The organism is Micromonospora sp. NPDC007208 (assembly GCF_042869175.1).
Taxonomy (GTDB): domain Bacteria; phylum Actinomycetota; class Actinomycetes; order Mycobacteriales; family Micromonosporaceae; genus Micromonospora; species Micromonospora foliorum.
This window is the reverse complement of record NZ_JBIAFG010000027.1, coordinates 1-54,726: the sequence shown is the minus strand read 5'-3', so window position 1 is coordinate 54,726 and position 54,726 is coordinate 1. Positions and strand designations below refer to the sequence as shown.

Here is a 54,726-nt window from a genome sequence, read left to right as displayed (position 1 = left end):
GGGGGGTTTTGGCCCCCCCCCCACCCACCCACCACGAAGCCGCGCGGCTTACCCCCAGGTCGTGGGTGCCTAAATGGCGCCGCCCCCCCCCCCGCGGCGGCCCCCGGCGGCCGCACCCGACGATCAGTGGTTGTGCTCCGCCTCGTTGGCGGCGCGCAGGGCGTCGAGGGTGATCCCGTTGCCGGCCGAGTCCTTGATCGTGATCTTCTCCATGACGGCCGCGAGCGCCTTGCCCCGCCGCACGTCGCCGAAGACGGCGGCGGCCGCGCCGGAGCGCACCAGCTGGTCGTAGTACTGCTGCGGGGCCATCCCGGCACGCTGCGCCCGGTGCACGATCTCGTGCCCGAACTCGTCGTCGGAGACCTGGACGTCCTCGGCGTCGGCGAGCGTGTCCAGCAGGAGCTGGACCTTGACGCCCTCCATCGCCGCCTCGGTCAGCTCGGCGTCGATCTGCTCCTCGGTCTTGTCCTCGGCAGCGAGGTACTCCTCCATCGAGGCGCCGATCCGCTCCAGCTGGTCGACCATCGCCTGCTTGCGGCTCTCGACCTCCTCGCGGACGACACCCTCCGGGGCCGGGATCTCGGCGGCCTCGACGAGCTGGGCCAGGGCCTTGTCCCGAGCGGCGTAGATCTGCTCGACCTGCTTGCCCTGGGTGACCCGCGCCCGCAGGTCACCGCGCAGCTCGTCGATCGTGTCGAACTCGCTCGCCATCTGGGCGAACTCGTCGTTCAGCTCCGGCAGCTCCTTCTCCTTGACCGTGCGCACGGTCACCGCCACCTCGGCGTCCCGACCGGCGAAGTCGCCGCCGACCAGCTGGGTGGTGAAGGTGGTGTCGTCGCCGGCGGCGAGGCCGACCACGGCCTCGTCCAGGCCCGGCAGGAGCTGCTTGCTGCCCACCTCGTGGGAGATGTTGCTCGCCTGGCCGCCCGGCACGTCCTCGCCGTCGACGGTGGCGTTGAGGTCGATCTGGACGTAGTCACCCTCGGCGGCGGCCCGCTCGACGGTCTTGAGGGTCGCGAAACGCTCCCGCAGGTTCTTCACCTGCTCGTCGATCTCGCTCTCGTCGATCTGCAGCTCGTCGACGGTCACCTCGATGGTGCTCGCGTCCGGGATGGTGATCTCCGGGCGGACGTCGACCTCGGCCGTGAAGTTCAGCGAGTCACCGTCGTTGAACTCGGTGATCTCGACCTCCGGGCGCCCCAGCGTCTTGAGGTCGTGCTCACGCACCGCGGCGAGGATGTTCTCCGGGATGGCCTCCTGGACCGCCTCGTTGAGGACGGTGCCCCGGCCCACCCGCTGGTCGATCACCGCGGTCGGGACCTTGCCCCGGCGGAAGCCCGGAACCTGGACCTGCGAACCGATCTCCCGGTACGCCTTCTTGAGGCTCGGCTCGAGCTCGACGAACGGCACCTCGATGGCGAGCCGCACGCGCGTCGGGCTCAGAGTCTCGACGGTGCTCTTCACAGGCGTACTCCTTGACGGATCTCAGTTGAGTCTGGGCGTGATTCAGCCCATCGAGTGTAGGCGAGCCGGCCTGACGCTCCGGCATCGCCCGGGAGCCGCACTGGGCGGCACCCGGGGCGGCCCGGCCGCGGACGACAGTCGGGGTGGCGGGATTTGAACCCACGGCCCCTCGCTCCCAAAGCGAGTGCGCTACCAAGCTGCGCCACACCCCGTGGCGACGTGCAGTCTATGCCGTCGCCACGCCTCAGTCGGTGCCGGGGCACCAGGCACCCGGACAGAACCCCCGAAAATTACCATTCCACCCCGGACGTGCCGCGCCAAGATCCGCACAACGGTCCCCATGATCCGCACAACTTCACGGATGTGGTGGCCTCGACGAGCCGCGAGGCCACCACATCACGGATGTTGTGCGGATCATGGCGGCGCCGTGCCGCGGCACCGGAGACGACACGGCACCGCGGGGGGCGGTGGCGCGGTTACGCGTCGGGCACCGGCATTGGGTACGCTAGGGGCGCGTCCTGTTTCGGCGGGATGCACGCGGGCGTAGCTCAATGGTAGAGCTTCAGTCTTCCAAACTGACTACGCGAGTTCGATTCTCGTCGCCCGCTCCAACGCCCTCCGGCCCAGGTCGGAGGGCACTTTTGTGCGCGGCGGGGTGCGCGGAGCACGTCCTGTACAACCCCCCGCCGCCCACCGGCCGGGGCACCGGAGGTGCGGCGTGGGGCTCCTGGTCGCCTCGGTCTTCTCGGGATTCTTCTGGTGGTGGGCTGTCGGCGCCACCACCCTCGGGGTTGCCGTCCTCGTCCTCGTGCCCCTCACGGCGCGCCGCTGAGAAGGCCCCCGCACCTCGTGCGCGCTACGAGGCGAGGGCTGACACAGCAAGGCCCAGGTGGACCGCACGGTGGCGGCACCTGGACCCACTCGGCGAGGCCGAGGTGCGGTGTCACTTCAGGTGGAACCGTTCGTCGACCGCGAGAGCCGCCAACTGCGGCACCGAGAACGGCAGCTTCGTCAACGCCGGCCGGCTCTCGTCCAGCCGCACGCCCTGGGCCACGAAGACCACCACGCCGTCCGGGTGCCGGTACGCCGACCACTGGTCGAGCCGATCGTCACTGCCCGGTCGAACCACCACGCCGACCTGCACGGCTCCAACGGTCTCGACCCGGCACTCGCCGCGCATGCCCCAGAATTTCTGGGCCAGGTCGCACGGCTCGGTCGGCATCGGGTTGCCGGCTTCGTGCACCTCGACGATCACGCGCCCGGTGCCCTTGCCCTGGGCCACGGCCACCGAGGACGAGTAGCTCCACACGTCGATGCCGTTCACCTTCTCCTCGAACTGCGCCTGGTGGGTCCGCAGCGTCCGCTCCTCGGCGGGCAGGCTCGACGGGTCCTCAGGCGCGCTGTAGCCCGAAGGTATGACCGAGACCGCCTCGCTGAGCAGGTGAACTCCCTGGTCGTGCTTGGACCCGGCCCGCGCGGTCCGGTCCTCCTGTGGTTGACCGTCCGGCCCGGTCGGCCACGGCTCCTTGGTGTCCCCCGACGCGTTTGGAGCCAGTGGCCCCTGACCCGCCGGTTCGTAGACGAGGCCGTCCGGAGTGGTGACGGCCGCGAAGCCGGTGACCGCCAGCACGACAGCCGCCGATCCGAGGGACGCCCACACCGCGCGCCGGCGGAACTGCGTCCGCCGAGCCGCGCCGAGCGCGGCTGTCGTACTCAATGGTGGTGGCGGGGTTCTGCCCGCCATCTCGCTGCGCAGCCCCTCGCGCAACTCTTCCTCGTTCATCGCTTCCCCATCTCGATTCCGCTGTAGGTGGGTGACAGGAGGCCGCGCAGCGTGTCGAGCCCGCGTGCCGCCTGGCTCTTCACCGTCCCTGGAGAGCACTCCAGCAGCGCCGCGACGTCCTCGATCGACAGGTCCTCCCAGTACCGCAGAACCAGCACGGCCCGTTGGCGCGGTGCGACCCGCGCCAGCGCCTGGAGCAGCACCAGTCGGCTCTCCGGCGAGTCGGGCGGGGCCACCTGCTCGGCATCCTCGCCACCCACCCGTTCACGCCGCCACCAGCCGCGGCGGCGCTCGTCGAGGAAGGTCCGGATCAGGATCTGGCGCAGGTAGCTGTCGAGCACCTCGTGCCGCGAGATCCGGTTCCAGACCCGGTAGAGCTTGACGAACGCGGTCTGGACCAGGTCTTCGGCACGGTGCCAGTCGCCGCACAGCAGGTACGCGGTGCCGCGCATGGCACTCGACCGTGCCGCGAAGTACTCGGCGAACGCCTCGTCGCGATCGCTCATTCAGGCCTCCGATCCCCGTTTCGAGTTAGTCACGCGGGGTCTGGCCCAGGGGGTTGCTCCGGAACTCCCGAACGTGTCACCGGATCAACGAACCTCCACCTTGACAGGTGTCGATCTATGCACTGGTGTAAGGACCAAGCACATCGACGTCCGTCACAGGAGGGCACATGATCGTCCGACGACGGTGGACAGCTGCCGCCACCACAGTGATCCTGTTCAGCGCAGTGTTGTCCCATCCCGGTTCCGGAGCGGCGGCCCCCGCCGCCCCGGCCGCCCCGATCACTCTGAGCGCCACCGAAACCGCAGTGGTCCGAGTTCAGCTCCGCGATCAGGCCCAGTTGGACCGGCTCGTCGCCACCGGCGCGGACCTGGCCAACCGGCCCCGGGCACGGGACGGCCGGATCCTCGCCGACCTGGTGCTCAGCGGGGCGCAGCTCGCCGAACTGACCGCGCAGGGCGCGACGGCCGTGCAGATCGTGCAGCGCGCCGGGGACGGCAGCCGGCACTACGCCGACAGCGTTCGCGCGGCTCAGGCCCGTACCGCCGCCGGACTGCGTACGCCGGCCGCTGGCCAGCGGTCCACCGCCGCCGCTGCCGTGGACACCCTCCAGGTGCAGCAGGCGTACTGGTGGACCACCACCGGGCAGACCTTCCTTCAGGCCCAGGTGGCCACCACCGCCACCGACGACCCGGACGTGGAGATCACCGTCAGTTGGCGGACGGCGGACGGCGCCACCGGCTCGTTCCCGCTGTACCGGTTCGAGGACTCCGGCGAGTACCAGTACCACTACGCACTCCCTCAGCCGGTGCCGAGCCGACCGGTTCAGCTGAGCGCCACCTCCAGCCTCGGCGGGGTCAGCCGGGCGGTCACGCCGACGCTCTGGCCGAACGCCTCACCGCCGCCGCTGCCCGCCGGCTACCAGAAGGACTTCATCGACGCGTACCTCACGCCGGTGGACATCCAGGCGCGGATCAAGCGGCTGGCCCGCCAGTACCGGGACCTGGTGGACGTGATCGACCTGCCGAACAAGACCCAGGGCTACCGGCGCAACGCCACCGGCTACCTCGGTGACCCGGCGGTGGCCGCCCTGGTGGTCGAGTCGGTCCGCTTCGGCGACCAGAACATGAACGGCGTACAGGTACGGACGGTCGACCCGGGCCGGGCGAACCGGCCACTGACCGTCGGCTACCGCGACCGCGTCCTCACCGTGTCACTGGCCACCGACACCGCGGGAAAGACGGTGAGCACCACCGACGAGGTCGCGGCGGCGATCAACGCCCGTCAACCGGACCGGTTCCGGGCCACCGTCGAGGACGGCTCGGCCGGGCTGCCCATGCCCGTCGCCGGCCCCACCCGACTCGACGACGGCCTCCAGGGGACCGAGGTGCCGGCGCGGCCGTGGACGGTGCAGGCGCTGCGCCTCGGCGTACACCGGGACGGCTCCCGGGTGGGGGTGCTCGCGTACTCCCAGGAACACGCCCGGGAGTGGGCCACCCCACTGGTGACGCTGGAGTTCGCCGAGCGGATGCTGGCCAACGCCCGGACCGACCCGGCCACCCGTGAGCTGCTGGAGCAGGTCGACATCTTCGTCATCCCGATGGTCAACCCGGACGGTGCGAACTACTCGTTCAACGACTTCAACATGCAGCGCAAGAACCTCGTCAACCACTGCACCGGGGCGGCCCGCGACCCGAAGAACCGCACCTCGTGGGGCGTCGACATCAACCGTAACTACACCGTCGGGTCGTTCTTCGACGGGTACGTGGGCGCCAGCGCCAACTGCCTGTCCGGTACCTACGCGGGCACCGCCGAACTGTCCGAGGCGGAGAGCCGCAACGTGATCGCGCTCGCCGAAAACCACCCGAACATCAAGTTCGCGATGAACGTGCACTCCTACGGCGGGTACTTCATGTGGCCGCCGGGGGCGTACCGGGCCGACGGCAGGGTCACCCTGCCGCGACCGTCGATCGACGAGTCGACGCTGTTCCTCAACAGCGCCCGGCGGATCGTCGGCGCCATCGCCCAGGAGCGCGGCACCGTCACCTGGCCGTCGCAGACCGGTCCGGTCGCCGATGTGCTCTACTCCGCCGCCGGCAACTCGGCCGACCAGCTCTACTACGAGCTGGGCATCTTCGCCTGGGACTTCGAGGTCGGCAACGACCGGTGGAACCCGGCGACCAACCAGTGGGAGGGCGTCGGCTTCCAGCCGCCGTTCGACGAGGCGCACGGCGAGTCCCAGGAGTACGCCGGCGGGCTGGTGGAGATGGTCCGGGTCGCCCGCGACTACGCCGCCGCCGAGGCGGCCGCCGGCTGACCCGCGGGTCCCGTACCGCCGCCGGCTGCGGCCGGCGGCGGTACGGCCCATGACGCGCGACCCCCGGTGACGGACGGTAAGCCGATGGTGATCACAGACGTTGACGTGTTTTCATGTCAGCACGCCTGCGCCAACCCGGGACATCGATGACTGAGCAACCCGCACCTGATCACCTCGTTGTGGTCGACGTGTTGACGCAGGGTCTGAGCCACCTGCTACGCGACGAGGATCCGGAACTGGCCCGATGGATCGAGGAACTGGTCGCGACCCTGAAGAGTCCCCGGCAGACGACGCTGGCCGGCTGGAACAGCTTCCTCGACCCCGGCGCCGACTCCACCTGACCCGGTCGGAGTTCGCCCGCCTGGCCGACGGGCGGGCGGGCCCGGCTTCCATCCGCGGTCTGCGACGGGCCCAACGCAACCGCACGATGCTCGTCCTCAAGAGCCTCGCCGACACCGACGACGCGTTGGCGGCGCCGGCGCACCTGCTCGGCCACGCCCACCGCCTCGACCCCGCCGCCGCGGACCTGCTGCTCGATCATCCGTGGCTGGCCGTCTGGGCCATCGATCGGGTCCGGCACGGCAGCACCGGCCGACCGGACTACCTCCCGTTCGCGGCGCTCGCGGCGGCCACCCTGAGCGGATGGTCGGACGCGGCGGTGCCGGTCACGCCATGTGCCGGGCTGGTGCCCGTGCCGGGCCTCGGGGTGCTGCGCCGACGCGGCGGCAGCACGACGTTGACGCCGGCCGACCTGAGCGGGCGACAGTGGAGGCCCACCCGCTGGTGGCGCTTCACCGACCAGTCGGTCACCCTCGACCTCCGCGTCGACGACCTGGACCCCTACCGTGACTGCTTCGGGCTACCGGTCGCCGCCCGGCTCTCCCCACCACGCGCCGCCGAGCTGGAACGGTCCGTCGGGCACGCCTGGCACCTGCTCGTCGCGTACGCCCCGACGCACGCCGCCGAGGTGGCCGCCGGGATCAGCACGTTCGTGCCGCTGGCCGGCGGCACCGAGCGCGGGCACAGCGTCACGCACGCCGACGCCTTCGGGGCGTTCGCCGCCGACGCCGACCTCGACCCGGTGGACCTGGCCGTGACGATGGTGCACGAGCTGCAACACAGCAAACTCAACGCCGTCCTCGGCCTGGTCCAGCTCCACGAACCGGCCGACCCGGTGCGATACTTCGCGCCCTGGCGTCCCGACCCGCGCCCGATCGGCGGGCTGCTGCACGGCACGTACGCGTTCACGGCCGTCGCCGAGGTGTGGGCCGCGCTGCGCGACCACCCGGAACTGGCGGCGCAGGCCACCGCGCGGTTCGCTGTGGTGCGGGCGCAACTGGAGCGGGCCCTGGTCGAACTCGCCCACGCCGGAAGTCTCACCTCGGCCGGGCGGCTCTGGACAGATCGCCTGGCCGACCGGATCGGTCAACTGGCCGCCGTGCCGGTCCCGGCGTCCGCCGACGCCGCCGGGCGGCGGGAGGTGGCGGAGGCCGAGCGGACACGTCGGCCGACGATCACCACCGGCTGAACCCACGGCTCGCGCAGCGCCTTCGCCTCCGGCGGCCAGGCGTCAGGTCAACCCGACGGTCTCGATGTCGCACTCGATGCGCCGCTGACCCCGGGCGGCGTCCACCTCCGGGTGGTCCGGCCCGAACATCGCCTCCAGCGCCGCGGCGGCCTCGTCGAGCAGCGCGCGGCCACGAGCCTCCTCGCCCACCTCGATCAGGTCGACCGACGCGTTGACCGCACAGTAAAGCGTGTACGGGTGCCCCGGCCCCCGGAGACGACGCGAGTCCTCGAGGATCGCCTCGGAGAGGACCTGCGCCTGCTCCAGCCGGTGCGACCGGACCAGGTTGATCGCCTGCGCGGAACGCGCGCTCAGCAGGTAGGGGTGGGTGGGCGGCAGCGCCTCGCCCATCGCCTGCAGGGTGGCCGCACCCAACTCCCGGGCCTCACGGTCGAAGTTGCGAGCCCGCAGGATCACCCCGAGGTTGACCGCGGCGCAGAGCGTGACCGGATGCCGCTCCCCGAAGACGGCGCGGAAGGTGGCGTGCCCCTGGGCGGCCAGGGCGTACGCCTGGGTGGCGTCGCCCGCCGCGCGCATGGCGTTGGCGCAGGTCATGCCCGCCTCCGCGGCCAGCACATGGTCGGTCCCGAAACGGCGCGTCACCAGCCGGTAGTTGGCCGCGCCCTCGCTCACGGCGGCGTCGAGCCGCCCGGTCTTGCGCAGGCAGGCGATGTGGATGCAGGTGGCACGCAGCACGGTGAGGTGCTCGGCGCCCAGCAACGAACGCTGCACCGGCAGGGAGCTGTCCAGCAGTTCCAGCGCGTCGGCGTACCGGCCCAGGAGGTAGAGGTCGCGTGCCTGGGCCTCCTGGGCCAGCACCAACGCGTAGGTGCCGTCCTCGGCTGCCGCACCGGCGTGCCGTGCCACTTCGAGGTTGAGCTCGTACGCCCCCTCGAAGTCGCCGATCAGGCGAAGGTTGATCGCCATCGAGTTCATCACCCGCAGCGTGCTCGGATGTCCGTCGCCGAGCACCCGGCGGTGCACGTCGAGGTTGCGCCGGTCCAGGTCGGCAGCGGCCGCGAAGTCGCCGATCCGCCGCAGGTCCGCGCCGACGCTGTTCGCCGCGCCCAGGGTGTACTCGTGCTCCTCACCGAGGCTCGTCCGCATCCGCTCCAGCGCCTCAAGGCCGAACTCGGCCGCCCGCGGGTCGGCGAGCAGCCGCAGGGCGTCCGCGTACCGTCGCATGGCCAGCAGGGTCAGCGGATCGCCGCTGCGCTCGCCGTCGGGGCCGGGCTGGTCCCAGGCCGCCAGGATCTCCTCCGCGAAGTCCCGACAGCCTTCGAAGTCGCCCAGGTTGTAGATGTAGCGCAGCTGGTCCATCGCCGTCCGGCGGGCCTCCAGGTCACCCTGGATCAGGCCTGCGACGCGGACGTGCGGCGCGATGTCGGCATGGCGTGGCCAGGTGCTCCGGTCGTCGGGGAAGCCGGGGTTGGCGGCGGCCAGCAGCCGGCGGGCGTTCGTCAGCGCGCTGTCGTCGCCCTGCTCGGCGAGCCCCTCCCGGAGGACCGCCTGCACCAACCGGTGCACCTGTACGTGTCGGCCCGCGTTGTCCGCCTTCGCGAGCCCGAGGGACGCCAGTTGCCGGATGGCCCGGGCTATGTCGTTGCGCTCCTGCAGGCTGGTGCGGAGCGGTTCGTCCAACTCGGCGCGCCGGCCCTCCCAGAGCAGGCGCATCGGGATCGGGTCGGGGCTGAGGAAGGCGAGCAGCTGGATCAGCTGCGCGGCGGCGAGATTCTGCTCGCGCACCGCTGCGAGCGCCATCGACACCACAGTCAACACGGTGCCCCGGTACTGCCGGGGCTGCCCCTCACCCAGCAGCTCCCGGGCGTGTTCCTTGAGGTCGACGAGGTACTCGTCGACCGACGACAGCATGGTGAGCAGCCAACTGGCGGCCTGTTCCAGGGCGAGTGGCAGGTCGCCAAGCTCGGCGGCGAGCCGGCGGGCGTCGTCAGGGGTGGTCGCGGGACGCCGTTTGAGCAGCAGTTCCACGCTCTCGGCCCGGGTGAACACGTCGACGTCCAGGGTCAGGGCGCTCGCCGACCAGGCCATGTTCCGCGACGTGACGAGGACGTGGCCGCGTTCGCCGACGAGGTTCGAGGAGGGCATGAGCGGAGCCAGCTCGTGCGGGTCGTCGGCGTTGTCGTAGACCAGCAGCCAGCTGAGCGAACTCGTCGACAGGGAGTCGAGCACCGTCCGTACGGTCTGCTCCAGGCTGGCGCTCGCCGCCAGGCCGAGCCGCTCACCGAGGGCCGCGATCGAGGTACGCAGCGCGCTGAGATCCTCGGCGGCCATCCACCAGATCAGCTGGTAGCGGTCCGCGTACCGGTAGGCGAACTCGACCGCGAGCTGGGTCTTACCGACCCCACCGACACCGCGCAACGCCGCTTCCGGCAGCACCGAAGCCCGGTGCTGCGACGAGAGCAGCTCGTCGAGCTCGACGAGCTGCTTCTCCCGGCCGGTGAAGTACAGGTTGCGCGGTGGGACGCCGCCCCGGATGAGAGTTCGGGATCGTTGGGGCGTCGTCTCCTCGATGATGATCGTCCTGCGCATGTCGGATTCAGGTTCCTCTCCACCGGCCTCGGCCGGTGCCGCCTGGTGCGGGGATCGTAGCGACGTCCAGTGCGCCTTCGCAGCCACGCGCAGATCGTCGAGGTCGGTGGTGGTGAGCCGCAGGGCCGCCGCCGCGTCCCGCAACCACTGCTCCAACGGCTTCGCGTCCGACTCGAGACCGGCGAGGACCAGGCCCGCCAGCGCCACGGCGGCCGGAACCCGCCAGTCGCCCACCGGTTGCCAGCCGACGGCGCTCACCAGGCCGGGCAGATCCTCTGGTGACAACGGACGGTCCGCGACGGCCGTGACGGCCGCGGTCAACACCTCGGTCGGGACGTCCGTGAGCAACTGCGCGAGGAGCCAGGAGAGGTAGATCTGCTGGGCGGAGGCGACCGCGGCGGCACCCGGGTGGAAGTTGGCGATGACCTGCAACAGCGTGGACAGGCCCCGCGGCTCCTGCGCGCAGGCGCGCACGATGAGGTAGACGTCGTAGCGAACCTCTGGGTGCCGGGGCACCGACAGTGGCTTACGCAGCTCCCCCTCGACCTCGTCGAGGTAGAGCGCACGGGTTTTTCCGTCGTTGATCGAACTCATCGACAGCAGTGCGTCGCAGATGGCTTGCACCTGGGCGTTCGGCATCCGGGGCGTCGTCACCGATTGTCCTCCGTACCCGTCAGCAGACCGAGGCTCTCGGCAAGGTCACGAAAGGCCCGCAGTGGTTTGCTCGCCGACCCTTCCGTCAACAGCAGGACGCGATAGAGAGCCGCGATCCCATCCTCGTATTCTAAGCTCGTCCGAATCAGGCCGAACATGTCGAGACCCAATGGTCCGAATGGGTTCACCATGCGACTGATGTGCGATGGCAACGACTGAATGACCAATTGACGGCTGTCGGGGTGCCGGAGTACGGGGATTTCCTCCAGCAGACGGGCCAGCGCCGTCTTTTGCGCGAATGTGGGCGGTGCGGGTGCCGGCCGGGGCGTCGCCCGGGCAACGGCTGGCCGCAGGCCGGGCGGCAGCAGGGCAGACCACTGCCCGACCGGCAGCATCCAGCCGACCACCTGCTGGCCGACGCTGATGCGGGCCAGCACCATGCCCACCACGGCACCAGCCGAGTCGTACACCCCGGACCCACTGAACCCCCGGTCGATCGCCGGCGTGGCGGAGGAGATGCGGTCGAGCTGGCGCCACCCGGTGCTCGCATCGACCGGACCGACGGCCCGCGCCATCACCGTGACGGACGCCGGGGTGATGGCGGAGAAACCCACGATCCGCACGTCGAACTCGTCGTCGCCGCGATCGGCCAGGGTCGCGGGTGCCGACGGTAGCGGTGTGGCGCAGCGCAGGACCGCCAGGTCGCCGTCGCCCGTCGGGCCGACACCCTTGGACCAGGTCACCTCGGCGGCGACCCGGGTGTCGGGGTGGCTCGGCGTGTCGACGAGCAACCCGGGCTGGTCCGCCCCGGAGCCGTCGTCGACGACGTGCCAGCAGGTCAGCACCAGGTCGGTGGTCAGTTGGATGCCCGCGCCGACGACCAACGAGGAGCGGCCGTCGAGGATCCGTACCCGGCCGGCGAGCGACCGGATGCCGGTCATGCGTGCTCCGCCGACCACTCGACCCGGATGGTCGGCTGCCGGCGGCCGGCACCGCGGTCAGTCATTGCGCGACGTTCTCCTGCGCGCCGGTCCCGTCCTCAGCCTGCGCCGGTAGGACGGGAACGGGCGAGGTCCAGATCAACTTGACCTTGAGGTGGCCCTGCGCGCTGGTGCGGGCGACCACGGCGCCGGCCTCCGCGGTGAGGGTGACACCGATCTCGACCTCGACCTGGTCGGGGCGCACCGCCACCCCCCGGACCAAGCCCAGCGCCGCGTCGAGCGCGGGCTTGATGTGGGCCAGTGCCGTTTCCAACGTCTGCCGGGCGGGGCGGATCCGGTCGAGCAGACCGACACGTTCCAGATCGGTGCCGGTGTGTTCCTCGACGAGGAGAACACCATGATCCGTCTCGAAACGAAGGAGATCCGCCACGTGACGAATTCTCGCCGAAAGATCGTTCGGAATCGGTGTCAGATCACTGACAGGAGTCATTGCATGCACCCTGCGCCGACACGGAACACTTCTGCTTGCCATCACCACCGGGGCCTGTCAGCCTGGCGGAATGCAGGACACGGCAACCTTCGAGGATCTACTCCGCGAAGGCGTTGACGCATCCGTGGACGGTTGGGACTTTTCCTGGTTCCACGGCCGCGCGACAGAACAGCGGCCGTCCTGGGGATATCTGAAACTCATGGCAGCCCAGATGAGGGTGGCCCGCGCCGCACTGGACATCCAGACCGGCGGCGGCGAGGTGCTCTCCGAGGTGCCCGCGTTTCCACCGGTGACGGTGGCCACCGAACACTGGCCGCCCAACCTCCAACTGGCCCGGCGCGCGCTCGAACCGCGCGGCGTGTGGGTGGTCGACGTCGCCGAGGACGCTCCGTTCCCGTTTCCCGACGAGACGTTCGATCTGGTGGTGAGCCGACATCCCAACGTCGTGCTCTGGGACGAGATCGCGCGGGTGCTCACCCCCGGCGGGCGGTACCTGGCCCAGCAGATCGGCCCCGGCTCGAACCGGGAGTTGGCCCAGTTCCTCACCGGCCCCCGCGAGATCGGCGACGAACGCAGCCCGGCCCGCGCCGCCGCCGACGCGCGGGCCGCCGGCCTGATCATCGACGAGCTGCGGCACGAAGCGCTGCCGACCACCTTCAACGACGTCGCAGCGGTGGTGCACTTCCTCCGCAAGGTCATCTGGACGGTGCCGGACTTCACCGTGGACCGCTACCGGGCCCGCCTCGCCGACCTGCACGACCACATCCGTCGCCACGGTCCGTTCGTGGCCCACGCCCAGCGCATCCTGGTCCGGGCGCACAAACCCGCGCACTGACGCGGCCCGCTGACGCCGCTGGGCGGAGCAGACCCCCCGAACGGGTACCAGCCGGACCGGCCGGCAACGGATGAACCGCGGCCGGCCGGGTAAGCGGCAACCTTGCCTGGTGGGGAGACGACCGGTGTCGCGGTGCGCCGCGACCGGGCGCCCGGGCGGGCGGCGAAGGCCGGCCCGCCCGGCGTTCCCGGGATCAGTTCGAGGAGATCCAGTTCCAGGCCGAGACGACCCACTCGGTCTGCTGGAGCCACGCCACCCCGAGGCCGGCGAGGAACACCGCCGTCGCCAGGTGGGCACCTCGGGCGGTGCGCCGGACCCGACCCAGTTGCCGCTCCAGCACCACCCGGCCAACCAGCCGGAACAGGGCGAACAGGCCGACCGCCACCAGCAGGCTGAGCACCAGCACCAGCAGCGGCCCGCTCAGGTCACCCTGGCCGGACAGCGCCCAGATCCCCCAGCACACGAACGCGAAGAGGCCGGCCGCCGCACTCCACTCACCGCCGCGACGCAGTTGCGCCATCCGCGAGCTCAGCGAGCGGCGGGGCACCGGTTCACCGGGCCAACCGGTGCCGGTCGGCTCCTGCTCGACCACCGGGAACGGCTCCGTCCGCGGGGTGCGCGGCTCTCCCACCGGAGCGACGCCCCGGCGGAACCCGTCACGCTGCGGCGGCACCCCGACGCCGGCCTGCGGTGGCACCTCCACGGTCCGCTCCGCCCACGGCTGCGTCTGGTCTGCCATCTCGTCCTCCCCCTGACCGACGGCACAGCACCGCCTGGATTCGAGGGTAGCCAGCCGGCAAATCGGTCGCCGACCCCGGCCGGGACGCGAGGCCCCGCGACCGTGCCGGATCAAACCCCCGCAGGGTACGGTCGGCTGATGGGTGACCCCGACCGACGACGGCGACGGCTACGCCACCAGGGCGACACCGAGACGGCCAGACCGGGTGCCGACGCTCCGACGGTCAGCACCCCGGGCGTGCATGACGGCGGCGACCCGCCGCCGCGACGCAGGAGCACGGGCGGCGACGAGCGCGACGGCGAGCGAGGGCTGCGCGGGTTGGTCGGTTCCGGCTCGTCCCAGGTGGGGCTGAGCGCCGCGCTACGGGCCCGGGACGCCGCCCGCCCCACCGACGACGACCTGGCCGAGGCGGAGGCCCGGGTGGTGGTCGTCCGGCGGAACTGGGTGCCCCGCGAGGAGTTGCCCCGCTCGCCGCGCTAGGCGCCGCACGGTCAGGGCAGGTCGGGCAGCTTCCGGGTCCGCTCGTACTCGGCAACCTGGGCGATCCGCCGGGCGTGCCGCTCGTTGCCGGAGAACGGCGTGTTCAGGAACGCCTCGACGATGCCGGTCGCCTCGTCCAACGTGTGTTGGCGGGCACCGATGGCAACCACGTTCGCGTCGTTGTGCTGACGGGCCAACTGAGCGGTCTCGACGCTCCAGGCCAGCGCGGCGCGGACGCCAGCGACCTTGTTCGCGGCGATCTGCTCACCGTTGCCGGAGCCACCGATGACCACGCCCAGACCCGTCTCGTCGGCCACCACCTGATCGCCGGTGTGCAGGCAGAACGTGGGGTAGTCGTCGTCCGGGTCGTAGCCGTGCGGGCCCACGTCGACCACCTCGTACCCCTGCATGGCCAGATGGTTGGCCAGGTGCACCTTCAACTCGAAACCGGCGTGATCGGATCCCAGATAGACGCGCATACCGGGCAGTCTGTCAGGCCGCGCTCGGGGACGTCACAGGGGCGGCGTCCCCGAGCCGGGTTCGTCACACGGTCGTGGGGGTGGCGCTCAGCGGGGCAGCTCGGCGACGACCAGACCGCCGCGCGCCTTCGGGGTGAACCAGGTGCTCTTGCGGGGCATCTTCTCCCTGGCCAGGTTGACCGCGACGAAATCCGCCACGGTCACCGGCGCGATCAGGATGGCCAGCTCGGCCCGCCCGGCGTCGACCTCACCGGTGAGCCAGCTCGCCGGGTAGTCACCGCCGACGTAGGTGATCCGCTTGTCGCCCGGGTCCAGACCGAGAGCGTCGCGCAGCACCAGCCGCTCGACCAGGGCGTGGTCCAGGTTTTCCAGGCGGGCGGAGGCGGTGGCGGGCAGGCGCACCGCGTACCCCTGGCCGTCGAGGCGGAGGTGCACGGTGCCGCCGGCCCCCGGGACCTCGACCGGGCCGTCGATCGGCGCGACCTCGGCGCCCGCGGCCCGCAGCCGGTCGAGCAGCTCGGTCGGTGTGGTGGTCAGCTCGCTGACCAGCCTGTTGTACGGCTGGATGGCCACCGACGCGGGGGTGGTGACCACGGCCAGGAAGCGCGACAGCCCCCCGGTCTGGGCGGCCAGGCTGCGGTGGTTGCCGTCCGCGACGACCAGGTCCCCGCCACCGGCGAGCGCGGTCAGCGTGGCCTGCTCCGGGCCGGGGCCGAGCAGCCAGATGGCGTGCGTGCGCCCCGCCTGGTCGGTGTCCGTCGCGGCGGGCGCGCCGGCCGTGTCGGTCGCCGCCGCGAGCGCGGCGTGCAGCTCGTCGCCACGCCCGGTCTGGAGCAGAAGTACGGGTGAGAGCAGGTGGCCCAGCGCGTCGGCCAGCGCCACCCGCTCGCGCACCTTGGCGATGAAGACGTCCTCGTTGCGGATGACCAGGCCCGGCTCGTCCGCCCGGGTGGAGATCTGGTCGGTGTCCACCATCGCGAACAGCCCGTACGCCGGCTCCTCGCCGGGCGCGCTGATCCGGTAGAGCACCACCACCTGCTCGGCGGGGGTGTAACTGCCGTCGGCCTTGGCCTCGGCGAGGCGGGCCACCGCGTCCGGCAGCGCGTCGAGGAAGGACTTGCCCAGGCTCTGCGGGGCGCGGTGCGGCATCTCGATGCCGAGAGCACTGTGCGGGTTCGACTCGATGATCGCGGTGATCTCCGCGTCGTCGGCGAACTCGTCGTAGTTTTGCGCACCGGTGCCGCCAGTGGTGACCCAGGCCCGGGTGATCGGATGCACGACCGTCATGCCCACTGACGCTACCGGCGACGGTGTCGCCGCCGGCGGGGACCCGCGGGGCGTCCACCAGATGAAAGCGCCGGGTCGGGCCCGGCTGGTCAGCCGGCGCGGTCGGAGGTGCCCCGGCGGTGCCGACCCGCGCTCGCCGGCCCACCGTTGCCGCGTCGACCGCTCCCGATCGGCCCGGTGTTCACGGCACGGCGGGGCGACGCGGGTGGCCCCGGCACGGGACGGTCCGGGGGCGGCGTCGGCACGGGCCGCGGGCTCAGCGGCGGCGTCGGTACCGGGCGCGGAGGAGCCGGCGCCGGCGGCGGGGGTGCCGGTTCGGCCGGTGCCGCCCCCGCCGGCACCAGGGCCGGCGCTTCGGTCGGCACGGCGTCGACGGGCGACGGCAGCGGGTCGACCGACGCGGGCGGGGTGAGCCGGGAGGTCACCGGGACCCGCGCCACGCCCACCACGATGGGCGGCGCGAGCAGATCCACCAGGTGGGCGGGTAGGTCCGGGCGGACCGTCGGCCAGCGGGAGTCGTCGACGGACCAGTAGTCCGCACCGGGAGTCTCGATCACCCCCTGCCGGGTCAACTGATCGTCACCGGACGCACGGTGCTTGGCCATCGGGATTTGCCTCCACGAACTGCGGCGTGCGGCCCTGCGGGTCGCTGCGGCGGACACCGAGGGAAACGACGCCCCCCGCCTCCCGGTGACGCCACACCCGTGCGCCGACCTCGACACCCGACCCGAAACGCCCCCGTCCGCGCAGCTGACGACGCACGGACGGGGGCGTGGTGGTCGTCGCTCAGTCGAAGATCGGGCCCTGCTCGCGGGTGCGCTTGAGCTCGTAGAACCCCGGGGTGCCGGCGACCAGCAGCACGCCGTCCCAGAGTCGACCGGCGGCCTCCCCCTTCGGAGCCGGAGTGATCACCGGGCCGAAGAACGCGACCGGGGCGCCGTCCGGGCCGGGCGCGTGCACGACCGGAGTGCCCACGTCCTGCCCGACCGGGCGCATGCCCGCCTCGTGGCTGGCCCGCAGCGCCTCGTCGTAGTCGGTGCTGTCGGCGGCCGCGGCGAGCGCCGGGTCGAGGCCGGCCTCGGTGAGCGCGGCGACGTACAGCTCCGGACCCCGCTCCTGCTTCTGCAGGTGGATCCGGGTGCCGAGCGCGGTGTAGAGCGGGCGCAGCACGTCGTTGCCGTGCAGTTGCTCGGCGGCGATGCAGACCCGCACCGGGCCCCAGGCGGTCTTCAGGAACTCCTTGTACTCCTCGGGCAGCTCGTCCCGGCCGTCGTTGAGCACGGCCAGGCTCATCACGTGGAAGCGGATGTCGACGTCCCGGACCTGCTCGACCTCGAGCAGCCAGCGGGAGGTGATCCAGGCCCACGGGCAGGCCGGGTCGAACCACATGTCGGCGGTGACACGGTCGGTCACGGTGAGATCCCTTCGCGACGGGTGGCGCCGACGGTCGGCGTCTCAGGAGAATCCTCACCCCGCAGCACATCGACCGGCACCCGAATGAGAGCGTGACCTCGGCCACCGCGGGCTGCCCGTACATGGAAGACTCGAATCGGGCCGGCCGTCACGAGCGGTAGGCGAACGGGCGCCGCCGGGCGTACGGCGACATGTGGGATGGAGACGAACAGTGCCGGGAGTGCGCAACCTGACGCAGGTCGAGGCGACCGAGCGGGCACGCCTGCTCGACGTGACGGGGTATGACATCAGTCTGGACCTGTCCACCGCCGTGCTGGCGGCCGACGGCCGCACGTTCAGGTCGACGACCGAGGTCCGGTTCCGCTGCTCCGAACCGGGCGCGAGCACGTTCATCGAGTTGGCCGCCGAGTCGGTGCGGTCCGTGACGCTGAACGGCACGCCCGTCGACCTCTCCGACTGGTCCGCCGAGAAGGGCCTGACCCTGTCCGGGTTGGACAGCGACAACGTCCTGGTGGTCGACGCCGACTTCGGTTACTCCAACAGCGGTCAGGGTCTGCACCGGACGGTCGACCCGGTGGACGGCGAGACGTACCTCTACAGCCAGTTCGAGACGGCCGACGCGCAGCGGGTGTTCGCCTGCTTCGACCAGCCCGACCTGAAGAGCGTCTACACCTGGCACGTCACCGTGCCGGCGCACTGGCGGGCGGTGTCCAACATGCCGGTGCAGCGCGAGGAGCCGGCGGGTGAGGCGCTCAAGACGCTGCACTTCACCGAGTCGCCCCGGATGAGCACCTACATCACGGCGATGTGCGCCGGGCCGTACCACGAGGTGCGCGACGCTCACGACGGCATCGACCTGGGGGTGTTCTGCCGGGCGTCGATGGCACAGTACCTGGACTCCGACGACCTGTTCCTGATCACCAAGCAGGGCTTCGACTTCTTCCACGAGAAGTTCGGCGTGCGCTACCCGCTGCCCAAGTACGACCAGCTCTGGGTGCCCGACTTCAACGCCGGCGCGATGGAGAACTTCGGCTGCGTGACGCACGCCGAGTCGCACTACCTGTTCCGCTCGCAGGTCACCGACTTCGAGTACGAGCAGCGGGCCAACACGATCCTGCACGAGCTGGCCCACATGTGGTTCGGTGACCTGGTCACCATGCGCTGGTGGAACGACCTCTGGCTGAACGAGTCGTTCGCCGAGTGGGCCAGCCACTGGTGCAACACCAACGCGACCCGGTTCACCGAGGCGTGGACGACCTTCCTGTCCATCCGGAAGAACTGGGGCTACCGGCAGGACCAGCTCTCCTCCACCCACCCGGTCTACACCGAGATGCCGGACATGGAGGCCGTGGAGGTCAACTTCGACGGCATCACCTACGCCAAGGGCGCGAGCGTGCTCAAGCAGCTCGTCGCGTACGTGGGTGAGGAGCCGTTCGTGGCCGGGCTGCGGGCCTACTTCGGCAAGCACGCCTGGGGCAACGCCACCTTCGACGACCTGCTCACCGAGCTGGAGGCCGCATCCGGGCGGGAGCTGCGCAAGTTCGCCGCGCAGTGGTTGGAGACCGCACAGGTCAACACGCTGCGGCCGGAGGTGACCATCGGCGCGGACGGCACGTACGAGCAGGTGCTGGTGCGGCAGGAGGCGCCGGCGGCGTACCCGACGCTGCGGACGCACCGGATCGGCGTGGGCCTGTACGACCTGACCGATGGGCGGCTGGTCCGTCGGGAGCGGTACGAGGTCGACGTGACCGGCGAGCACACGGATCTCGCCCCGCTGCGTGGCGTCCGGGCGGCCGACGTGTTGCTGCTCAACGACGACGACCTCAGCTACACCAAGCTGCGCCTCGACGAGCGTTCGATGGCGACCGTGGTGCAGCACATCGGTGGCTTCGACTCGTCGCTGGCCCGCGCACTGTGCTGGACCGCCGCGTGGGACATGATCCGCGACGCCGAGTTGTCCGCCCGCGACTACGTGGCGCTGACGCTGAGCGGGCTGCCCGCGGAGACCGACATCAACCTGGTCACCGCCACCCTGCGGCAGGCGACCACCGCGCTAACCCTGTACGCCGACCCGGCCTGGGCGCCGACCGGCTGGGCCGACCTGGCCCGTACCGCCCGTGACGCACTCGCCGCCGCCGAGCCCGGCAGCGGCTTCCAGCTGGCCTGGGCCCGTGCGTTCACCTCGGCGGTCCGCTCCGAGGAAGACCTGGCGACGCTGCGCGGTTGGCTGGACGGCGCCGGCGTGCCGGCCGGGCTGACCGTCGACACCGAGCTGCGCTGGTCGGTCCTCGAAGCGCTGGTGGCCAACGGTGCCGCCGGCGCCGCCGAGATCGAGGCGGAGCTGAGCGGTGACCGCACGGCCAGCGGCGAGCGGGAGGCCGCGTACGCGCACGCGTTGATTCCGACGGCCGACAACAAGGCCGCCGTGTGGGACCTGCTCACCGGCCCGGACGCGCTGCCCAACTGGCGGCACCGGGCGCTGTTGCAGGGCTTCGCCCACCCGACGCAGGTGGAGCTGGTCGCCCCGTACCGGGAGCGCTACTTCGCGGCGGTCGGCCAGGTGTGGGCCACCCGGGACAGCGAGCCGGCACAGGAGTTCGCCCAGCTGGCGTACCCGACCTACCTGGTGGAGGACGACACGGTGGCGGCCACCGACGCGTGGCTGGCCGGTGACGGGCACCCCGCCCCGCTGCGTCGGCTGGTGGCCGAGGGCCGCGACGGCGTGGTGCGGGCGCTGAAGGCCCGCGCGAAGGACGCCGCGCAGAGCTGACCAGCGAGTACGCGGCCCGGGCCGGCGTGGGTGCGAACCCTCGCCGGCCCGGGCCATTATGGTTGCGGAAGGAGGTGGACGTGATGGCACAGCCAACCGACGAGTGGCGGCCCCCCGCGCGCGCGTGGCGCGAGCAGGATCTGTTCGCCCTGCCTGAGGATGGGAACCGCTACGAAATCATCGACGGGAGCCTGCACGTGACCCCACCACCGGGTTTCGGTCACCAGGAATTGGCGGATGAACTGCGGGCAGCCCTGCGAGCGGCGGCACCGACCGGATGGCGGGTTATCCGGGAGGCGGGGCTTCGCGCGATCGAGAGCAACCTCATCCCTGATGTCACGGTGCTGAAGCCGACGGCCCCTGCGGACGGCGCCTGGGTCGAAGCAGCGGATGTGGCACTCGTCGTCGAGGTGGAGTCACCGAGCAGCCGTCGGCATGACCGGTTCACCAAGCCTGCGCTCTACGCCGAGGCCGGCATTCCTGCGTACTGGCGGGTCGAGCGCGGTGACTTCGGCCCCGTGATCTATCGCTACGAGCTGGTGAAGGGCGTTCACTACAACCTGCTCGGCACGGTCGGCCCTGACGACCCGGTGCGGATCGACGAGCCCTGGCCGATGCGCCTTGATCCCTCCGCCTGGCCCCGCTGAAACACCATTCCGGAACACCGAAGCCCGGCCCGCCGAAAAGCGGGCCGGGCTTCGTCGTATCTGGAAGGGGTCAGCCCTTGCCGGCGTGGCTGGCGAGCTGGTCGAGGCCGTTGATGATGCCGCCGGCCAGGTCACCGCCGCTGAACGCGCCGACCATGGAGAGCGCGGCCAGCTTGGCGTACGTGTCGGGGATGCGCTTGCGGGCGTACCGCCCGGTGATGATCTCCAGCTGACGCTGGTTGGGCGACACGGCGATCAGCACCGACTTGTCGGGCTCGGCGAGCTGACGGTGCAGCCGCTGGGCGTGCTCGCGGATCGGCTCGTCGAGACCGCCGACGAAGACCGAGAAGACCAGGCCGGTGCCCTTGTCGGCCAGGCGCAACGCCTCGTCGATGCGCAGCAGCTGGCGGGTCGAGAACGGCCCGTCGAGCACCTCGGGCGGATTTTCCGACCCGGCCTGCTTCTCACCAACGGTCACTTGCGCCTCCGGTTCCACCGGCCGGCGCCTCGACGCTGGCCTTCTCAAGCTTGTGGCTGGTCAGCGCGGGCGCCTGCGCCCCCGCCGTCAGCGCGGTGCCGGCCGAGTCGGCCAGCTGCTCCGGGCGGCCCAGGAACCAGACCGGAGTGAAGTCGAAGGGCCGGCCCGGCCGGTAGCGCTTGGCGCCACCGCCACCGCCGGTGGCACCCCCGCGGCTACCGGCGTACGACAGGCCGGCGATGACCAGCACCGCGGCCAACGGGATGCCGACGAAGACCAGCAACGTCTCGGTAACAGACAATCCCAACGCCCCCAGGCGGAAGAAGGACGACCTCGAACAACCGGGTCGGATGGACGCTCACGCTGCCGACCGCCCGACTCCGTCGCCATTCACGTTAGCGGAGTCGACGGCCCGCCAGATTGCGGGGTGCCGATCCCATCCGTCACTGGAGTTCTCCAGTTGCGCAGCGGTAGCGATAAGCCGCGCGTCGTCGCCGTACCGGCCGGTGAGCAGCACCCCGACGGGCAGGCCGTCGGTCGTGCTGCCCAGCGGCAGCGAGACGGAGGGATCACCTGTGACGTTGAAGATGGCGCAGTAGGGCGAGAACCGGCGTTGCCGGTCGAAGTCGGCGGCCGGGTCCGCGTCGGCGGTGAACCAGCCGACCGGTGCCTGCGGGGCGGCCAGGGTGGGACAGAGGAGCAGGTCGCAGCCGGCGGTGCGACGGGCACCGAGGCGCACCTGCGCCTGCAACTCACCGAGGGTGGCGGCCAGGGTGCCAGCGGAGAGCTCGGCGCCCCGGGCCCGCAGCAGCCGGGTCAACGGCAGCAGCTCCACCTCCCGCTGCGGCGGCACCGGGGCGAGCGCCAACACGTACCAGATGATCTCGAACAGCGGCCATGCCGCCGGCCCGAGCGGCGGCGGCACCTCGACCACCTCGTGGCCCGCCGCCGTGAGGAGCGCGGCGGCCCGGTCCACGGCGGCCACGCAGTCGGGGTGCACCGGTTCGTCGGCGAGCATCGGCGTGGTGAATCGGCCGATCCGCAGCGGGCCGGGCTCGGCCCGACGCGCGACGGCCAGGTAGCCGCCGGGCGGCGCGGGCGGCGGCAGGTAGGGCTCGCCGGGCACCGGGACGGCCATGACGTCTAGTAGCGCGGCGACGTCGGTGACCGTCCGCCCGAGCGGGCCGCTGGTGGGCAGGCCGAACGCGCCGGAGCCGATCGGCCCGCCGGAGACGAGGCCCCGGCTGGGCTTGTAGCCGACCAGGCCGCAGAGCGACGCCGGGATGCGCAGCGAACCACCGCCGTCGGACCCCTGGGCGACCGGGACCAGCCCGGCCGCGACCGCCGCCGCCGCGCCGCCGCTGGACCCGCCGGCGGTGTACGCCAGCTGCCACGGGTTGCGGGCCGGCGGCGCGACCCGGCCCTCCGAGTAGAGCGAGCAGCCCAGCTCGGAGGTGGTCGTCTTGCCCAGGCTGACCAGACCGGCGGCCTTGATGAACCGGACCACGTCGGCGTCGACCGGCGGGACGAAGTCGAGGAAGGCGGCCGAACCGAAGGTGGTGCGTACCCCGGCGGTGAGCGTCAGGTCCTTGATCGCGGTCGGCACGCCGTGCAGCGGGCCGCGCTCCTCGACCGGCACCGCGTCGGCGGCACGTGCGGCCTGCCGGGCCAGGTCCGGTGTGACGGTGACGAACGCGCCCACGGTGTCGCCGAGCGCCGCCACCCGGCGCAGGGAATGCTCGACCAGGTCGACGCTGGACAGCTCGCCGCGGGTCATCGCGGCGGCCTGCTCCAACGCGGTCAGGTCGTGCGGCTCGGCCATGCCCTCATCCTGCCCGCCGGGAGCGGCTGCCGGCGGGCCGACACGGCGTCCGACCGTCAGTCCAGCGTGCCCGCAGGCGCCACCCATTCACTGCGAGGTCCACCGATATCGCTGATCAGATCGAAATCCCGGTCGTAGTGCAGAACGGTCGCGGAGTATTCGGCAGCGGCCGCCGCGACCAGGATGTCGACTGGGCTGGCCGCCCGATGGTGACCACGGGCCGTCAGCGCCAGTTGCAGGTCGCGCGCCCTAGTCGCCAAGGCCGGAGTGATCGGAAGGTCGATCATCAGCTCTGCACGGCGTGCCCGCACCGTCATGGCGTCACGGAAGTCGCGGGCGCTTCGCCCGTTCTCGAGGTCAAGCGGAACGCAGGTCGCCGCGAGCCGTTCCTCGAGAATGGTCGTGATCCGCTTAGCCACCGCCGGCTGGCGGAGGCGACTCCAGGCCGACGTGTCGATGAGGTAGAGCCCGGCCGGTGGGATCACGCGGCGTCCTGCTCGCCGCGCGGCGTCTTGTCGTCCTCGACCAGGCCGGTCCAGTCCTGCTCGATAGAGATCGAAATCAGCTCCCGGATGGCCTCCATCCGTTCGCTGCGCTCCGCGACGAGCCGGAGCGCCGCGTGGATCGTGTCCTTCTTGCTCTTGGTGCCCAGCTCGAGGCGGGCACGTTCGAGCAGCTCATCATCAAGGTCGATAACCGTCTTCATGGGCCGAGTATATATTCGGATACCAGCCTTATATACGCGACAGGCCGAGGAAGCGCAGGGCGTTGGCCGACAGGAGCTTGTCGCGTTGGTCGGCGCTGAGGAAGTCGGCCGCGTGGACCACCGCGCCGGCCGGCCGTTCGCCCAGCGGGTACGGGTAGTCGCTGCCGACCAGCACCCGGTCCTCCCCCAACGTGTCGACGAGCAGCCGCAGCGCGGGCGGCGCGAAGACCACCGAGTCGACGCTGAACCGGTCGAGGTAGCTGCTGGGCGGGCCGGCGGACGCGCCCCGGACCAGGTCGCCACGGCGCTGCCAGGCGTTGTCGGCGCGGCCGAGCCAGAACGGGAAGCTGCCGCCGCCGTGCGCGAAGCAGATCCGCAGCGTCTCGGGCACCCGGTCGAAGACGCCGCCGAGGATCATCGCCAGCACCGACAGGTGCGTCTCGGCGGGCATCCCGGTGAGCCAACGGGCCATCCAGCGGTCCAGTCGCGGCCCACCGGGCATGTCCCACGGGTGGACGAAGACGGGTGCGCCCACCTCGGCGCAGTGCTGGAGGAAGGTGACCACGCCGGCGTCGTCCAAGTCCCGGTCGCCGACGTGGTTGCCGATCTCCACGCCCACGTGCCCGGCGGCGAGGCTGCGGTCCAACTCGGCGCAGGCGGCGTCCGGGTCCTGGAGCGGCACCTGGCAGAACGGCACCAGTCGGTCACCTCCGGCCGCGGTGACCTCCAGGGTCAGGTCGTTGAAGATCCGGGCGACCTTCACCGCCTGGTTGGCCGGGCGGTCGTAGCTGAAGAAGACCGGGGTCGGCGAGACCACCTGCACGGCCACGCCATCGGCGTCCATGTCGGCCAGTCGGCGCGACGCGTCCCAGCACTCGGCGCCGACCGGGCGGAACTCCGTCTCCCCCACCATGATCATGGCGGCCCGCTCGGAGTCGACCCGCAACCACGGCCAGCCGGACCCGCCGCAGGCCGCGCCGAGGTCCGGCCAACCCTTCGGTACGACGTGCGTGTGCACGTCCACCATGCCTGCGGGCATCAGCCCTTGCCCGGGTGCAGGGTGCCGCAGTTGGCGCAGGTGCGCGCCTGCTCGTCGGCGTAGAACGCCTGGAACACCGGGGGCAGATCGGCGGCGATGTCGCGGACCTGCAACTCCACCTCGTGCACCTTGCTGCCGCACTCCGGGCAGTACCACTGGAACGTCTCCAGCGTGCCCTCCTCGCGGACCCGCTCGACGACCACGCCGATCGAGCCGGCCTCCGGCCGCTGCGGCGAGTGCGGGGTGTTACGCGGCAACATCCACATCTGACCCTCGCGTACGTGCACCGTACGCGGCCCCTCCGGGGTGACCAAGTTGATGTGCATGTTGCCCTTGACCTGGTAGAAGAACTCCTCGTACGGGTCCACGTGGAAGTCGGTGCGCTGGTTGGGCCCACCCACCACCATCACGATGAAGTCGTCCCCGCCGGGGAACATCTCCTTGTTGCCCACCGGGGGCTTGAGCAGGTGCTGGTTGTCCGCGATCCAGCCCGGAAAGCTGAACGGCTCGGCGATCTCACTCACGACTGACCTCCCGAGGGAAGAAGGGCCACGGCCTGGATTTCGATCAGCAGGTGCGGGTGCGGCAGCTGGTGCACCGCCACCGTCGTACGGGTCGGTCCGGAGGCGTCGAAGAACTCGGCCCACACCTCGTTGTAACCACCGAAGTCGTTCATGTTGACCAGGTACGCCGTCACCTGGACGAGGTCGGTGAGGTCCGCGCCGACCGAACGCAGCAGGTCCCGTACGTTCTCGATGACCGCCCGCGTCTGCACCCGGATGTCGAGGTTTGTGGTGCCGAACCCGTCCACCTCGACACCGGCGAAGGTGTTGTCCGCTCGCCGCGACGACGTACCCGAGACGAAGACGAACCCACCGGCGACCTTGACGTGCGGAAATGCCCCCCGCGGGACGGCCTTCCCGGCCACCACCCGGGCGGTCACGACGACGCCCGGAGCGAGGCCGTGCCGAGCTTCTCGACGACGGCACGGACGTGGGCGCCGGGGCGCAGCGGCACAGCGGCGGTGGCGGCACCGGCCAGGAAGACCCAGCCGGGCTCCAGTCGCACCCCGTGCCGGCCCGCCAGGCGGATGCCCTCGTCGAGCGCCCGGCGTGGATCACCAAGGATCGCCGCCGTCGAGCCGACCTGCGCCACCCGCCCGTCGACCTCCAGCAGCACGCCCAGGTTGTCCAGGCCGGCGGGCACCGGCGACCACGGCCCGATCACGAAGGCGGCGGCCGAGGTGTTGTCCGCGATCACGTCCGGCAGCGAGAAGCGGAAGTCCGCGTACCGGGAGTCGATCAACTCGATGGCCGGGGCGACCGCGCGGACCGCCGTGGCGAAGTCGCCGACCGGCTCGCCCGGCTCGGGCAGCCGGTCCAGCAGGAACGCCACCTCCGGCTCGACCCGGGGATGGATGTACGCGGCCGGGTCCACGGCACCGCCGTCGGGCACCCGCATCGCGTTGGTGAGCCGCCCCCAGATCACCTCGTCCACGCCGACCTGGGCCATCTTCGCCCTGCTGGTCAGCCCCATCTTCAACCCGACCAACCGCTCACCGGCGTTCAGCCGGCGTTGCAGCAGCGCGGCCTGCACGGCGTACGCGGTGTCCACGTCGAGGCCGGTCTCGGCGGCGAGCTGCGGGATCGCGGTGGCCGTCTCGGCCGCCGCGCCCAGCTTGTCGGCGATCCCGACAATGTCCACGCCGATCATGAGTGCTCCTCCTTGCCGACCAGGTCGAGTGCCACGTCCACGATCATGTCCTCCTGGCCGCCCACCATCCGGCGGCGGCCCAGCTCGACCAGGATCGACCGGACGTCCACTCCGTACTTCGTGGAGGCCCGCTCGGCGTGCCGCAGGAAGCTGGAGTAGACCCCGGCGTACCCCAGGGAGAGCGTTTCCCGGTCCACCTGGACCGGCCGGTCCTGGAGCGGGCGGACGATGTCGTCGGCGGCGTCCATCAGCGCGAACACGTCGCAGCCGTGCTTCCAGCCGTGCAGCTCGGCGACCGCCACGAAGACCTCCAGCGGGGCGTTTCCGGCGCCCGCGCCCATGCCGGCGAGGGAGGCGTCGACGCGGACGGTCCGGCCATGCGGCGCGTCCGGGCCGGCCGGCGCCGACCCGGTGACCCGGCCGTGCTCGACGGCCAGCACGCTGTTGGCCACCCCCAGCGACAGGTTGTGGTGGGCGTGGATGCCGATCTGCGTCTCCGGGGCGAGGACCTGCCGGTACGCGTCGACCCGCTGCGCCACGTCGGACATCAGCAGCCGTCCGCCGGAGTCGGTGACGTAGACGCAGTGCGCCCCGTACGACTCCATGAGCTTGGCCTGCCCCGCGAGCCCGGCCGCGTCGTTCATGTGCGACATCATCAGGAACCCGGCCACGTCCATGCCGTTCTCCCGGGCCCAGGAGATGTGCTGGGCGGAGATGTCCGCCTCCGTGCAGTGGGTGGCGATCCGGACGCTTGTCACCCCGAGCGCCTTCGCGGCCTTCAGGTCGGCGATCGTGCCGATGCCCGGCAGCAGCAGGGTGGTCAGTTTCGCAGAGGTCAGCACCTCGGCAGCCGCGGAGATCCACTCGGCGTCGCTGGCGGCCCCGTGGCCGTAGTTGACGCTGGACCCGGCGAGGCCGTCACCGTGCGCCACCTCGATGGCGGCCACCCCGGCGGCGTCCAGCGCGGCGGCGATGGTGCGTACGTGGTCGACGGTGTACTGGTGGGCGATGGCGTGCATGCCGTCGCGCAGCGTCACGTCCTGGATGTACAGCTCGGTCACGGCGCGGCCACCTCCGAAGAACGCCTGGCGACCAGCCGCTCCGCGGTACGCAGCGCGGCCGAGGTCATGATGTCCAGGTTCCCGGCGTACGCGGGCAGGTAGTGCCCGGCACCGGAGACCTCCAGGAAGACCGACACCTGCAGGGCGGTGAGCCGCCGCCCGAACGTCGGCAGGTACGCCTCGACCCGGTCGAACTGCACGTCCTGCTTGAGCCGGTAACCGGGGACGTACTCCTGCACGGTCGCCACCATCTCCGCGACCGAGGCGGCGATGGCGTCGGTGTCGGCGTCGGCGTCCGGGCAGAGGCAGTAGACGGTGTCCCGCATCAGCAGCGGCGGGTCCGCCGGGTTCAGCACGATGATCGCCTTGCCCCGCTCGGCACCCCCCACCACCTCGATGGCCCGGGCCGTGGTCTCGGTGAACTCGTCGATGTTGGCCCGGGTGCCCGGCCCGGCGGACTTCGACGCGATCGACGCGACGATCTCCCCGTACGCCACCGGGGTCACCCGGCGCACCGCGGCGACGATCGGCACGGTCGCCTGCCCGCCGCAGGTCACCATGTTGACGTTCGACTCGTGCAGGTGCTCGTCGAGGTTCACCGGCGGCACCACGTACGGGCCGAGCGCGGCCGGGGTCAGGTCGACCACCGTGCGGCCGTGCGCGCGCAGCACCTCGTCGTGGCGTCGGTGCGCGCCGGCCGAGGTGGCGTCGAACACCAGCTCGACGTCGGCGAACTCGGGCATCGCGACGAGACCGTCCACGCCCTCGGCGGTGGTGGCGACGCCGAGCCGGCGAGCGCGCGCCAGGCCGTCGGAGGTCGGGTCGATGCCGGCCATCGCCACCATGCGCAGGCTGTCACTGAGCCGCAACACCTTGATCATCAGGTCGGTGCCGATGTTGCCCGATCCCAGCACCGCCACGTTGGTGGTCACTGGTTGCCTCCCTTGCTGAAACAGGTCCGCACCGAGCCGAGCCCGGAGATGCGGGCCTCGTACGCGGCCCCCGGGGTGACCGGGACCATCGGACCGAGCGCCCCGGAGAGCACCACGTCCCCGGCGCGCAGCGGGTCGCCGGCTCGGGCGAGGGTGCCGGCCAGCCACTGCAGGGCGTGCAGCGGGTTGCCCAGGCAGGCGGCGCCCGCGCCCACCGAGACCGGCTCGCCGGCGTGCTCCAACACCATCCCGCACAGTCGCAGGTCCACGTCGGCGAGCCGGCGCGGCGTGGTGCCGAGCACGAAGAGCCCGCTGGAGGCGTTGTCGGCGACGGTGTCCACGATGGAGATGTCCCAGGCGGCGATCCGGGAGTCGACGATCTCGATCGCCGGCAGCACGTGGTCGACCGCGCGGATCAGGTCGACGGTGGTAAGCTGCGGGTTCGGCAGGTCCTTGTCGAGCACGAAGGCGATCTCCGCCTCGACGCGGGGCTGGAGCAGCCGGTCGATGGGCACCTCGACCCCGTCGCCGACAGCCATGGCGTCGGTCAGCATGCCGAAGTCCGGCTGGAACACCCCGAAGGTCTCCTGCACGGCCCGCGAGGTCAACCCGATCTTCGCGCCGACCCGGCGTTCGCCGCGGCCCTGCCAGGCCCGCGCCTGGAGCTGCTGCACCCGGTACGCGGACTCGACGTCGCCCTCCGGCAGCAGCCGCCCCCGAAGGGGAGCGCACGGCTTGCCGGTGCTGCGGGCGTCGGCCAACTCCCGGTTGGCGGCCTCGATGTCAGCTTCCATGCCCGCTCCCTCGCTACGGCTCACGACAGGTCCACGCAGACGTTCGTGAGTTCGGAGTAGAAGTTCAGCGAGTGCACGCCGCCCTCACGACCGATCCCGGACGCCTTCACCCCGCCGAACGGGGTACGCAGGTCACGCAGGAACCACGTGTTGACCCAGACGATGCCGGCGTCGAGCCGGGCGCCGGCCCGGTGCGCGACGCCCACGTCCCGGGTCCACACGGTCGCCGCCAGGCCGTACTCGGTGCCGTTGGCGAGGGCGTACGCCTCGTCCTCGGTGTCGAACGGGGCGACGTGCACCACCGGGCCGAAGATCTCCTCCCGGTTGGTGCGGGCGTCCGGGCCGAGCCCGGTGAGCACCGTCGGCTGCACGTACGACCCGCCGTCGCGGGTGTCGCCGAAGGTGGGCGTGCCGCCACCGGTGAGCACCTCGGCGCCCTCGGACCGGGCCAGCTCGTACGCGCCGAGCACCTTCTTCCGGTGCTGGTGGGAGATCAGCGGCATGGTGGCGGTGGCCTCGTCGGTCGGCCACCCGTACGCCAGCTCGCCGGCCCGCTTCGCCAGCCGGGCGGTGAACTCCTCGAACACCGGGCGCTGCACGTAGATGCGCTCGGTGCAGAGGCACACCTGCCCGCCGTTGGTGAAGCTGGACCGCACCGAACCGGCCACCGCGGCGTCCAGGTCGGCGTCGGCGAAGACCAGGCCGGCGTTCTTGCCGCCGAGTTCGAAGCTCACCGCCTTCACCCCGTCGGCGGCGGCCCGCATGATCGCGCCGCCGGTGGCCGACTCGCCGGTGAAGGTGATCGCGTCGACGCCCGGGTGGCGGGTGAGGAACTCGCCCGCCGAGTCCGGTCCGAAGCCGTGCACCAGGTTGAACACCCCAGCCGGTACGCCGGCGGCGGCCATCACCTCGGCGAGCACCGTCGCCGAGGCGGGAGTCTCCTCGCTGGGCTTGACCACGACGGCGTTGCCGCAGGCCAGCGCCGGAGCCACCTTCCAGGTGAGCAGCAGCAGCGGCAGGTTCCACGGCACGATGACCGCGACCACGCCGACCGGCTTGCGCAGCGCGTAGTTGAGCGCCCGGCCGCCGGTCGGGGTGACAGTGGTGAACGACTCGGTGGGGGCGGTCGCCACGATCTCCGCGAACGCCCGGAAGTTCGCCGCGCCACGCGGGATGTCCAGGGTGCGGGCCTGGGCCATGGACTTGCCGGTGTCGGCTACCTCGGCGGTGACCAGGTCGTCGAAGCGGCGCTCCAACTCGTCGGCGACGCGGCGCAGCACCTCGGCGCGCTCGCGCTCCCCCATTCGACCCCACGGCCCCCGCAGCGCCGCCCGGGCGGCGGCCACCGCGTCGTCCACCGTGGACCGCGATGCCTCGTCCACCTCGAAGACCTGCTCCCCGGTGACCGGGCTGGCCTTGGTGAACGTCGTCCCACCGTCGACGAACTCGCCGGCGACGAAGTTGCGCAACCGCTGCGGGCCACTCGGCGCGTGGCCGGCCATCAGTCGTGGATCCCAGTTGCCGGTCATCCGCGCCTCCCTCGGCTCAGTGCCGCGCCGATCGCGCCGACCAGCAGCAGCGCGGCCCCGCCGACGACCGCCCCGAGCACCCGGTGCTGTCGGCGCACCCGGCGGCGAACCTCGGCGTACGGGGTGGTGGAGAACGACACCAGCTCGTACTGGGAAACGTACCGGCCGGGCAGGGCCCGTTCCAGTGCGTGCTCCACCCGCCGCCGGGTCTGGAAGACCGGGGAGGCGACCTTGTCCCGCATCTCCACGAAGTTGGTCAGCGCCATCGTCGCGATGGCCTCGGCGTTCTCCTGTCGGCGTCGCTGGAACAGCGGCAGCGCCGCCAACCAGTCGTCGGCGCACTCGTCCAGGCAGCGGTCCAGCTCCACCACGTCCTCGAACGCGCAGTTGGCGCCCTGGCCGTAGAACGGCACGATGGCGTGCGCCGCGTCGCCGAGCAGGCCGACAGTGCCGTTGACCTGCCAGGGGGTGCAGCGCACCGTGCCGAGCACGCCCACCGGGTTGTGCTGGTAGTCGTCGACCAGGTTCGGGGCCAGCGGCACCACGTCCGGGTAGTACTCGGTGAAGTGCCGTTCGATCTCCGCCGGGCTGGTCAGCGAGGCGAAGCTGCCGGCGCCGTCGTTGGGCCAGAACAGCGTGCAGGTGAAGGAGCGGTCCGGGTTCGGCAACGCGATCATCATCGAGGTGCCGCGCGGCCAGATGTGCAGCGCGTCCGGGTCCAGGGCGAAGTCCCCGCCCAGCGGCGGAATCGTCAACTCCTTGTAGCCGTAGTCGAGGAAGTCCACGCTCTCGTCCAGCAGCCCGTACGCCAGCAGTTGCCCGCGCACCGCGGAGCCGGCGCCGTCGGCACCCAGCACGACCGACGCCCTCGCCGCGACCGGGCCCTGCGGGGTCTCGAAGCTCAGGGCGCCGTCGGTCGGGTCGAGCCCGACCAGCCGGTGGTCGAAGACGACCCGCACCCCGGGCAGTGCGGCGGCCTCGTCCAGCAGGGCGTTGTTCAGCGCACCCCGGCTGATCGAGTTGATCGCCCGGTCGCCGGCCGCGCTGTACGACTGGAACTGCTGCTCACCCTCGACCGGGTGGATCATCCGGCCGCGCATCGGCAGCGCGTCGGTCATCACCTGCTCGGCCAGCCCGATCCGGCGCAGCGCGTCCAGGCCGCGCTCGGAGAGCGCCAGGTTGATCGAACGACCACGCTCGGCGGTGCCGGCGCGCGGGTCGGAGCGGCGCTCGTAGAGGGCCACCGGGTAGCCACGCCGGGCCAGGAAGCAGGCCGCCAGACAGCCGGCCAGCCCGGCACCGATGATCGCGATCTCGTCGCGGCGCGCGGTCATGAGGTCACCTGCCCGACGGTGGACGCCAGCGCGGCCGCCGCCCGCCAGCAGTCGAGGTACGTGGAGTACAGCGGCACCGGGGCGAACCGCACGACGTCCGGTTCGCGGGCGTCGGCGATGACCCCGTGTTCGTACCGTAGGCGTTTGGTCAGCTCGGCGGCGCTGCCGGACCCGATGCGCACGGAGAGCTGGCAGCCCCGGCGGGCCGGGTCGCGCGGGGTGACCACCCGCAGCGGCCGGCCGACGGTCACCTCGTCGAGCAGCGACTCCAGCCAGCCGGTGAGGCGTTGGCTGCGGGCGCGCAGCGCGGTCATGCCCACCGCGTCGAACAGCTCCAGCGACGTGCGCACCGGGCCCATCGCGAAGATCGGCGGGTTGGAGATCTGCCAGGCCTCCACAGTGGCCGGTGGCCGGGACACCGGCGTCATCTCGAACCGGGTGGCCGCCGCGGTGCTCCACCACCCCTCGAACCGGGGCAGGTTCCCGTCGCCGAGGTGCCGCTCGTGCACGAAGACGCCCGCCAGGGCACCCGGGCCGGAGTTCAGGTACTTGTAGGAGCACCACGCGGCGAAGTCGACGTCCCAGTCGTGCAGGGCCAACGGCACGTTGCCGACCGCGTGGGCCAGGTCCCAGCCGACCACCGCGCCGGCGGCCCGGCCGGCAGCCGTGATCGCCGGGATGTCCAGCAGCTCACCGGTGAGGTAGTTGACCCCGCCGAGCAGTAGCAGAGCCACCCGATCACCCTCGGCGGCCAGGTAGTCGGTCACGTCCTCGGTGCGCAGGGCGTCCTCACCGTCGCGCGGACGCAACCGGACCACTGTGTCGTCCGGGTCCAGGCCGTGGAACCGGGCCTGGCTGCGCACGGCGTAGCTGTCCGAGGGGAACGCGGCGTCCTCGATGACGATGCGGGTGCGCGCGCCGGCCGGTCGGTAGAAACTCACCATCAGCAGGTGCAGGTTGACCGTGAGCGAGTTCATCACCCCGGCCTCCGCGGGCCGGGCGCCGACCAGTCGCGCGGCCGGCCCGGTCAACAACTCGTGGTACGGCAGCCAGGGGCGCTCCGCCTCCAGGTGCCCCTCCACGCCGAGCCGCCCCCACGCGTCCAGGTCGGCCAGGAGTTCGTCGCGGGTGGCCCGGGGTTGCAGACCGAGCGAGTTGCCGGCCAGGTACGCCGACTCGGGGTGGTCGCCGCCGTCGGCCGGCGGCACGTGGAACAGGTGCCGGTGGCCGGGGTCGGCCTCGTCGCGGCGGTGCGCTTCGGCCTCGCCTCCGGCGAGGCGGTGCGCCTCGGCCTCGCCTCCGGCGAGGCGGTGCGCCTCGTGTTCTGGGGTGTGCATGTCTCGCTCTCCGGTCACATCGCGGTGCGGGCCGACCACAGCTCCGGGAAGACCACCCGGGCCATGCTGCGCTGCAACCAGGCCAGGCCGGCGGAGCCTCCGCTGCCGACCTTGGCGCCCATCGTCCGCTGCACCGCCTTGACGTGGTTCCAGCGCCAGTCGCCGAACTCCTCGGCGACCGCGCTCAGCGCCTCGCCGAGCAGCCGCAGGTGGTTGTCCGGGCTGGCGTCGTCGTAGATCCGGACCCAGGCCGCCTCGACCAACGGGTGCGGGTCGTGTTCGACGGCCACGTCCCGGTCGAGCAGGTCGGCGGGGAGGTCGAAGCCACGCCGGGCGAGCAGCGCGAGCACGTCGTCCCAGAGACTCGGGGTGGCCAGTGCGGCGCTCAGCTCGGCGTGCACCTCGGCCTGCCTGCGGAACGGGCGGATCAGCGTCGGGTCGCGCAGCCCGAGCAGGAACTCCAACTGCCGGTACATCGCGGACTGGAAACCGGAGGCCTCGCCGAGCAGATTGCGGAACCGGTTGAAGTCGGCCGGACTCATCCAGCGCAGGCCCTGCCAGGCGGCGTTGAGCCCCTCCAGGTGCAGCTTGGCTCGGCCCAGCGGCGCCAGCGCCTCCCAGATCTGGTCGGCGCGGATCAGCCGCTGGGTCTCCCGCAGCTCGTGGCAGGTCAGCCCGAAGTACAGCTCCATGATCTGGCTGACCATCAGGAAGGACATCTCACCCGGGTCGCTGCTGAGCGGGTGCTGCATCTTGTGCAGGGCGCTGGCCTGCACGTACGCGTCGTACGGCACCATGTCGGCGAACTCCAGGGTCGGCTCGCCACCGGTGCGCGCCGCCTGGGCCGCACGCTGCCCGGGGGTCACCGGTTGCACCGTGGCACGGCGGTTCGGCGCCCGCCGCTCCGTCTGATCCACCATCTCGTCTCCCTCCCCCGGACTAGCCGACGCCATGATCTCGCGGTCGGATCGGCCTGCGGAATGCCGAATCAACGGCTGTCGCCGCCTTCTCCTGGCAAACCAAAGGCAACTAGGCGAAGTCGGTTCACGAAAGTAAGGTCTGAGCGTGGACGACATGGACTGGGCGCTGCTGCGCGAGTTGCAGGCCGACGCGCGGCTCTCCTTCAGCGAGCTGTCCCGGCGGGTGCACCTGTCGCCGCCGTCCGTCGCCGAGCGGGTCCGCCGGCTGGAGGAGGCCGGGATCATCACCGGCTACCACGCCCATGTCGACCTCAGCCGCGCCGGCCGCACCGTCGTCGCGCTGATCCGGATGTCCTGCTACGGCGCGCGATGCATCCTGCACGACCCGGCGGTGGCCGACTGGCCGGAGATCCTGGAGATCCACCGGATCACCGGGGACGCGTGCAGCGTGCTGAAGGTGGCGGCCGGCTCGATCGGCGCGTTCGAGGGGGTCATCGACCGTCTCGCCCCGTACGGCCAACCGTCGAGCACGATGGTCCTCTCCTCCCCCCTGAACTGGCACCCGATCACCCCGCTCCCTGCCACCGGGCCCGTCCCCCGCCCGCGCTGACCCGTCCGCCCCGCCCGCCCGTCTCCCCGCGATCTTGCAGTTTCTGTTGGTGAAATGCCGGCTGAGAGCCGATTCGTCGCCGCAGAAAGTGCAAGATCGCGAGCGTGGATGGGTGGGTGGGTGCGGGATGGGGGGTGGGGCGGGTTTGCCCCCGCGCCAGCGGGAAAGCAACGCCCGTGCCCAGGGGAGGGTTCCGGCGGTTGTCGCCGGTTGGGGGGGAAATCATGCAGGGAATCCGCACGATCAACCGCGCGCTCTCGTCCGTACTGACACTGCTGGGGCTGGTTGGCGCGTTCGTCCTGTTGTCGGTCGCGCCGGCACGCGCCGGCGAGAACGTCTTCGTCGAGGTGACACCGAACAGCGTCCAGGCCGGTAGCCGGGTCAGCATCAAGGCAAGCTGCGACAACGACAACAACAACCGGCGGTCCAACGTGCACTCCGACGCGTTCGGGAACGTCATGCTCAAACCGGACAGAGGCTTCTTGACCGGACAGGTCACCGTTCCGGCCGACAAGCCTGCCGGTGACTACGCGGTCGACCTGCGCTGCGAGAACGGCCAGACGGCGTCGACCACCCTGAACGTGCTGAACATGGCCTCACCCAGCAAGGGGCCGGCCACCGGTGGCGGCGGAATGGCCGGCGGTCGCGGCACCGGTTCGCTGCTGGTGCTCGGTGGCGTGGCGTTGGTGGCCACCGCGATCGTGCTCGGCATGGCCGGCGGCCGACGTCGACCGGGAGCCGGCTCCTGAGCCGGATCACCCATGACCCGCAGATCCGCGCGTGCGCGGCCGAGTCGCCGCGCCCGCCTCCGGGCCGGGCCGGCGCTGCGCGCGTCCGGCCGGCTGGTCGCCCGCGTCTCCGGACGGCTGCGCCGGGTCGCCGGGCAGGCCGTGACGGCCAGCGTCACCACCACCGACCCGGCCGCGCGCCCGCTGCCGCCGAAGCGTCCCGCCGGGCCGCCGTCGGCCCGACACCGTTTCGGTACGAGCCCCGGGTTGCCGGTGCTGGCCATCGCCGCGCTGATGGTGCTGATCGTGGCGATGCTCGGCGTCGAGCAGGTGACCGGAATGAGCCTGCTGCCGGACCGGCTCAGCGCCGGCCTGCGACCGCCACCGAAGAAATTCCCGGTGCTGCCGGCAAGCCATCCGACAAGCCTCGCCATCGAGAAGATCGACCTGCGGGCGCCCGTACACGACGTGGGCATCGCCCCGGACGGCACGATCGCCGTGCCGGACGCGGCCCGCGCCCAGGAGGCCGGCTGGTACGACCAGGGGCCCACCCCGGGCCAGTACGGCCCAGCCGTGATCGTCGGGCACGTCGACACCACCAGCGGGCCGGCGGTCTTCCACAAGATCCGCGAGCTGCGCGCCGGTGACGAGATCGAGGTCACGCGCACCGACCAGCGAGTGGCGGTCTTCGAGGTGAACTCGGTGGAGAAGTTCGACAAGGGCCGACTGCCGGTGGACGAGGTGTACGGCGACTTCAGCCGCCCGAGCCTCCGACTGATCACCTGCGGTGGCCAGTGGGTCGGCGGCGAGACCGGCTACGCGGACAACGTGGTGGTCTTCGCCTCGCTGGTCAAGGCGCGTTCAGGGTGAGGGCGGGCAGATCGGAACTACGGGTCAGTTCTGGCCCGGGCTTGCCACGGGCAACCCTGCAGCCTTGGCACAGTCGAGCAGTCGCCGATCGTAACTGACGAATGCGATAAGTGTTGTTCCGGACTCGTTTGTCAGAACCTGGGCCGTGGCAAGGTGAATGGCGTCGAGGCTGCGTAGCGTCGGCTCGGCGAACGCAGCTGCGGTCGCGCGGACAGTGCTGTCGATCTCCAGCCGGAAGAGACGCCCGACGGCAGCCGGCACTCCGATCAACGCTTGCGGGGCTGATCGGCGCAACGCTCTGGGCACCTCAACCTCGACGAGGGCGGAGGAGGCCAGCGGGACGTCTCCGTGGCTGTTGAGCCAGGAGACGAGGTCAGCGCTGCATTCCTCCTGCCGAACCAGCTTCACAACGGCGGCGGAGTCGAGATAAATCACCAGCGCTCCTCGTCCCGCATCTCAGCGAGCGTGGCGGCGACGTCCACATCCTCAGCGCCGAGCTTGGGCGGAAGCGGGACAGGGCCACCGCCGGTTGGAGCGACTGCCCGTCCCGCCGCCACAAGCTTGGCCAGCACTGACCTGTCGTCGCTAACCGGAACGAGTCGGGCGACGGGGCGCCCGCGATCGGTGATCTCGACCGTCTCGCCACCACTTACCCGAGCCAGCACCTGACTCGTGTTCTGGTTCAGCTCTCGGACCCCGATACGCTCCACGAACACAGTGTAGAACTAAATGTTCTACACCGCGAGCCTATTCGCCTCGTATCGAGAAGACGGCGGCCAGTGGGTCGGCGGCGAGACCGGCTACGCGGACAACGTGGTGGTCTTCGCCTCGCTGGTCAAGGCGCGCTCGGGTGGCTGAGCAGCGTCGACGTAGTCGGCGAGCCGGGCGGCCCCGGTGAGCATGGCCCGGCCTCGCTCGGTGAGACGTTGCCGCCACTGGCGCAGCGACGCGGCGAGCGGTTCGGCACCGCCGGCGTCGCGCACTCGACCGAGCACGCCGGCGATGTGGTCGAGTCGGTACCCGCCGCGGCGCAACAGGTGGGCGAGTTCGGCGTCACGGACGTCGTCGGGAAGGTAGAGCCGGTAGTGGGTCACCGGATCACGTACCGGCCGCAGCACCCCGGCCCGCTCCCATTTGCGCAGCGTCGCCGGCTGCAGACCGAGCCGGTGCGCCAGCACGCTGACCGGCACGGCCTTCCGGCTCTGCGGTTGCGGTCTCGTTCCGGTGAGCGTCGCCACCGCCGTCTCGACCGCGTCCAGGGTCTCCCGGTCGCGCTGGAGCAGGGCATGGCCCGCATCGATGGTGCGCAGCGCCGCATCGATCTCGCCCCGGTTGACGGCCCGCATGATCTCGCCGCTGGCCGCGTAGCCGTGGCCCGCGATCAACGCGAGGTAGGCACTCAGCGCCTTGGCGTGCAGCTCGGTGAAGCGACGGTAGCCGTTCGGGGTGCGCTGGGCCGGAGGCAGGACGCCGTCCCGCTCGTAGTTGCGCACCGCCTGCGCGGACAGGCCGTGGGCACGCGCGAGATCGACCGGTCGTCGTACCCCTGGGTTTGAAGGTTTTGTGGTTGTCACCGCGCTCCGCCGCTCGAAAGTCTCACACGCTGGTTCAACGATACGGTTCATGGAATGCCACCTTTTCTCGACCTGCTGGCGGTATCCCCGGACCTGCTCGCGCTCGGCGAGCCGACGCATGGTGAGTCCGCCTTCCTTCAGCTCCGCAACGAGGCCTTTCTGTCGCTGGCTGAGCACGGCTACCGCTCGATCGCGGTGGAGAGCGACCGGGCGGCCGGGCTGATCGCGAACGAGTTCGTGCAGGGCGTCGCGGCCGTGACGCTCGACCGTGCGCTCGCCGAAGGGTTCAGCCACGGATTCGGCGCGGCCCCGGCCAACCGTGACCTCCTGCTGCGGATGCGGGAGTGGAACGCCGGACGGCCGGCCGGCGAGCGCCTGACGTTTCACGGCTTCGACGCCCCGGTGGAGCTGGAGAGCGCTCCGAGCCCGCGCCGCCACCTCGACCAGGTCTGCCACTTCCTCGGCCTGGACCGGTCTGCCGAGATCGACGACTTGATCGGGGACGAGGCGCGGTGGAGCGACACGGCCGCGATCTGGGAACCGGGCCGATCGGTCGGACGCTCGACCGACGCCCAGCGGTTGCGGGTGCTCGCCGACGACCTGCTGACCGAGTTGTACCTGCGGGCGCCCTGGAAGTCAGCGGGCTGGGCGGCGGCGTACGTGCACGCCACCGCCGCGGTCGCGTTGCTGCGGTACCACGCCGCGGCCGCCGCACCACTTGCCCAGGCGGACCGCTTCGCTCGCCTGGCCGCGGTCCGGGACGCGCTGATGGCCGAGAACCTGCTCGCGATCCGATCGGCCGAGGCACACCGCGGGCCCACGCTGGTCTTCGCGCACAACACGCACCTCCAACGCCACCTGAGCACGATGACGCTTGCCGACACGGAGGTGTCCTGGGCCGGCGCCGGAGCGATCATCGCGTCGCTGCTGGGCGACCGGTACGCGGTGATCGCCGGCAGCCTCGGCGCGAGCCCGGCGCTCGGCATCGGGGCACCCGCCGCCTCGACCTACGAGGGCAGACTCCAGCAGGAGAGCGAGCTTCCCCGGTACCTGCCGGCGTCCGACATCGCGGCGGCCGAGCAGCGGACGCACGACTACCGCTACTTCCCACTGGACCGGGCCACCATCGAACACGCCGACGCGGTCCTGCACATCCCGACCGGTGTCGACGCCGCCGTGCTCGCCGATCGGATCGTCGCGCTGCCCGGCGTCGAACAGCTCGTGGCGAGCGAGGAGAACGGATCACCCGAGGCCGCCCGGGGCGACCGGTTCTTCTTTGTCGGCCCGGACCGCCGCCAGCCGTTCGCCACCATCGTCGAGCACGACGTGCCCGGCTTCGACGAGGCCGCACAGCTGGACCGCCCCGGTGTCTTCCGCCTCAACCTGGAGCTGGGCCGCACCGAGTTCGAGCGGCTGTTCGGCTTCCCGCCCAAGGCATTCGAGGAGCACCGGCACGAGTTCGACTTCGCCCGACTGGACACCCTCGTGCCGCACCCGGGCTACGCCCAGTACGGCTTCGCCAGCATCGTCATGCCCGGCCCGCAACTGCTGCCCGAGATCGACCGGCTCCTCGCCGTCGCGTACCGCCGGGCGGTCGACCGCCACGAACGCGCAGCGCGCCGGGCAACCCACCCCGGAGCCTGACCACGCCCCTCGTGTTCAGGCGGCTGCTTCCGGCTCCCGCAGGTCCAGCCAGTCGGCCCAGCGGGGGTCGGGGGCGCGGTGCCCGAGCACCCGCCAGGCGGTGCCCTTGGGGGCGGCCGGCAACGCGTGTAACCGCCACCCCATCTCGGCCGGGGTCTTGTCACCCTTGGTGTGGTTGCACCGGGCGCACGCGGCGACCACGTTCTCCCAGGCGTGCCGGCCGCCCCGGCTGCGCGGGAACACGTGGTCGATGGTCTCGGCCGGGCCCCGGCAGTAGGCGCACCGCCACCCGTCCCGGGCGAAGATCGCCCGCCGGGACAGCCCGACATGCGTGCGGTACGGCACCCGGACGAAGCGCGTCAGCCGGACCACGGACGGCACCGGGAGCGCGTCGCGGGCGCTGTGCAGGATGCCGTCACCATCGGCGACGCAGACCGCCTTGGCGGAGAGGACGAGGATCGCGGCGCGACGCACCGACACGACACACAGCGGCTCGTAGGTGGCGTTGAGGACCAACGCGCCGGAGCCCACCGTGGGTCGTATGTCAGGCATCGCGCTCACCCTCCCGGTTCAGCGGCTGCTGCGAACCGCCGCCGACCGGGGCCGGGCACACTGGCCCACACGGTCGACGCCGGGCCGATCACCGACGTCCGTTGCGCCAATAGTCCCTGATCGGACCCCGGATTGCACGTACTAATCTCTCTTCTGGTAAGCGGATCACCCAGGCCGGGACGGGGAGCCGCTCCAGCCTGGGCGGACGCGGCCATGGTGACGGGTTCACGACGCTTCGGTGCTCACCCTCGACCGATCGGCCAGCAGGTCCAGCGGCCGTCGGCCCCTATGGTCACGGGCATGATCGACAGACTTTCCGCTGCGACCGTGCGCCACCGGCACGTCGTCCTGGCACTCGGGCTTCTCCTGGTCGGTGTGAACGCCGCAAACCGAGGGTCCACGTACCTGGTGGGGCAGCGTCTGTTGATCCTCATCTCCCTGGCAGCCCTGGTCCTGGCGGTCGTCGTCATGGGGGTCCGGCCCGCCTACCTCGTGGTGCAGCCGCAGATTCCGGCCTTCGCCACACCCGGGCCGGCCTGGACGGTGTTCTTCGCCCTGGGTTACCTCGGGCCCGCATCCACCCACGTCGGCGCACTGGTGCGCTCGACCAGACAGGGCACGCTGTCGACGTTCGACGTGGTTTTCGACGTTCTCTGGGTGGTCCTGGCCGCGCTGCTGGTGACGTGGGCGTGGCGGGGTCAGGGGACACGGCTGCATCCGTCCGGGGTACGGCAGACGTGGGCGCTGGGCTCGCGCACCATGCCGTGGGAGGCCCTCCAGGTCCCGCAGATCCCCTCGGCCGCCGACCTCCGCCTGTGGCTGGGAACGAGGATCACGGAACCCCAACTGGTTCGGCAGCGCGGCATTCCGCAGAGCCGGGGAGCGACGCGGAGAGTCAACGTCGACGCCGGATTTCTCGCCGCGGTGATCGGGCACTACGTCGCTCACCCCGAACACCGGGCGGCGATCGGTGGTCAGGCCGAGTACGAACGACTCCTTGCCGCGTTGCCCGGGAGAGGGTGAGCATCCTGCCCGGGACGGTAGGTCACCCGGCCGGTGGGTCGGCGGCGGGCGCTCGGGCCCCTTGCGGTACGAAGACAGGGTGAGTGCCGCCAGCGTGACGCCCCTAGCCCTGCCCGACACCGTCTCGGTGAGCTGCCAGGGCAGCACCTCCTGCGAGTGGATCTACCGGATCACCGGGTCCGCCTGGTTCGCCGAGGGAAGCTACTGGATCCTGCTCAAACCGCTTCGGGTCCTGCTGATCCTGGCACTGGCGATGGTGGCCCGCTGGGCGTTGCACCGGACGATCAACCGGCTGGTCCGGACGACCACCGACGGTGCGGTGCCGACGATGCTGCGGCCGCTGCGCGAGCGGGTGCCCACCGCCGCGGCCGACCCGGCCGAGTTCGTACCCGAGCGGCGCCGGCAGCGGGCCGAGGCGATCGGGTCGGTGCTGCGCAGCCTGACCACCGCGTTCGTCTTCGGCATCGCGCTGCTGATGATCCTGCGCGAGTTCAGTTTCGACCTGGCTCCGCTGCTGGCCAGCGCGGGGATCGCCGGCGTCGCGCTGGGCTTCGGCGCGCAGAGCCTGGTGAAGGACCTGATCGCCGGCCTCTTCATGCTGATCGAGGACCAGTACGGCGTGGGCGACAACGTCGACCTGGGCGAGGCGATGGGCGTGGTCGAGTCGGTGGGCCTGCGGGTCACCACCGTGCGCGACGGCCGCGGCGTGCTCTGGTACATCCGCAACGGCGAGATCATCCGGGTGGGCAACAAGAGCCAGGGCTGGGCTCTGGTGGTGGTGGACCTGCCCATCGGCTTCAACAGCACCGAGGAGGCCACGGCGGTTCTCCGGACCGCCGCCGCCTCGATCGCGATGGACCCGGAGCTGTCGCCGGAGATCGTGGAGGCGCCCGAGGTGCTGGGTGTCGAGCAGGTGACGGTGGACGGCGCGGTCATCCGCACGGTGGTGAAGACGACCGCGGACGGGCAGTTCGCGGTGGGCCGGGAGTTGCGTCGACGTCTCGCGGAGGCTCTGGAGAACTCGGGGATCACCGCGCAGATCGCGGCCGCCCGCATCTATCCCGGCCTGACGACCCGGCCGTTGCCGGAGGGCGAGACTGGTCAGGGCGGTGCCACCTGAGGCCGCGACACTGTCCTGGAATTCAGGGGTCGCGAGCCGGCCGGCCCCTCGGGTATCGTCCGTTCGTTCAGTCGGGGAGGCGACGAACGACCCGTTCGACCTAGCTAGTTGTCAGACGATCGGGCAGAATCCGGAGCACGCGTTCCCACCAAAGCGTGATCACATCCTCGCTGATCCGTAGATCTGACGAGAGCTTCCGGCCGGGCTGCCACGAGCGGCCGAGCCGGGGCCGATGGAGGCGACGGTGCCTGACGAGCGACCTTCCACGGAAGGCCCCGCCACATTTCGTGAGGTGTTCGCCCAGCGCGAGTTCCGGGCTGTGTTCGTGGCTGGTGCACTCTCCTGGGTCGGCGACTATGTCGCGAAGGCCGCCGTCACCCTGCTCGTCTTTCAGCAGACCCGGTCCGTCGCGCTCTCCGCGGCTGCCTTCGCGGTCAGCTTCCTGCCGTGGCTGCTCGGCGGTCCCGTGCTCGCCGCACTCGCGGAGCGGTACGCCTACCGACGGGTGATGGTGGCGTGCGACCTCATCCGGATGGCGCTGATGCTGCTCATCGCCATCCCGGCCCTGCCGTACCAGGCGGTGCTGTTGCTCATCTTCGCCGCCACGTTGGCCAACCCACCGAGCCAGGCGGCGAAGTCCGCGCTGATCCCGCAACTGCTCACCGGGGACCGACTGGTGGTGGGGCTGTCGCTGAACAGCAGCGTCGGGCAGGCCGCGCAGGTCGTCGGGTACGTTTTCGGCGCCGCCGTCGCCGCGATCGACCCGGAGGTGGCGCTGCTGTTCAACGCGGCCACGTTCGGTCTCTCGGCGCTGCTGGTTCGCCTCGGTGTACGCCACCGCCCGGCGGTGATGAACCCGGCGCAGCGCAGCCACCTGCTGCGTGAGACCCGTCAGGGGTTCGGCATCGTGTTCCGCACACCGGTGCTGCGGGCCATCGCGGTGCTGGTGTTCAGCGCGATGCTCTTCTCGATCGTTCCGGAGGGGCTGGCCGCGGCCTGGGCCAACGACGAGAGCCGTGGCGCCGTGAGCGCGGGCACCGCACAGGCAGCGATCATGGTGGCCAACCCAGTCGGTTTCATCCTCGGTGGGTTGCTGGTGAGTCGCCTGTTCGGTCCGGCTCGCCGGCTGAAGCTGATGCGGCCGCTCGCGGTCCTGGCCCCATTGTTGCTCGTACCGGTGCTGCTCGACCCCCCGCCGCTGGTGGTCGCGCTGCTCGCCGCGCTCTGCGGTTTCGCGGTCGCCGGCATGCTGCCGATGGCCAACGGGTTGTTCGTCCAGGCGCTGCCGAACGGGTTCCGGGCCCGTGCCTTCGGCGTGATGGCTACCGGTGTGCAGGTCATCCAGGGGCTCGCGGTGCTGGTCACCGGTGTGCTCGCCGAGCGGTTCCCCATCCCGGTCGTGGTCGGGCTGTGGAGCGCAGCCGGGGTGGTGCTCATGGCGGTGGCCACGCTGCGCTGGCCGGACCGGCAGACCGTGGACGACGCGATCGCCGCCGCCTCGGCGGCCAACGCCGCTCCGCCCGCCGCCAACGGCCCGGTCAGCGACGGCACGGTGGGAGGCACGTCCGACCCGCATGCCGGTGACGGTCACCGCCGGCACGCGGTCACCTGACCCGGCGTGATCCGACGCACGCCGTACGGGTCGGGTCGGCACCGGGCGCACCTGGCAGGATGGAACGGTGACCTCCGCAGGTGATTCCGACCGTCCCGGTGCGTCGATGACCCTCTTCGAAGCGGTCGGCGGCGAACCCACCTTCCGCAAGCTCGTCGATGAGTTCTACGCCGGCGTCGCCACCGACCCCCTGCTGCGGCCCATGTACCCGGAGGAGGACCTGGGCCCGGCCGCGGACCGGATGACCCTGTTCCTGATGCAGTACTGGGGCGGGCCGAACACGTACTCCGCCCAGCGCGGGCACCCGCGGCTGCGGATGCGGCACGCGCCGTTCCGGATCGGCGCGGCCGAACGGGACGCCTGGCTGCGGAACATGCGCCGCGCCGTGGACCGGCTCGACCTTGAGCCGGAGATCGCCGGCACCCTCTGGGACTACCTGGAGCGGGCCGCGTACTTCATGGTCAACGTCGAGGACGACCCGGCCAACCACGGCTGACCCGCCCGACCCGCGGGGGCGTCAGAGCAGCGCGCCCTCGTCGTGCAGCCAGTCCACGAAGCTGGTGGCGACCGCCGCGCCGCAGTCGAGCATCTCGACCAGGAGCGCGTCGTGGGTCCCGGCACCGAGCGGCACCTGAAGCTCGGCGTAGATCGGCAGCTGACCGCGCTCGGTCGGGTCACCGATGTACGCCTTGCAGAACCGGCGGGTGTGGTTCCACTCGTTGACCACCCGGTACGCCCGGTCGGCCCAGTCCGGCGGGACCGTGGCGTGCGGACGTGCCCGCATGACCAGGATCTCGTCCTCCGGGCCTTCCAGGGTGACCAGCACGGCGTGCCGCTCCCACATCGCCAGCAGGTTGCCGTCGCCATCGGCCAGGTAGCGCACGTCGAGCAGGTCGAGTGCGTCACAGACCCGGCGCAGACTCACCGGCTCGACGGTGGCGGGCATCTCGGTCAGCACTGGCCGCTCGTTGGACGGGCAGTCGTCCCCCGGCTGGCGAGGGCTGGGCGGCCCGACCCGGACCGCACTGTCGACTGTGATCCCGCTTCGGGTATCCGGATCGCCGCCGTCGGCGGGACCGGGGCGCCATGACCACCACGGCATCGCTCGCGCACCTCACTCCCCAGCGGATCCAGTCGCCTACGGTGCGTTGGATCCGAGGATGGACGGTACCCGGACAGCCGGGTTGAAGCACCCCCCCAACGACCGCCCCTGACCAGAAGAATGATCTGGGGTCATCCGTTCGGACGAGTACTCAGGGGTGTCACGGCAAGATCCGTGGCCTTCTGCAACCATGCCGCTCCGTGCGGTCCCACCAGGCCAACCCAACGACCGGCCACCCGCACCTGAACGGCGTTCCCGCCGTCGTCAGTCGCCGGGTCGGCGGCGGCGCCGAGGAAGCCCATCCGGACCACCCCCTGCACCAGCCGCTGCGGCACCTCGACCGGCGCGGCGGGCGTCCCGTCCGGGGTGATCAGCACCGCCACGTGGTCGAGCAACGCGTCACGCAGGGCCCGCTGGCCCACGGCACGGCCGGCGACACCCTGCTCGCTCGCGGTCCGCAGGGTGCCCGCCGCCGCGTCCGCGATCCGGCGCACCTCGGCGACGGGCAGCGCCTCCACCTGGCGGCTCCGCGTCGGCGGCAGCGGCCACCGCCACTGGGCGTCCCGGCGGGTCGGCAGGGCCGTGCCGCCCCGCTCCAGTTCGGCGAGCAGCTCCGCCGCCGCCACTGTGACGTCCTCGGCGACACCGTCGGCCGGCCCACCGGCAACCGTGCGGACCACCAGAACCTGCCACGGCAGCCGGGCCCACAGGGCGACCCGGCCGGGTGCGCCGGCCGGCCGCAGCCGAACCGGCGCGACCGGATCCAGCCGGACCAGCCGGGCCAGGAAGGCGCCCGCGTCGGCCACGCCGACGACACCATGCGTGGACGCCGACGACGCCACCCGGCCCGGCTCAGCGGTGCCCGGCTGGGTCACGCCACACCGCCCTGCGGCGCGTACGTGAGCAGGAAGTCCCGTTCCTCGGTGGTGATCCGCCGGGGCACCTGACGGGTCAGGTCGAACGGCACCAGCACCGAGCGGGCACGGCTGGCCAGCACCTCGCCGTCGTACAGCTCGTAGGCGACGGTGAACCGGGAGGCCCGGATCTCCTCCACCCACAGCTCGATGCGCACGGTGGGCGCCGCCTCCGCGGTGGCCCGGCCGAGCGCGTAGTCGACCGGGCGCAGGTAGTCGACCTCGTGCCGGCGGATCACCACCCCGTCGGCGAACGAGCCGACTCCCCACGCCCGGCCACCGGCGAACATCAACGCCACCCGCGCCTCCTCGTACAGGGTGAGGAAGCGCGAGTTGTTGACGTGGCCGTACGCGTCCAGGTCGGACCAGCGCAGGGTGCAGTGGTAGACGAAGCGGTCAGACACCTTCTCGGCCCGGTCAGTCGCGGGTCAGCTTGCGGTACGTCACCCGGTGCGGCCGGGCGGCCTCCGCGCCGAGGCGGTCGATCTTGTTCTTCTCGTACGCCTCGAAGTTGCCCTCGAACCAGAACCACTTGGCCGGGTCCTGGTCGTCACCCTCCCAGGCCAGGATGTGGGTGGCGACGCGGTCCAGGAACATCCGGTCGTGGGAGATGACCACGGCGCAGCCGGGGAACTCCAGAAGCGCGTTCTCCAGGCTGGACAGCGTCTCCACGTCCAGGTCGTTCGTCGGCTCGTCGAGCAGGATGACGTTGCCGCCGATCTTCAGGGTCAGCGCCAGGTTGAGCCGGTTGCGCTCACCGCCGGAGAGAACCTTCGTCGGCTTCTGCTGGTCCGGGCCCTTGAAGCCGAACGCGGCGATGTACGCCCGCGACGGCATCTCGACCTTGCCCACCATCAGGTAGTCCAGTCCGTCGGAGACGACCTCCCAGACGGTCTTGTCGCCGTTGAGGCCCTCACGGTTCTGGTCGACGTACGACAGCGAGACCGTCTCGCCGACCCGCACCGACCCGCCGGTCGGCTCCTCCAGCCCGACGATGGTCTTGAACAGCGTGGTCTTGCCGACGCCGTTGGGGCCGATGATGCCGACGATGCCGTTGCGCGGCAGCGAGAACGACAGGTTCTCGATCAACAGCCGGTCGCCGAAGCCCTTGCTGAGGTTCTGCGCCTCGATCACCGTGCTGCCCAGGCGCGGACCCGGCGGGATCTGGATCTCCTCGAAGTCCAGCTTGCGGGTCTTCTCCGCCTCGCTGGCCATCTCGTCGTACCGGTCCAGGCGGGCCTTGGACTTGGTCTGCCGGGCCTTGGCGTTGGAGCGGACCCAGTCCAGCTCCTCGGTGAGGCGCTTCTTCATCTTGGCGTCGCGGCGGCCCTCGACGGCCAGCCGGGCGGCCTTCTTCTCCAGGTAGGTGGAGTAGTTGCCCTCGTACCCGATCGCCCGGCCACGGTCCAGCTCCAGGATCCAGCCGGCCACGTTGTCGAGGAAGTACCGGTCGTGGGTGATCGCCATGACGGTGCCGGCGTACTTCGCCAGGTGCTGCTCCAGCCAGGAGACGCTCTCCGCGTCCAGGTGGTTGGTGGGCTCGTCGAGCAGCAGCAGGTCGGGCGCCTCCAGCAGCAGCTTGCAGAGCGCGACCCGGCGACGCTCACCACCGGAGAGCTGGGTCACGTCGGCGTCCGGCGGCGGGCAGCGCAGCGCGTCCATCGCCAGTTCGAGCTTGGAGTCGACGTCCCAGGCGTCGAGGTGGTCGAGCTCCTCCTGGAGCTTGCCCATCTCCTCCATCAGCTCGTCGGAGTAGTCGGTCGCCATCTGCTCGGCGATCTTGTTGAACCGCTCCAGCTTGGCCTTGGTCTCGGCGACCGCCTCCTCGACGTTGCCGAGCACGGTCTTGGCCTCGTTGAGCGGGGGCTCCTGGGCGAGCATGCCGACGGTGTAGCCGGGCATGAGTCGGGCCTCGCCGTTGCTCGGCTTGTCCAGCCCTGCCATGATCTTGAGGAGGCTGGACTTACCGGCGCCGTTCGGACCGAGCACACCGATCTTGGCCCCCGGCAGGAAGCTCAACGTGACGTTGTCGAGCACGACCTTGTCGCCGTGCGCCTTGCGCGCCTTTTCCAGGACGTAGATGTACTGGGCCACGGTGCGGGCTACCTCCGTCGGTTGCTGTCGCTGATCGGCGGCGCGGCGCGGGCTGCGAGGACCGCCCGCCGCCGCCGGCCGGGAGCCGGCCGCGCGCACGCCATCGTCAATCCTGACAGGTACGGCGCGGTTCGCCCACATCACCCCGCCCCAGGAGTACGCGGGCGCGCCGCGTTGCCGCTCGGCAGTTCGCTTTTTATCGTGACTCGATGTCTACCGAGTTCGTCATCGAGCTGCCGGACGAGCTGGCCGACCGGCTGGCCGAGGAACCGGACATCTCCGCCTTCGTGACGGAGTGCGTGCGAAAGGACATGGCCGACGAGCGCACCCTGCACACACTCCGGCAGGCGGGTTTCGCGCTCTCGCCGGCTCGGTTGGAGCAGGCCGGGCGGGTATTGGACAGGGCACTGGAGCTGATCACACCGGAGCTGGGTTCCCTCGTCGCAGGACCCAGGGCGGGCACGCCGGATGCACCCGGTGTTGACTCCTGACGGAGTGTGCCGGCCATGGACCTGGCCCAGGCTGCGATGGAGGCGGCTCGGGCGATCACACCGATCATGACGGATCGGCGGGAGTTGCTCGGCGAGGTGCTGCCGAAGGAATGGCCGATCATCGACCTCTGACCGACGGGGCTGTCGACAAGATCACCTCTAGGATTCGGTCGGACCGAGGCGGGTAGGAGACTCCGGCACGGGGCACAAGACGCCGCAGCTACGCTCAGTACGCTCATCGCGGTGGACCCGTCAGTACCCGGAGGTGGCCGATCGTGACCGTCCGTAGCTCCTTTGTCGTAGTGGCGAACCGTCTGCCGGTCGACGAGGTGAGCACACCCGAGGGCCGGCAGTGGCGACGCAGCCCTGGCGGGCTGGTCACCGCGCTGCACCCCGTACTCGCCGAACACAAGGGCACCTGGGTCGGCTGGGCCGGTGGCACCGGTGCGGCACCCGAGCCGTTCGACCTGGAGGGGATCCGGCTGCACCCGGTCCCGCTCAGCGCCGAGGAGCTGGAGCGCTACTACGAGGGCCAGTCCAACGCGACGATCTGGCCGCTCTACCACGACGCGGTGGAGACGCCGGCCTACAAGCGCCGGTGGCGGGAGGCGTACCGCCTGGTCAACGCCCGGTTCGCGGAGGCCGCGGCCGACGTGGCGGCCGAGGGCGCGACGGTCTGGGTGCAGGACTACCAGCTCCAGTTGGTACCGGCGATGCTCCGTGAGCTACGCCCGGACCTGCGGATCGGGTTCTTCCTGCACATCCCGTTCCCGCCGATCGAGCTGTTCATGCAGATGCCGTTCCGCACCGAGATCCTGCGCGGTCTCCTCGGCGCCGACCTGGTCGGTTTCCAGCAGCGGCTGGCCGCACAGAACTTCGTCCGGCTGGCCCGGCACCTGCTCGGGCTGCGCTACGAGGGGCAGATGATCCAGGTCGACGGTCGGCAGGTGAAGGCGGGCGCCTTCCCCATCTCGATCGACACCCAGGAGATGGAGCGGATGGCCGCCGACCCGGCGATCCAGGCCCGGGCCAAGCAGATTCGCGCCGAGTTGGGCGACCCGAAGACGATAATCCTGGGCGTGGACCGGCTGGATTACACCAAGGGCATCGAGTTGCGACTCAAGGCCTTCCGGGAGCTGCTGGCTGACGGAAAGTTGACAGTTCCCGACGCGGTCATGGTTCAGGTGGCCACGCCCAGCCGCGAGCGCGTGGAGCACTACCAGGCACTACGGGTCAAGGTCGAGCGCGAGGTCGGTCGGATCAACGGCGAGTTCGGCAGGGTCGGCGTGCCGGCGGTCCATTACCTTCATCAGTCGTACAGTCGCAGTGAGCTGGCGGCGATGTACGTTGCTGCCGACGTGATGATGGTGACCCCGTTGCGAGACGGCATGAACCTCGTGGCGAAGGAATACGTAGCATCACGTGCCGACCAGGGTGGCGCACTCGTCCTCAGTGAGTTCGCCGGTGCCGCCACCGAGCTTCGCCAGGCATTTTTGTGTAACCCGCACGACCCGGACGCGGTCAAGGACGCCCTCCTCCGGGCAGTGCACGTGGAGAAAACCGAGGCACGCCGCCGGATGCGGACAATGCAACGTCACCTGCGTACCCACGACGTGGGCCACTGGGCCAAGTCTTTCCTCTCGGAGCTCGGAGTTCCCGAGGCGGAGGCCGAGTGAACACGTCCGTCAACGATGGGGCGGCAAGCGCCACCGGGGTCATGGACCCTGAGTTGCGCTCCGCCATCGGCCGGATCGCCCGGGTCCCCCAGCTCCTGGTCGCCTGCGACTATGACGGCACGCTGGCGCCGATCGTGGAGGACCCGAGCACGGCCGTCCCGCTGCCCGAGTCGGTGGCCGCGGTCCGCGCGCTCGCCGCGCTGCCGCAGACCACCGTGGCGGTGGTCTCCGGTCGGGCGCTGCGCGACCTGGCCGCGCTCTCGCGGCTGCCCAGCGAGGTGCACCTCGTCGGCAGCCACGGCTCCGAATTCGACATCGGCTTCGTCGAGCGGCTCTCCCCCGAGCTGGTCGCCGTGCGCACCCAGGTCCGCAACGCGCTGCGGGAGATCGCCGCCCAGCACCCGGGCATCCGGCTGGAACGCAAACCGGCAAGCGTCGCCATGCACACCCGCGGCGTCGACCCGCAGATCGCCGCCGCCGCCATCGAGGCGGTCCGCAACGGTCCGGCCACCTTCGACGGTGTCACGGTGACCCAGGGCAAGGAGGTCATCGAGCTCTCCGTGGTGGCCACCCACAAGGGCACCGCACTCGACCAGCTCCGGACCCAGCTCGCCTCCAGCGCGGTGCTGTTCATCGGCGACGACGTCACCGACGAGAACGCGTTCGGCCACCTGCACGGTCCCGACCTCGGCATCAAGATCGGCCCCGGCGACACCCAGGCCAGCTACCGGGTCGCCGACCCGCTGGAGGCCGCCCGCGCGCTGGCGCTGCTGTTGGAGACCCGGCGGCACTGGCTGTTCGGTGAGCGGGCGGTGCCGATCGAACGGCACTCCATGCTGGCCAACGGTCGTACCGTCGCGCTGCTCACCCCCGAGGCCAAGGTGAGCTGGCTCTGCCACCCCAAGCCGGACTCGGCGGCGATCTTCGCCGACCTGGTCGGCGGCAGCCCGGCCGGTCACTTCAGCGTCGCCCCGGAACGCGGCGGCATCCCGCTGGGTCAGCGCTACCGCTCCGGCACCATGACCGTGGAGACCCGCTGGTCCGGGCTCACCGTCACCGACTGGCTGGACAAGCCGGCCCGCGAGACCACCCCGGACGACAGCCCGGCGGTCATCACCGGCGACTCGACCCTGATCCGGGTGCTCACCGGCAGTGGCAAGGCCCGGGTGGAGTTCGCGCCGAGGCCCGAGTTCGGTCAGGTCGCCGTGCAGTTGCAGCCGCTCGGCGACGGCCTGCTGGTGCTCGGCTCCAACGAACCGGTCGCGCTCTACGCCCCCGGCGTGGAGTGGGAGGTCCGCAACGACGGCGGTTACGAGACCGCCAAGGCCATCGTCGACCTCTCCGCGGCCGGTGGCCAGGTCGTGCTGGAGCTGCGCTTCGGCACGCACAGCCTGGAGCACCACCGGGTGCCGATCCACGAGCGGCAGGCCGCCGCCGAGCAGCCGTGGAAGGACTGGGTGGCCTCGCTGCGGCTGCCGTCCACCGCCCGGGACCTGGTCGCGCGCAGCGCCCTCACCCTGCGCGGGCTCTGCCACGAAGCCACCGGCTCGATCCTGGCCGCGGCGACCACCTCGCTCCCCGAGGAACTGGGCGGCGTCCGTAACTGGGACTACCGCTACTGCTGGCTGCGCGACGCCGCGCTGACCGCCCGCGCACTTGTCGACCTGGGCTCCGTCGAGGAGGCCGAGGCGCTGCTGCGCTGGGTGGACGGCTGCATCGAGCGCACCGGCGGGCACCCGGAGCGACTGCACCCGCTCTACACCATCGACGGCTTCGAGCTGGGCGCCGAGGCGGTCATCGACACGCTGCCCGGGTACGCCGGCTCCCGGCCGGTCCGGGTCGGGAACCTCGCCAACCACCAGTTGCAGCTGGACGTCTTCGGCCCGATCGCCGACCTGATCGCGGCCGTCGCCGACGCCCGCGGTTCGGTCCGCGACGACGAGTGGCGGGTCCTGGAGAACATGGTCGAGGCGGTCCGCCGCCGTTGGCACGAGCCCGACCACGGCATCTGGGAGGCCCGGCTGCCACCCCGGCACCACGTCTTCTCCAAGGTGATGTGCTGGATGACCGTCGACCGCGCACTGCACGTGATGCGCGAGCACGGCGGCGAGGACCGGCCCGAGTGGAAGGACCTGCGGGACCGGATCGGCGCCAACGTGCTGGAGCACGGCTGGCACTCCGACGTCGAGGCGTACAGCGTCGCGTACGGGGACGAGGACATGGACGCCTCGTCACTCTGGATCGGGCTCTCCGGCCTGCTCCCGGGCGACGACCCGCGCTTCCTGTCCACCGTCCTGCGGATCGAGGCGGACCTGCGCAGCGGCCCGGTCGTCTACCGCTACCACTGGGACGACGGCCTGCCCGGCCGTGAGGGCGGTTTCCACATCTGCACGGCGTGGCTGATCGAGGCGTACCTGCGCACCGGCCGGCGCACCGACGCCGAGGAGCTGTTCGCGCAGATGGTGCTGACCGCCGGCCCGACCGGCCTGCTCCCCGAGCAGTACGACCCGCTCGCCGAGCGCGGCCTGGGCAACCACCCGCAGGCGTACAGCCACCTCGGTCTGATCCGCTGTGCCCTGCTGCTGGACAACATGCTCAAGCAGTAGTCGACCGTTCGTACTGACGGGGCCGTAGCGCTTACGCTTCGGCCCCGTCGGTCACCGCGGGTACGGCAGGCTCGGTTGCCACCCGTACAGGCGGGCACCGAGGTCGGTGGGCACCGTCCAGTGCGCGTACGGCAGCACGGCGCTGCTGCCGGTGTGGATCAGGCACAACAGCGGGGCGTCGCCGGTGTGGTCGAGCGCGAGCTTCGGTTTACGGGCCGCGCCGACGCCGCCGAGGCCGAACAGGACAACCGGATCTCGGACCGGCAGCCCCTGTGCCTGCCGGCCGTCACGCCAACCTCGGTACGCCGCGTCCAGCCGCCAGGGCGCGAGGTCGGCGAGACCGCGGTACAGGTTCGCCACCCAGGTGGGGGTGAGTTCGGCGTCGGAGAGCCGGTACGGCACGCCGGTCAGCAACGCGTCGAGCTCGGGATCCGTCTCCACCCCGGCGTTGGTCAGCGCCTCGGACAACGCGCCACGGCGGACGGCCGCGACCGCGGGGGCGGCCTGCTCGACCCGATCGACCTGCCAGCGGAGCCCTGCCGGGGTGTTCGCCTGTCGGCGGTCCCACAGCCCGCGGGCGCTGTCCCAGCGGTGCCGCTGGTTGGCCGGGATCAGGTCCTCGGTGCCGATGACCAACTCCTCGCCGTCGACCCGTGCGGTGAGCCACCGGCCCCGCAGGTGCGGCCGCTGCTCGCCGTAGCCGGCCAGTGCGACCACCGCGGATCGCAGGTAGGCACCTGTGTTCCCGCGCGGGAAGTGCCAGCACAACGCGGACCTGTCGATGGCGTCGAGGTCGGCGGTGGCCTCGTCCGACACCACGCCGATCCGAACCAGCGGCGATGCCGCGCTGGCCTGGCGATGGTCGAACTGTCGACGCTCCCGGCGCTGCCGTATCTCGGCCCGTTCGACCGACGGACGGACCGAGTACGCGGCCTTCTTCCCGGCCCACCGCAGCACCTCCGCCCCGGCCTCCTGCGGGTCGCCGAAGAGCCGGAACGCCAGCAGCTCGTGCTCGTCGGACCCGTCGTCCTCGGTCACCTGCACCTCGTACACCAGCTCGCCGGGCGAGTCCAGGTCGTAGGCGGTGTGCGGGTCCCGGCCGAACTCGTTGCCGACGAGCGAGTCGCTCGGCTGTTGGCGATGGCCACGAACCACCGTGACCAGGACGCCCCAGTTGCCGTCCGCGTCCGTGCACCTCAGGGTCCGGATCGGAGCATCGCGCCATCGCGAGGGGAGATCCTCGAAGGTGGTGGTCAGGCCGGGGCTTCCGCAGCGCAGCGCGACGGGTGTGAGCAGTTTCGTCCGCCACGTCTCGTGAGGATCCTTCACGGTGAACATGGTCGACATTGTGCCGACAGCCACCGACGCTTCCACCGCTCGCGACGGTCGGCGCCGCCGCAGCTGGCAATCTTGGACAGTTTCCGTTAGCACGGCGGGCTCAACCGGTGGTTGCAACATTGAGGAGTTGGGTCATTTTCTCGCCTGGGGTTGCCCAGCCCAGGGTCATGCGGGGGCGGTCGTTGAG

54 protein-coding genes and 2 tRNA genes are annotated in these 54,726 nt (G+C 71.3%); 19 read left to right on the top strand and 37 right to left on the bottom strand.

What is annotated here, in order from left to right; all coding sequences use genetic code 11:
- Positions 1-123 precede the first annotated feature (123 nt).
- Together tig and ACFYL6_RS32455 are read right to left on the bottom strand one after the other, a co-directional pair.
- Positions 124-1,464, bottom strand: coding sequence for a trigger factor (gene tig, locus ACFYL6_RS32460; protein WP_387177031.1), 1,341 nt, complete (start codon positions 1,462-1,464; stop codon positions 124-126).
- A 138-nt stretch (positions 1,465-1,602) separates the two neighbouring features.
- Positions 1,603-1,676 (bottom strand) — tRNA-Pro (locus ACFYL6_RS32455).
- A 325-nt stretch (positions 1,677-2,001) separates the two neighbouring features.
- On the opposite strand from ACFYL6_RS32455, the gene ACFYL6_RS32450 reads away from it, so the two are divergent.
- Positions 2,002-2,075 (top strand) — tRNA-Gly (locus ACFYL6_RS32450).
- A 332-nt stretch (positions 2,076-2,407) separates the two neighbouring features.
- Here ACFYL6_RS32450 and ACFYL6_RS32445 read toward each other — a convergent pair.
- Positions 2,408-3,247 carry a hypothetical protein gene (locus ACFYL6_RS32445; RefSeq protein ID WP_387177030.1) on the bottom strand — a complete coding sequence of 280 codons (840 nt, stop codon included), beginning with the start codon at positions 3,245-3,247 and terminating at the stop codon, positions 2,408-2,410.
- The gene (locus tag ACFYL6_RS32440) at positions 3,244-3,753 is read right to left on the bottom strand and encodes a SigE family RNA polymerase sigma factor (protein ID WP_387177029.1); all 510 of its coding nucleotides are present in this window, start codon (positions 3,751-3,753) and stop codon (positions 3,244-3,246) included. Before ACFYL6_RS32440 ends, ACFYL6_RS32445 begins: the two co-directional genes overlap by 4 nt.
- Positions 3,754-3,920: 167 nt before the next feature.
- On the opposite strand from ACFYL6_RS32440, the gene ACFYL6_RS32435 reads away from it, so the two are divergent.
- The 3 genes from ACFYL6_RS32435 to ACFYL6_RS32425 all read left to right on the top strand — a co-directional run bounded on the left by ACFYL6_RS32435 (position 3,921) and on the right by ACFYL6_RS32425 (position 7,596).
- Positions 3,921-6,068 (top strand): M14 family zinc carboxypeptidase, encoded by a 2,148-nt coding sequence (locus ACFYL6_RS32435; protein ID WP_387177028.1) that lies wholly within the window; start codon positions 3,921-3,923, stop codon positions 6,066-6,068.
- A gap of 146 nt (positions 6,069-6,214) precedes the next feature.
- Complete coding sequence (locus ACFYL6_RS32430) at positions 6,215-6,409, top strand: hypothetical protein (RefSeq protein ID WP_387177027.1); 195 nt, start codon at positions 6,215-6,217, stop codon at positions 6,407-6,409.
- A gap of 86 nt (positions 6,410-6,495) precedes the next feature.
- Complete coding sequence (locus ACFYL6_RS32425; RefSeq protein ID WP_387177026.1) at positions 6,496-7,596, top strand: aKG-HExxH-type peptide beta-hydroxylase; 1,101 nt, start codon at positions 6,496-6,498, stop codon at positions 7,594-7,596.
- A gap of 42 nt (positions 7,597-7,638) precedes the next feature.
- Here the strand turns inward: ACFYL6_RS32425 and fxsT are convergent, their stop codons facing one another.
- From fxsT to ACFYL6_RS32410, 3 genes are all read right to left on the bottom strand, one after another.
- A complete protein-coding gene (gene fxsT / locus ACFYL6_RS32420) occupies positions 7,639-10,839 on the bottom strand; it encodes an FxSxx-COOH system tetratricopeptide repeat protein (RefSeq protein ID WP_387177025.1) in 3,201 nt (1,066 codons plus the stop codon).
- Entirely contained in the window at positions 10,836-11,780 is a 945-nt protein-coding gene (locus tag ACFYL6_RS32415; protein WP_387177024.1) for a trypsin-like peptidase domain-containing protein, read from the bottom strand. Before ACFYL6_RS32415 ends, fxsT begins: the two co-directional genes overlap by 4 nt.
- Before the next feature lie 61 nt (positions 11,781-11,841).
- A complete protein-coding gene (locus ACFYL6_RS32410) occupies positions 11,842-12,210 on the bottom strand; it encodes a CU044_2847 family protein (RefSeq protein WP_387177023.1) in 369 nt (122 codons plus the stop codon).
- A gap of 130 nt (positions 12,211-12,340) precedes the next feature.
- Between ACFYL6_RS32410 and ACFYL6_RS32405 the strand changes: the two genes are divergently transcribed.
- On the top strand, positions 12,341-13,105 hold the full coding sequence (locus ACFYL6_RS32405) for a class I SAM-dependent methyltransferase (protein ID WP_387177022.1): 765 nt from the start codon (positions 12,341-12,343) through the stop codon (positions 13,103-13,105).
- A gap of 193 nt (positions 13,106-13,298) precedes the next feature.
- Here the strand turns inward: ACFYL6_RS32405 and ACFYL6_RS32400 are convergent, their stop codons facing one another.
- A complete protein-coding gene (locus tag ACFYL6_RS32400) occupies positions 13,299-13,844 on the bottom strand; it encodes a hypothetical protein (protein WP_387177021.1) in 546 nt (181 codons plus the stop codon).
- A gap of 138 nt (positions 13,845-13,982) precedes the next feature.
- Here ACFYL6_RS32400 and ACFYL6_RS32395 point away from each other — a divergent pair, with 138 nt between their 5' ends.
- Positions 13,983-14,324, top strand: coding sequence for a hypothetical protein (locus ACFYL6_RS32395; protein WP_387177020.1), 342 nt, complete (start codon positions 13,983-13,985; stop codon positions 14,322-14,324).
- 11 nt (positions 14,325-14,335) lie between these two features.
- Here the strand turns inward: ACFYL6_RS32395 and ACFYL6_RS32390 are convergent, their stop codons facing one another.
- From ACFYL6_RS32390 to ACFYL6_RS32375, 4 genes are all read right to left on the bottom strand, one after another.
- Complete coding sequence (locus ACFYL6_RS32390; RefSeq protein ID WP_238658372.1) at positions 14,336-14,803, bottom strand: ribose-5-phosphate isomerase; 468 nt, start codon at positions 14,801-14,803, stop codon at positions 14,336-14,338.
- 87 nt (positions 14,804-14,890) lie between these two features.
- Positions 14,891-16,090: a DUF1015 family protein gene (locus tag ACFYL6_RS32385; RefSeq protein WP_387177019.1), complete on the bottom strand. Its 1,200-nt coding sequence runs from the start codon at positions 16,088-16,090 to the stop codon at positions 14,891-14,893.
- An 89-nt stretch (positions 16,091-16,179) separates the two neighbouring features.
- Positions 16,180-16,695 (bottom strand): hypothetical protein, encoded by a 516-nt coding sequence (locus ACFYL6_RS32380; protein WP_387177018.1) that lies wholly within the window; start codon positions 16,693-16,695, stop codon positions 16,180-16,182.
- A gap of 181 nt (positions 16,696-16,876) precedes the next feature.
- Positions 16,877-17,503, bottom strand: a complete 627-nt coding sequence (locus tag ACFYL6_RS32375) for a DsbA family protein (RefSeq protein WP_387177017.1) — start codon at positions 17,501-17,503, stop codon at positions 16,877-16,879.
- A 220-nt stretch (positions 17,504-17,723) separates the two neighbouring features.
- Here ACFYL6_RS32375 and pepN point away from each other — a divergent pair, with 220 nt between their 5' ends.
- Both pepN and ACFYL6_RS32365 read left to right on the top strand, forming a co-directional pair.
- Positions 17,724-20,273, top strand: a complete 2,550-nt coding sequence (gene pepN, locus ACFYL6_RS32370) for an aminopeptidase N (protein WP_387177016.1) — start codon at positions 17,724-17,726, stop codon at positions 20,271-20,273.
- An 83-nt stretch (positions 20,274-20,356) separates the two neighbouring features.
- On the top strand, positions 20,357-20,920 hold the full coding sequence (locus tag ACFYL6_RS32365; RefSeq protein ID WP_357712609.1) for a Uma2 family endonuclease: 564 nt from the start codon (positions 20,357-20,359) through the stop codon (positions 20,918-20,920).
- Between the two features lie 70 nt (positions 20,921-20,990).
- Here the strand turns inward: ACFYL6_RS32365 and ACFYL6_RS32360 are convergent, their stop codons facing one another.
- The 16 genes from ACFYL6_RS32360 to ACFYL6_RS32285 form a co-directional block, all read right to left on the bottom strand.
- A complete protein-coding gene (locus ACFYL6_RS32360; protein ID WP_124856680.1) occupies positions 20,991-21,398 on the bottom strand; it encodes a DUF5130 family protein in 408 nt (135 codons plus the stop codon).
- On the bottom strand, positions 21,385-21,681 hold the full coding sequence (locus tag ACFYL6_RS32355; RefSeq protein WP_334502302.1) for a hypothetical protein: 297 nt from the start codon (positions 21,679-21,681) through the stop codon (positions 21,385-21,387). Before ACFYL6_RS32355 ends, ACFYL6_RS32360 begins: the two co-directional genes overlap by 14 nt.
- Before the next feature lie 75 nt (positions 21,682-21,756).
- Entirely contained in the window at positions 21,757-23,220 is a 1,464-nt protein-coding gene (locus tag ACFYL6_RS32350; protein WP_387177015.1) for an amidase, read from the bottom strand.
- Between the two features lie 56 nt (positions 23,221-23,276).
- Positions 23,277-23,705, bottom strand: coding sequence for a PIN domain-containing protein (locus ACFYL6_RS32345; protein ID WP_112584147.1), 429 nt, complete (start codon positions 23,703-23,705; stop codon positions 23,277-23,279).
- The gene (locus tag ACFYL6_RS32340; RefSeq protein WP_112584146.1) at positions 23,702-23,926 is read right to left on the bottom strand and encodes a type II toxin-antitoxin system VapB family antitoxin; all 225 of its coding nucleotides are present in this window, start codon (positions 23,924-23,926) and stop codon (positions 23,702-23,704) included. The genes ACFYL6_RS32345 and ACFYL6_RS32340 overlap by 4 nt, the downstream gene beginning before the upstream one ends.
- A 28-nt stretch (positions 23,927-23,954) precedes the next feature.
- Positions 23,955-24,965, bottom strand: coding sequence for an amidohydrolase family protein (locus tag ACFYL6_RS32335; RefSeq protein ID WP_387177014.1), 1,011 nt, complete (start codon positions 24,963-24,965; stop codon positions 23,955-23,957).
- The gene (locus ACFYL6_RS32330; RefSeq protein WP_112669228.1) at positions 24,965-25,489 is read right to left on the bottom strand and encodes a 3-hydroxyanthranilate 3,4-dioxygenase; all 525 of its coding nucleotides are present in this window, start codon (positions 25,487-25,489) and stop codon (positions 24,965-24,967) included. Before ACFYL6_RS32330 ends, ACFYL6_RS32335 begins: the two co-directional genes overlap by 1 nt.
- Positions 25,486-25,908: a RidA family protein gene (locus ACFYL6_RS32325; RefSeq protein ID WP_238669047.1), complete on the bottom strand. Its 423-nt coding sequence runs from the start codon at positions 25,906-25,908 to the stop codon at positions 25,486-25,488. Before ACFYL6_RS32325 ends, ACFYL6_RS32330 begins: the two co-directional genes overlap by 4 nt.
- A complete protein-coding gene (locus ACFYL6_RS32320) occupies positions 25,905-26,678 on the bottom strand; it encodes a 2-keto-4-pentenoate hydratase (protein WP_387177013.1) in 774 nt (257 codons plus the stop codon). The genes ACFYL6_RS32325 and ACFYL6_RS32320 overlap by 4 nt, the downstream gene beginning before the upstream one ends.
- On the bottom strand, positions 26,675-27,739 hold the full coding sequence (gene dmpG, locus ACFYL6_RS32315) for a 4-hydroxy-2-oxovalerate aldolase (protein ID WP_387177012.1): 1,065 nt from the start codon (positions 27,737-27,739) through the stop codon (positions 26,675-26,677). Before dmpG ends, ACFYL6_RS32320 begins: the two co-directional genes overlap by 4 nt.
- Entirely contained in the window at positions 27,736-28,671 is a 936-nt protein-coding gene (locus tag ACFYL6_RS32310; RefSeq protein ID WP_387177011.1) for an acetaldehyde dehydrogenase (acetylating), read from the bottom strand. The genes dmpG and ACFYL6_RS32310 overlap by 4 nt, the downstream gene beginning before the upstream one ends.
- Entirely contained in the window at positions 28,668-29,465 is a 798-nt protein-coding gene (locus ACFYL6_RS32305) for a 2-keto-4-pentenoate hydratase (protein WP_387177010.1), read from the bottom strand. The genes ACFYL6_RS32310 and ACFYL6_RS32305 overlap by 4 nt, the downstream gene beginning before the upstream one ends.
- 20 nt (positions 29,466-29,485) lie before the next feature.
- Positions 29,486-30,967 carry a 2-hydroxymuconic semialdehyde dehydrogenase gene (locus ACFYL6_RS32300; protein WP_387177035.1) on the bottom strand — a complete coding sequence of 494 codons (1,482 nt, stop codon included), beginning with the start codon at positions 30,965-30,967 and terminating at the stop codon, positions 29,486-29,488.
- A 23-nt stretch (positions 30,968-30,990) separates the two neighbouring features.
- Positions 30,991-32,328 carry an FAD-dependent oxidoreductase gene (locus ACFYL6_RS32295; RefSeq protein ID WP_387177009.1) on the bottom strand — a complete coding sequence of 446 codons (1,338 nt, stop codon included), beginning with the start codon at positions 32,326-32,328 and terminating at the stop codon, positions 30,991-30,993.
- Entirely contained in the window at positions 32,325-33,665 is a 1,341-nt protein-coding gene (kynU, locus tag ACFYL6_RS32290; protein ID WP_387177008.1) for a kynureninase, read from the bottom strand. Before kynU ends, ACFYL6_RS32295 begins: the two co-directional genes overlap by 4 nt.
- A 14-nt stretch (positions 33,666-33,679) precedes the next feature.
- Entirely contained in the window at positions 33,680-34,582 is a 903-nt protein-coding gene (locus ACFYL6_RS32285; protein ID WP_387177034.1) for a tryptophan 2,3-dioxygenase, read from the bottom strand.
- Positions 34,583-34,730: 148 nt separating this feature from the next.
- On the opposite strand from ACFYL6_RS32285, the gene ACFYL6_RS32280 reads away from it, so the two are divergent.
- The 3 genes from ACFYL6_RS32280 (at position 34,731) to ACFYL6_RS32270 (ending at position 36,793) form a co-directional block, all read left to right on the top strand.
- On the top strand, positions 34,731-35,195 hold the full coding sequence (locus tag ACFYL6_RS32280; RefSeq protein WP_387177007.1) for an Lrp/AsnC family transcriptional regulator: 465 nt from the start codon (positions 34,731-34,733) through the stop codon (positions 35,193-35,195).
- 224 nt (positions 35,196-35,419) lie between these two features.
- Positions 35,420-35,944 carry a hypothetical protein gene (locus ACFYL6_RS32275; protein ID WP_387177006.1) on the top strand — a complete coding sequence of 175 codons (525 nt, stop codon included), beginning with the start codon at positions 35,420-35,422 and terminating at the stop codon, positions 35,942-35,944.
- A gap of 75 nt (positions 35,945-36,019) precedes the next feature.
- Complete coding sequence (locus tag ACFYL6_RS32270; protein ID WP_387177033.1) at positions 36,020-36,793, top strand: class F sortase; 774 nt, start codon at positions 36,020-36,022, stop codon at positions 36,791-36,793.
- A 24-nt stretch (positions 36,794-36,817) separates the two neighbouring features.
- Here ACFYL6_RS32270 and ACFYL6_RS32265 read toward each other — a convergent pair whose 3' ends face one another.
- The 3 genes from ACFYL6_RS32265 to ACFYL6_RS32255 form a co-directional block, all read right to left on the bottom strand.
- Positions 36,818-37,228 (bottom strand): type II toxin-antitoxin system VapC family toxin, encoded by a 411-nt coding sequence (locus ACFYL6_RS32265; RefSeq protein WP_387177005.1) that lies wholly within the window; start codon positions 37,226-37,228, stop codon positions 36,818-36,820.
- Positions 37,225-37,503 carry a type II toxin-antitoxin system Phd/YefM family antitoxin gene (locus ACFYL6_RS32260; protein ID WP_387177004.1) on the bottom strand — a complete coding sequence of 93 codons (279 nt, stop codon included), beginning with the start codon at positions 37,501-37,503 and terminating at the stop codon, positions 37,225-37,227. Before ACFYL6_RS32260 ends, ACFYL6_RS32265 begins: the two co-directional genes overlap by 4 nt.
- A 90-nt stretch (positions 37,504-37,593) precedes the next feature.
- Positions 37,594-38,367, bottom strand: a complete 774-nt coding sequence (locus ACFYL6_RS32255) for a MerR family transcriptional regulator (protein ID WP_387177003.1) — start codon at positions 38,365-38,367, stop codon at positions 37,594-37,596.
- A gap of 54 nt (positions 38,368-38,421) precedes the next feature.
- Between ACFYL6_RS32255 and ACFYL6_RS32250 the strand changes: the two genes are divergently transcribed.
- Positions 38,422-40,011, top strand: coding sequence for a DUF6194 family protein (locus tag ACFYL6_RS32250; RefSeq protein ID WP_387177002.1), 1,590 nt, complete (start codon positions 38,422-38,424; stop codon positions 40,009-40,011).
- 15 nt (positions 40,012-40,026) lie between these two features.
- On the opposite strand, the gene ACFYL6_RS32245 is transcribed toward ACFYL6_RS32250, so the two are convergent.
- Complete coding sequence (locus ACFYL6_RS32245) at positions 40,027-40,563, bottom strand: HNH endonuclease (protein ID WP_030333470.1); 537 nt, start codon at positions 40,561-40,563, stop codon at positions 40,027-40,029.
- Between the two features lie 300 nt (positions 40,564-40,863).
- Between ACFYL6_RS32245 and ACFYL6_RS32240 the strand changes: the two genes are divergently transcribed.
- The 4 genes from ACFYL6_RS32240 (at position 40,864) to ACFYL6_RS32225 (ending at position 44,814) form a co-directional block, all read left to right on the top strand.
- Complete coding sequence (locus tag ACFYL6_RS32240; protein WP_387177001.1) at positions 40,864-41,586, top strand: hypothetical protein; 723 nt, start codon at positions 40,864-40,866, stop codon at positions 41,584-41,586.
- A 61-nt stretch (positions 41,587-41,647) separates the two neighbouring features.
- Positions 41,648-42,706, top strand: a complete 1,059-nt coding sequence (locus tag ACFYL6_RS32235; protein ID WP_387177000.1) for a mechanosensitive ion channel family protein — start codon at positions 41,648-41,650, stop codon at positions 42,704-42,706.
- Between the two features lie 232 nt (positions 42,707-42,938).
- A complete protein-coding gene (locus ACFYL6_RS32230) occupies positions 42,939-44,318 on the top strand; it encodes an MFS transporter (RefSeq protein ID WP_387176999.1) in 1,380 nt (459 codons plus the stop codon).
- Positions 44,319-44,385: 67 nt separating this feature from the next.
- Positions 44,386-44,814, top strand: coding sequence for a globin (locus ACFYL6_RS32225; RefSeq protein ID WP_387176998.1), 429 nt, complete (start codon positions 44,386-44,388; stop codon positions 44,812-44,814).
- Between the two features lie 21 nt (positions 44,815-44,835).
- Here the strand turns inward: ACFYL6_RS32225 and ACFYL6_RS32220 are convergent, their stop codons facing one another.
- The 4 genes from ACFYL6_RS32220 to ettA form a co-directional block, all read right to left on the bottom strand.
- A complete protein-coding gene (locus ACFYL6_RS32220) occupies positions 44,836-45,420 on the bottom strand; it encodes a YbjN domain-containing protein (RefSeq protein ID WP_387176997.1) in 585 nt (194 codons plus the stop codon).
- A gap of 131 nt (positions 45,421-45,551) precedes the next feature.
- A complete protein-coding gene (locus ACFYL6_RS32215) occupies positions 45,552-46,295 on the bottom strand; it encodes a hypothetical protein (RefSeq protein ID WP_387176996.1) in 744 nt (247 codons plus the stop codon).
- Positions 46,292-46,738: a thioesterase family protein gene (locus ACFYL6_RS32210; protein ID WP_112584127.1), complete on the bottom strand. Its 447-nt coding sequence runs from the start codon at positions 46,736-46,738 to the stop codon at positions 46,292-46,294. The genes ACFYL6_RS32215 and ACFYL6_RS32210 overlap by 4 nt, the downstream gene beginning before the upstream one ends.
- A gap of 13 nt (positions 46,739-46,751) precedes the next feature.
- Positions 46,752-48,428, bottom strand: coding sequence for an energy-dependent translational throttle protein EttA (gene ettA / locus ACFYL6_RS32205; protein WP_387176995.1), 1,677 nt, complete (start codon positions 48,426-48,428; stop codon positions 46,752-46,754).
- A 209-nt stretch (positions 48,429-48,637) separates the two neighbouring features.
- Here ettA and ACFYL6_RS32200 point away from each other — a divergent pair, with 209 nt between their 5' ends.
- From ACFYL6_RS32200 to otsB, 3 genes are all read left to right on the top strand, one after another.
- Positions 48,638-48,919 (top strand): hypothetical protein, encoded by a 282-nt coding sequence (locus ACFYL6_RS32200; RefSeq protein ID WP_387176994.1) that lies wholly within the window; start codon positions 48,638-48,640, stop codon positions 48,917-48,919.
- A gap of 275 nt (positions 48,920-49,194) precedes the next feature.
- Positions 49,195-50,595 carry a trehalose-6-phosphate synthase gene (locus ACFYL6_RS32195; RefSeq protein WP_030333449.1) on the top strand — a complete coding sequence of 467 codons (1,401 nt, stop codon included), beginning with the start codon at positions 49,195-49,197 and terminating at the stop codon, positions 50,593-50,595.
- Positions 50,596-50,636: 41 nt separating this feature from the next.
- Positions 50,637-53,201, top strand: coding sequence for a trehalose-phosphatase (gene otsB / locus ACFYL6_RS32190; protein ID WP_387177032.1), 2,565 nt, complete (start codon positions 50,637-50,639; stop codon positions 53,199-53,201).
- A 51-nt stretch (positions 53,202-53,252) separates the two neighbouring features.
- On the opposite strand, the gene ACFYL6_RS32185 is transcribed toward otsB, so the two are convergent.
- Positions 53,253-54,539, bottom strand: a complete 1,287-nt coding sequence (locus ACFYL6_RS32185; RefSeq protein WP_387176993.1) for a hypothetical protein — start codon at positions 54,537-54,539, stop codon at positions 53,253-53,255.
- Positions 54,540-54,726: the final 187 nt, after the last annotated feature.

Bases quoted from the DNA above. Each gene is read 5' to 3' on its own strand.
- ACFYL6_RS32200 (WP_387176994.1), top strand. From the start codon at position 48,638: ATGTCTACCGAGTTCGTCATCGAGCTGCCGGACGAGCTGGCCGACCGG.
- ACFYL6_RS32185 (WP_387176993.1), bottom strand. From the start codon at position 54,539: ATGTTCACCGTGAAGGATCCTCACGAGACGTGGCGGACGAAACTGCTC.
- ACFYL6_RS32395 (WP_387177020.1), top strand. From the start codon at position 13,983: ATGGGTGACCCCGACCGACGACGGCGACGGCTACGCCACCAGGGCGAC.
- ACFYL6_RS32385 (WP_387177019.1), bottom strand. From the start codon at position 16,090: ATGACGGTCGTGCATCCGATCACCCGGGCCTGGGTCACCACTGGCGGC.
- ACFYL6_RS32305 (WP_387177010.1), bottom strand. From the start codon at position 29,465: ATGGAAGCTGACATCGAGGCCGCCAACCGGGAGTTGGCCGACGCCCGC.
- ACFYL6_RS32415 (WP_387177024.1), bottom strand. From the start codon at position 11,780: ATGACCGGCATCCGGTCGCTCGCCGGCCGGGTACGGATCCTCGACGGC.
- ACFYL6_RS32445 (WP_387177030.1), bottom strand. From the start codon at position 3,247: ATGAACGAGGAAGAGTTGCGCGAGGGGCTGCGCAGCGAGATGGCGGGC.
- ACFYL6_RS32320 (WP_387177013.1), bottom strand. From the start codon at position 26,678: ATGATCGGCGTGGACATTGTCGGGATCGCCGACAAGCTGGGCGCGGCG.
- ACFYL6_RS32440 (WP_387177029.1), bottom strand. From the start codon at position 3,753: ATGAGCGATCGCGACGAGGCGTTCGCCGAGTACTTCGCGGCACGGTCG.
- ACFYL6_RS32405 (WP_387177022.1), top strand. From the start codon at position 12,341: ATGCAGGACACGGCAACCTTCGAGGATCTACTCCGCGAAGGCGTTGAC.
- ACFYL6_RS32295 (WP_387177009.1), bottom strand. From the start codon at position 32,328: ATGACCGCGCGCCGCGACGAGATCGCGATCATCGGTGCCGGGCTGGCC.
- otsB (WP_387177032.1), top strand. From the start codon at position 50,637: ATGGACCCTGAGTTGCGCTCCGCCATCGGCCGGATCGCCCGGGTCCCC.
- ACFYL6_RS32230 (WP_387176999.1), top strand. From the start codon at position 42,939: ATGGAGGCGACGGTGCCTGACGAGCGACCTTCCACGGAAGGCCCCGCC.
- ACFYL6_RS32380 (WP_387177018.1), bottom strand. From the start codon at position 16,695: ATGGCCAAGCACCGTGCGTCCGGTGACGATCAGTTGACCCGGCAGGGG.
- ACFYL6_RS32275 (WP_387177006.1), top strand. From the start codon at position 35,420: ATGCAGGGAATCCGCACGATCAACCGCGCGCTCTCGTCCGTACTGACA.
- ACFYL6_RS32340 (WP_112584146.1), bottom strand. From the start codon at position 23,926: ATGAAGACGGTTATCGACCTTGATGATGAGCTGCTCGAACGTGCCCGC.
- kynU (WP_387177008.1), bottom strand. From the start codon at position 33,665: ATGCACACCCCAGAACACGAGGCGCACCGCCTCGCCGGAGGCGAGGCC.
- ACFYL6_RS32350 (WP_387177015.1), bottom strand. From the start codon at position 23,220: ATGGCCGAGCCGCACGACCTGACCGCGTTGGAGCAGGCCGCCGCGATG.
- ACFYL6_RS32245 (WP_030333470.1), bottom strand. From the start codon at position 40,563: ATGCCTGACATACGACCCACGGTGGGCTCCGGCGCGTTGGTCCTCAAC.
- ACFYL6_RS32435 (WP_387177028.1), top strand. From the start codon at position 3,921: ATGATCGTCCGACGACGGTGGACAGCTGCCGCCACCACAGTGATCCTG.
- ACFYL6_RS32335 (WP_387177014.1), bottom strand. From the start codon at position 24,965: ATGCCCGCAGGCATGGTGGACGTGCACACGCACGTCGTACCGAAGGGT.
- ACFYL6_RS32300 (WP_387177035.1), bottom strand. From the start codon at position 30,967: ATGGCCGGCCACGCGCCGAGTGGCCCGCAGCGGTTGCGCAACTTCGTC.
- ACFYL6_RS32365 (WP_357712609.1), top strand. From the start codon at position 20,357: ATGGCACAGCCAACCGACGAGTGGCGGCCCCCCGCGCGCGCGTGGCGC.
- ACFYL6_RS32220 (WP_387176997.1), bottom strand. From the start codon at position 45,420: ATGCCGTGGTGGTCATGGCGCCCCGGTCCCGCCGACGGCGGCGATCCG.
- ACFYL6_RS32425 (WP_387177026.1), top strand. From the start codon at position 6,496: ATGCTCGTCCTCAAGAGCCTCGCCGACACCGACGACGCGTTGGCGGCG.
- ACFYL6_RS32390 (WP_238658372.1), bottom strand. From the start codon at position 14,803: ATGCGCGTCTATCTGGGATCCGATCACGCCGGTTTCGAGTTGAAGGTG.
- ACFYL6_RS32400 (WP_387177021.1), bottom strand. From the start codon at position 13,844: ATGGCAGACCAGACGCAGCCGTGGGCGGAGCGGACCGTGGAGGTGCCA.
- ACFYL6_RS32250 (WP_387177002.1), top strand. From the start codon at position 38,422: ATGCCACCTTTTCTCGACCTGCTGGCGGTATCCCCGGACCTGCTCGCG.
- ACFYL6_RS32430 (WP_387177027.1), top strand. From the start codon at position 6,215: ATGACTGAGCAACCCGCACCTGATCACCTCGTTGTGGTCGACGTGTTG.
- ACFYL6_RS32240 (WP_387177001.1), top strand. From the start codon at position 40,864: ATGATCGACAGACTTTCCGCTGCGACCGTGCGCCACCGGCACGTCGTC.